Origin of the sequence: Candidatus Nitrotoga sp. BS (assembly GCF_927797785.1) — a bacterium.
In the GTDB taxonomy this organism is placed as follows: domain Bacteria; phylum Pseudomonadota; class Gammaproteobacteria; order Burkholderiales; family Gallionellaceae; genus Nitrotoga.
The window spans coordinates 1-57,671 of record NZ_CAKMLL010000078.1 but is presented as its reverse complement, the minus strand read 5'-3'; the positions used below and the strand labels follow the sequence as shown (position 1 = coordinate 57,671).

51 protein-coding genes and 1 pseudogene (1 of these 52 running past the window's edge) are annotated in these 57,671 nt (G+C 50.1%); 37 read left to right on the top strand and 15 right to left on the bottom strand.

Features of this window, described 5'->3' with window-relative positions; genetic code table 11:
* Positions 1–833, bottom strand: partial view of a bifunctional phosphopantothenoylcysteine decarboxylase/phosphopantothenate--cysteine ligase CoaBC gene (gene coaBC / locus MJ769_RS10340; protein WP_239236934.1) — the 5' portion only. It extends 361 nt beyond the left edge of the window; 833 of the gene's 1,194 nt are visible here — the first part of the coding sequence; it begins with the start codon at positions 831–833; the stop codon falls past the left edge of the window.
* Positions 834–903: 70 nt separating this feature from the next.
* On the opposite strand from coaBC, the gene radC reads away from it, so the two are divergent.
* The 7 genes from radC to phoR all read left to right on the top strand — a co-directional run bounded on the left by radC (position 904) and on the right by phoR (position 8,929).
* Positions 904–1,578, top strand: coding sequence for a RadC family protein (gene radC / locus MJ769_RS10335; protein ID WP_239236933.1), 675 nt, complete (start codon positions 904–906; stop codon positions 1,576–1,578).
* A 602-nt stretch (positions 1,579–2,180) separates the two neighbouring features.
* The gene (locus tag MJ769_RS10330; protein WP_239236932.1) at positions 2,181–3,200 is read left to right on the top strand and encodes an SUMF1/EgtB/PvdO family nonheme iron enzyme; all 1,020 of its coding nucleotides are present in this window, start codon (positions 2,181–2,183) and stop codon (positions 3,198–3,200) included.
* Positions 3,201–3,349: 149 nt separating this feature from the next.
* The gene (locus MJ769_RS10325; RefSeq protein ID WP_239236931.1) at positions 3,350–4,399 is read left to right on the top strand and encodes a formylglycine-generating enzyme family protein; all 1,050 of its coding nucleotides are present in this window, start codon (positions 3,350–3,352) and stop codon (positions 4,397–4,399) included.
* A gap of 168 nt (positions 4,400–4,567) precedes the next feature.
* Entirely contained in the window at positions 4,568–5,170 is a 603-nt protein-coding gene (locus tag MJ769_RS10320) for a peroxiredoxin (RefSeq protein WP_239236930.1), read from the top strand.
* 111 nt (positions 5,171–5,281) lie between these two features.
* Positions 5,282–6,712 (top strand): sodium:solute symporter family protein, encoded by a 1,431-nt coding sequence (locus MJ769_RS10315; RefSeq protein ID WP_239236929.1) that lies wholly within the window; start codon positions 5,282–5,284, stop codon positions 6,710–6,712.
* 79 nt (positions 6,713–6,791) lie between these two features.
* Positions 6,792–7,478, top strand: coding sequence for a phosphate regulon transcriptional regulator PhoB (gene phoB, locus MJ769_RS10310; RefSeq protein ID WP_239236928.1), 687 nt, complete (start codon positions 6,792–6,794; stop codon positions 7,476–7,478).
* A 128-nt stretch (positions 7,479–7,606) separates the two neighbouring features.
* Positions 7,607–8,929, top strand: coding sequence for a phosphate regulon sensor histidine kinase PhoR (gene phoR / locus MJ769_RS10305; RefSeq protein WP_239236927.1), 1,323 nt, complete (start codon positions 7,607–7,609; stop codon positions 8,927–8,929).
* Positions 8,930–8,977: 48 nt separating this feature from the next.
* Here phoR and MJ769_RS10300 read toward each other — a convergent pair whose 3' ends face one another.
* Positions 8,978–10,006 (bottom strand): NAD-dependent epimerase/dehydratase family protein, encoded by a 1,029-nt coding sequence (locus MJ769_RS10300; RefSeq protein ID WP_239236926.1) that lies wholly within the window; start codon positions 10,004–10,006, stop codon positions 8,978–8,980.
* A gap of 713 nt (positions 10,007–10,719) precedes the next feature.
* Between MJ769_RS10300 and MJ769_RS10295 the strand changes: the two genes are divergently transcribed.
* The 7 genes from MJ769_RS10295 to MJ769_RS10265 all read left to right on the top strand — a co-directional run bounded on the left by MJ769_RS10295 (position 10,720) and on the right by MJ769_RS10265 (position 19,411).
* Entirely contained in the window at positions 10,720–11,187 is a 468-nt protein-coding gene (locus MJ769_RS10295) for a hypothetical protein (protein WP_239236925.1), read from the top strand.
* Between the two features lie 982 nt (positions 11,188–12,169).
* A complete protein-coding gene (locus MJ769_RS10290) occupies positions 12,170–14,155 on the top strand; it encodes a methyl-accepting chemotaxis protein (protein ID WP_239236924.1) in 1,986 nt (661 codons plus the stop codon).
* A 129-nt stretch (positions 14,156–14,284) separates the two neighbouring features.
* On the top strand, positions 14,285–15,241 hold the full coding sequence (locus MJ769_RS10285) for a chemotaxis protein (RefSeq protein WP_239236923.1): 957 nt from the start codon (positions 14,285–14,287) through the stop codon (positions 15,239–15,241).
* A 116-nt stretch (positions 15,242–15,357) separates the two neighbouring features.
* A complete protein-coding gene (locus MJ769_RS10280) occupies positions 15,358–16,221 on the top strand; it encodes a chemotaxis protein (protein ID WP_239236955.1) in 864 nt (287 codons plus the stop codon).
* Positions 16,222–16,375: 154 nt separating this feature from the next.
* Positions 16,376–16,750, top strand: coding sequence for a chemotaxis response regulator CheY (cheY, locus tag MJ769_RS10275; RefSeq protein ID WP_445083090.1), 375 nt, complete (start codon positions 16,376–16,378; stop codon positions 16,748–16,750).
* Between the two features lie 8 nt (positions 16,751–16,758).
* A complete protein-coding gene (gene cheZ / locus MJ769_RS10270; protein WP_239236921.1) occupies positions 16,759–17,517 on the top strand; it encodes a protein phosphatase CheZ in 759 nt (252 codons plus the stop codon).
* A gap of 1 nt (position 17,518) precedes the next feature.
* The gene (locus MJ769_RS10265) at positions 17,519–19,411 is read left to right on the top strand and encodes a chemotaxis protein CheA (protein WP_239236920.1); all 1,893 of its coding nucleotides are present in this window, start codon (positions 17,519–17,521) and stop codon (positions 19,409–19,411) included.
* A gap of 196 nt (positions 19,412–19,607) precedes the next feature.
* Here MJ769_RS10265 and pgeF read toward each other — a convergent pair whose 3' ends face one another.
* Together pgeF and rluD are read right to left on the bottom strand one after the other, a co-directional pair.
* Complete coding sequence (gene pgeF, locus MJ769_RS10260; RefSeq protein ID WP_239236919.1) at positions 19,608–20,348, bottom strand: peptidoglycan editing factor PgeF; 741 nt, start codon at positions 20,346–20,348, stop codon at positions 19,608–19,610.
* Positions 20,335–21,351 carry a 23S rRNA pseudouridine(1911/1915/1917) synthase RluD gene (gene rluD / locus MJ769_RS10255; protein WP_239236918.1) on the bottom strand — a complete coding sequence of 339 codons (1,017 nt, stop codon included), beginning with the start codon at positions 21,349–21,351 and terminating at the stop codon, positions 20,335–20,337. The genes pgeF and rluD overlap by 14 nt, the downstream gene beginning before the upstream one ends.
* Between rluD and MJ769_RS10250 the strand changes: the two genes are divergently transcribed.
* Together MJ769_RS10250 and MJ769_RS10245 are read left to right on the top strand one after the other, a co-directional pair.
* The gene (locus MJ769_RS10250) at positions 21,350–22,156 is read left to right on the top strand and encodes an outer membrane protein assembly factor BamD (RefSeq protein WP_239236917.1); all 807 of its coding nucleotides are present in this window, start codon (positions 21,350–21,352) and stop codon (positions 22,154–22,156) included. The genes rluD and MJ769_RS10250 overlap by 2 nt on opposite strands.
* Positions 22,157–22,348: 192 nt before the next feature.
* Positions 22,349–22,924: pseudogene (locus MJ769_RS10245) on the top strand (IS1595 family transposase); the annotation flags it as partial.
* Positions 22,925–23,002: 78 nt separating this feature from the next.
* On the opposite strand, the gene MJ769_RS10240 reads toward MJ769_RS10245, so the two are convergent.
* The 7 genes from MJ769_RS10240 to MJ769_RS10210 all read right to left on the bottom strand — a co-directional run bounded on the left by MJ769_RS10240 (position 23,003) and on the right by MJ769_RS10210 (position 31,837).
* A complete protein-coding gene (locus MJ769_RS10240; protein ID WP_239236916.1) occupies positions 23,003–25,693 on the bottom strand; it encodes an MGH1-like glycoside hydrolase domain-containing protein in 2,691 nt (896 codons plus the stop codon).
* Positions 25,690–27,759, bottom strand: coding sequence for an amylo-alpha-1,6-glucosidase (locus MJ769_RS10235; protein WP_239236915.1), 2,070 nt, complete (start codon positions 27,757–27,759; stop codon positions 25,690–25,692). Before MJ769_RS10235 ends, MJ769_RS10240 begins: the two co-directional genes overlap by 4 nt.
* Before the next feature lie 97 nt (positions 27,760–27,856).
* The gene (locus tag MJ769_RS10230) at positions 27,857–28,162 is read right to left on the bottom strand and encodes a hypothetical protein (RefSeq protein ID WP_239236914.1); all 306 of its coding nucleotides are present in this window, start codon (positions 28,160–28,162) and stop codon (positions 27,857–27,859) included.
* A gap of 118 nt (positions 28,163–28,280) precedes the next feature.
* Entirely contained in the window at positions 28,281–29,720 is a 1,440-nt protein-coding gene (gene pyk, locus MJ769_RS10225; RefSeq protein WP_239236913.1) for a pyruvate kinase, read from the bottom strand.
* A 157-nt stretch (positions 29,721–29,877) separates the two neighbouring features.
* The gene (locus MJ769_RS10220) at positions 29,878–30,048 is read right to left on the bottom strand and encodes a hypothetical protein (RefSeq protein ID WP_239236912.1); all 171 of its coding nucleotides are present in this window, start codon (positions 30,046–30,048) and stop codon (positions 29,878–29,880) included.
* 155 nt (positions 30,049–30,203) lie between these two features.
* A complete protein-coding gene (locus MJ769_RS10215) occupies positions 30,204–31,301 on the bottom strand; it encodes a YncE family protein (RefSeq protein WP_239236911.1) in 1,098 nt (365 codons plus the stop codon).
* Positions 31,301–31,837: a GlcG/HbpS family heme-binding protein gene (locus MJ769_RS10210; protein ID WP_239236910.1), complete on the bottom strand. Its 537-nt coding sequence runs from the start codon at positions 31,835–31,837 to the stop codon at positions 31,301–31,303. Before MJ769_RS10210 ends, MJ769_RS10215 begins: the two co-directional genes overlap by 1 nt.
* Positions 31,838–31,907: 70 nt before the next feature.
* Here MJ769_RS10210 and MJ769_RS10205 point away from each other — a divergent pair, with 70 nt between their 5' ends.
* The 15 genes from MJ769_RS10205 (at position 31,908) to MJ769_RS10135 (ending at position 44,733) form a co-directional block, all read left to right on the top strand.
* Positions 31,908–32,855: a LysR family transcriptional regulator gene (locus MJ769_RS10205; protein ID WP_239236909.1), complete on the top strand. Its 948-nt coding sequence runs from the start codon at positions 31,908–31,910 to the stop codon at positions 32,853–32,855.
* Between the two features lie 235 nt (positions 32,856–33,090).
* Positions 33,091–34,077 carry a PstS family phosphate ABC transporter substrate-binding protein gene (locus MJ769_RS10200; RefSeq protein WP_445083089.1) on the top strand — a complete coding sequence of 329 codons (987 nt, stop codon included), beginning with the start codon at positions 33,091–33,093 and terminating at the stop codon, positions 34,075–34,077.
* 176 nt (positions 34,078–34,253) lie between these two features.
* Complete coding sequence (gene pstC / locus MJ769_RS10195; RefSeq protein ID WP_239236953.1) at positions 34,254–35,168, top strand: phosphate ABC transporter permease subunit PstC; 915 nt, start codon at positions 34,254–34,256, stop codon at positions 35,166–35,168.
* The gene (gene pstA / locus MJ769_RS10190) at positions 35,168–36,097 is read left to right on the top strand and encodes a phosphate ABC transporter permease PstA (RefSeq protein WP_239236908.1); all 930 of its coding nucleotides are present in this window, start codon (positions 35,168–35,170) and stop codon (positions 36,095–36,097) included. Before pstC ends, pstA begins: the two co-directional genes overlap by 1 nt.
* Positions 36,098–36,139: 42 nt before the next feature.
* Positions 36,140–36,949: a phosphate ABC transporter ATP-binding protein PstB gene (pstB, locus tag MJ769_RS10185; RefSeq protein WP_239236952.1), complete on the top strand. Its 810-nt coding sequence runs from the start codon at positions 36,140–36,142 to the stop codon at positions 36,947–36,949.
* 23 nt (positions 36,950–36,972) lie between these two features.
* Complete coding sequence (gene phoU / locus MJ769_RS10180; protein WP_239236907.1) at positions 36,973–37,683, top strand: phosphate signaling complex protein PhoU; 711 nt, start codon at positions 36,973–36,975, stop codon at positions 37,681–37,683.
* Between the two features lie 622 nt (positions 37,684–38,305).
* Positions 38,306–39,604, top strand: coding sequence for a DUF2130 domain-containing protein (locus tag MJ769_RS10175; RefSeq protein WP_239236906.1), 1,299 nt, complete (start codon positions 38,306–38,308; stop codon positions 39,602–39,604).
* Positions 39,605–39,745: 141 nt separating this feature from the next.
* Positions 39,746–40,135: a type II toxin-antitoxin system RelE/ParE family toxin gene (locus tag MJ769_RS10170; RefSeq protein ID WP_239236905.1), complete on the top strand. Its 390-nt coding sequence runs from the start codon at positions 39,746–39,748 to the stop codon at positions 40,133–40,135.
* A complete protein-coding gene (locus MJ769_RS10165; protein WP_239236904.1) occupies positions 40,113–40,436 on the top strand; it encodes a helix-turn-helix domain-containing protein in 324 nt (107 codons plus the stop codon). The genes MJ769_RS10170 and MJ769_RS10165 overlap by 23 nt, the downstream gene beginning before the upstream one ends.
* 199 nt (positions 40,437–40,635) lie before the next feature.
* Positions 40,636–40,788, top strand: coding sequence for a hypothetical protein (locus MJ769_RS10160; protein ID WP_239236903.1), 153 nt, complete (start codon positions 40,636–40,638; stop codon positions 40,786–40,788).
* A 132-nt stretch (positions 40,789–40,920) separates the two neighbouring features.
* Positions 40,921–42,609, top strand: a complete 1,689-nt coding sequence (locus MJ769_RS10155) for an AAA family ATPase (protein ID WP_239236902.1) — start codon at positions 40,921–40,923, stop codon at positions 42,607–42,609.
* A gap of 2 nt (positions 42,610–42,611) precedes the next feature.
* Positions 42,612–43,487, top strand: coding sequence for a DNA adenine methylase (locus MJ769_RS10150; RefSeq protein WP_239236901.1), 876 nt, complete (start codon positions 42,612–42,614; stop codon positions 43,485–43,487).
* A gap of 258 nt (positions 43,488–43,745) precedes the next feature.
* The gene (locus MJ769_RS10145) at positions 43,746–44,048 is read left to right on the top strand and encodes a DUF3375 family protein (RefSeq protein ID WP_239236900.1); all 303 of its coding nucleotides are present in this window, start codon (positions 43,746–43,748) and stop codon (positions 44,046–44,048) included.
* A complete protein-coding gene (locus MJ769_RS10140) occupies positions 44,045–44,560 on the top strand; it encodes a zeta toxin family protein (protein WP_239236899.1) in 516 nt (171 codons plus the stop codon). Before MJ769_RS10145 ends, MJ769_RS10140 begins: the two co-directional genes overlap by 4 nt.
* Positions 44,557–44,733, top strand: a complete 177-nt coding sequence (locus tag MJ769_RS10135; protein ID WP_239236898.1) for a hypothetical protein — start codon at positions 44,557–44,559, stop codon at positions 44,731–44,733. The genes MJ769_RS10140 and MJ769_RS10135 overlap by 4 nt, the downstream gene beginning before the upstream one ends.
* A gap of 18 nt (positions 44,734–44,751) precedes the next feature.
* On the opposite strand, the gene MJ769_RS10130 is transcribed toward MJ769_RS10135, so the two are convergent.
* Positions 44,752–45,057: a hypothetical protein gene (locus MJ769_RS10130; protein WP_239236897.1), complete on the bottom strand. Its 306-nt coding sequence runs from the start codon at positions 45,055–45,057 to the stop codon at positions 44,752–44,754.
* Positions 45,058–45,126: 69 nt separating this feature from the next.
* Between MJ769_RS10130 and MJ769_RS10125 the strand changes: the two genes are divergently transcribed.
* From MJ769_RS10125 to MJ769_RS10105, 5 genes are all read left to right on the top strand, one after another.
* Entirely contained in the window at positions 45,127–46,581 is a 1,455-nt protein-coding gene (locus MJ769_RS10125) for a DUF3375 domain-containing protein (RefSeq protein ID WP_239236896.1), read from the top strand.
* A gap of 2 nt (positions 46,582–46,583) precedes the next feature.
* Positions 46,584–47,225 (top strand): DUF4194 domain-containing protein, encoded by a 642-nt coding sequence (locus MJ769_RS10120; protein ID WP_239236895.1) that lies wholly within the window; start codon positions 46,584–46,586, stop codon positions 47,223–47,225.
* Position 47,226: 1 nt separating this feature from the next.
* Entirely contained in the window at positions 47,227–50,592 is a 3,366-nt protein-coding gene (locus tag MJ769_RS10115; protein WP_239236951.1) for an ATP-binding protein, read from the top strand.
* Positions 50,589–51,890: a DUF3322 domain-containing protein gene (locus MJ769_RS10110; RefSeq protein ID WP_239236894.1), complete on the top strand. Its 1,302-nt coding sequence runs from the start codon at positions 50,589–50,591 to the stop codon at positions 51,888–51,890. The genes MJ769_RS10115 and MJ769_RS10110 overlap by 4 nt, the downstream gene beginning before the upstream one ends.
* Before the next feature lie 111 nt (positions 51,891–52,001).
* The gene (locus MJ769_RS10105) at positions 52,002–54,446 is read left to right on the top strand and encodes a DEAD/DEAH box helicase (protein WP_239236893.1); all 2,445 of its coding nucleotides are present in this window, start codon (positions 52,002–52,004) and stop codon (positions 54,444–54,446) included.
* Between the two features lie 204 nt (positions 54,447–54,650).
* Here MJ769_RS10105 and MJ769_RS10100 read toward each other — a convergent pair whose 3' ends face one another.
* The gene (locus tag MJ769_RS10100; RefSeq protein ID WP_239236892.1) at positions 54,651–55,097 is read right to left on the bottom strand and encodes a hypothetical protein; all 447 of its coding nucleotides are present in this window, start codon (positions 55,095–55,097) and stop codon (positions 54,651–54,653) included.
* A 513-nt stretch (positions 55,098–55,610) separates the two neighbouring features.
* Here MJ769_RS10100 and MJ769_RS10095 point away from each other — a divergent pair.
* Positions 55,611–56,585: a helix-turn-helix transcriptional regulator gene (locus MJ769_RS10095; RefSeq protein ID WP_239236891.1), complete on the top strand. Its 975-nt coding sequence runs from the start codon at positions 55,611–55,613 to the stop codon at positions 56,583–56,585.
* A gap of 456 nt (positions 56,586–57,041) precedes the next feature.
* Here the strand turns inward: MJ769_RS10095 and MJ769_RS10090 are convergent, their stop codons facing one another.
* Positions 57,042–57,278 carry a type II toxin-antitoxin system RelE family toxin gene (locus tag MJ769_RS10090; protein WP_239236890.1) on the bottom strand — a complete coding sequence of 79 codons (237 nt, stop codon included), beginning with the start codon at positions 57,276–57,278 and terminating at the stop codon, positions 57,042–57,044.
* Between the two features lie 14 nt (positions 57,279–57,292).
* Positions 57,293–57,526 carry a ribbon-helix-helix domain-containing protein gene (locus MJ769_RS10085; protein WP_239236889.1) on the bottom strand — a complete coding sequence of 78 codons (234 nt, stop codon included), beginning with the start codon at positions 57,524–57,526 and terminating at the stop codon, positions 57,293–57,295.
* Between the last annotated feature and the right edge of the window lie 145 nt (positions 57,527–57,671).

Below are 57,671 nucleotides of genomic sequence, written 5' to 3'. Positions count from 1 at the left end.
GCTACGGCTGCTACACTAATAAAAATGTCAGTATCTGTGACATGTTTTTGGACTAACTCAAACATTTCCGCCGCGCTGGTGATATTCATCAGCGCGGCACCATGAGGGCAGGGTAAGGCGGTAGGACCGGAAATTAATGTAACTTCCGCACCTAGTTCCAGCGCGGCTTGTGCGATGGCATAGCCCATCTTGCCGGAGCTGCGATTGGTAATGCCGCGTACTGCGTCTATTGCTTCGTAGGTTGGCCCGGCAGTCAGCAGAACTTTCACGCCGGATAGTAATTTTGGCTGAAAAAAGGTGAGCACAGCGCGTGCTAACTCTGAGGGTTCCAGCATGCGCCCCATTCCCTCTTCGCCGCATGCTTGCGTACCGTTGGCAGGGCCTAAAATAGTCACACCATCAGCAACGAGTTGCTGGATATTGCGTTGTGTGGCTGGATTTTCCCACATTTGACGATTCATTGCAGGAGCTACCAGCATAGGACAATTGCGAGCCAAGCACAGCGTGGAAAGCAGGTCATCGGCCAAGCCGTGCACCAGCTTGGCGATGAAATCAGCTGTGGCCGGGGCTATTATAATGGCATCGGTGGCGCGGCTTAGATTGATGTGCGCCATGTGATTAGCTGTGTGTTCGCCCCACTGATTGATGAATACTTGCTTGCCGGATAGGGCCTGCATGGTGGTCGGCGTAATGAAGTGGCACGCAGCTTCAGTCATCGCAACCTGTATTTGTATGCCCTGATTTACCAATAGCCGGGTTAATTCGGCACTTTTATAGGCGGCAATACCTCCGGTGATGCCAAGCACAATACGTTTTGTTTGAATTTGTTCCATAATGCTGCGCATCTTAGCAAGAACTGCTGTTCTTTATCAAAAAACCACTATGCTTAGGCAAAGGAGGGCAATGGGAATTAATAATTGGCCTGAGGGAGAAAGGCCGCGCGAGAAGTTAATCCAGCGTGGTGCTGCCTCACTCTCGGATGCCGAGTTGCTGGCAATATTTCTGCGCACCGGTGTGGTGGGTAAAAGTGCGGTAGATTTGGCGCGTGACTTGCTTATCCAGTTTGGCACACTTACTCGTTTATTCGCGGCTAGCCAAGAAGAGTTTTGCGCCATATACGGTATGGGGCAGGCCAAATATGTTCAGTTGCAGGCCGTGTTGGAAATGTCACGGCGTGCCTTGCAAGAGGAAATGCGCATGGGTGACGCGCTAAACTCGCCGGGCGCGGTACGAGATTATCTGCGATTGCTGCTGCGTGGCCGTGAACAGGAAGTGTTCTTGGTTGCCTTCCTTACTGCACAAAACCGTGTAATTGCATCAGAAGAAATGTTCCACGGCACGCTCACCCAAACCAGCGTGTATCCGCGCGAAGTGGTTAAACGTGCGTTGTATCATAACGCTGCTGGAGTCATCTTGGCACATAATCATCCATCAGGCGCGGCTGAGCCCAGTCAGTCCGATCGCTTGCTCACCGACACGCTTAAGAAGGCACTTGCGCTGGTGGATGTGCGCGTTCTTGATCATTTTATCGTGGCAGGAACGGGGTGTTTGTCTTTTGCAGAGAGAGGAATGCTGTAATGGCTTATCAGCTGACTAATGAAACCCCACAGTTAATTTCGTACAGCTCATGTGGATTAATTTCTCAGCTAATTTTACTTTTAATCTTTACAAAATGCCTTTGTGTCGGTGCATTTCCATTTTTTGCGAATGTACGCGTGTTACGCTAAATGATCGTCTCGCTTTAATTGGGTTGTAAGTGGCTGCTATGAATTAAAGTAGCAGGCTTGCCAACTTTTTGCCACGATGCTGAAATTTACGCATTAGGCCAATGTCTTTCATCCAGTAAAAATATTATTTGCGCTACTTGCGCTTTCATTGCAGACCCTACATACATGTGTTGGGATAACAGTGTGGCTATTTTTTTGGAGGCTGTCATTGTTTTATTTGTTGGCCTGAAGCATCAAATGAACTTCTTACCAAAATGGTGCCTAAAAGAAATATTCTCTTGATCAGCTAAAGCGAAACAAAAGTAATGGTGAGGGTTGTTAAGTAAAAATGTCAATGTGCCCAATAAATATGCTCGTAGTAGAGAAAAATATTATCGGCAAAGTAGATATAAACCTTGCAGTTTTCTCAGACGAATATAACAATGCGTCCCTAATTTTTAGAATGGAGGTTCCATGAAACCAGTTTATATTTTGTTCCTGCTAAGTTTATCTCTCGCGGTATCAGCTAATGCATACGCGGGTAGAGCCATGTTGAGCGTCAATTCGTTCGCGGGGGGATCCTTGTTAGTCGTCAATTGTAAAGGCGAGGATGTGGGGGCAGAAGTGTTGGTTAACGGCGAATTTAAAGGGGAATGCCCATTAGAGGTCAAGGTGCCTGCTGGCACATTGGAGTTGAAGGTGCAAAAGAAAGTTGATCCCTTTAATGATCGAATATTTGAACAAGAAATTCGTTTGGGTGATGATGTTACAAAAAAAATCGATGTAATATTGGGCGCGGCGCAGCTTAACCTCAAAGGCAAACAGCAGAAATCTAGGGAGTTAGCAGTAGGGATTAAAGAAAATAAATTACCGGATGAACACAAAAAATGTCTCGAATGTCCCGAGATGGTGCCGATTCCAGGCACTAACTTTGCGATGGCAAAATACACTGTGACGTTCCAAGACTGGGATGCTTGCGTGATAGATGGTGGCTGTAACGGTTATCATCCTTCGGATAAGGAATGGGGGCATGGTACTCGTCCTGTGATTAATGTGAGCTGGAATGATGCTCAAGCTTACATTCAATGGCTATCGAACAAGAGCGGTAATACTTACCGTCTACCGACTGAAGAGGAATGGGAAATCGCTGCACGAGCTGGCACTACAACCGAATATTATTGGGGTATTTTTCCTTTTGGAGATTCGGCTTCTAGTATCAATGCAAATTGCAATGGTTGCGGAAGCAAGTGGGACAATAAATCAACCTCGCCAGTTGGTAGCTTCAAGCCAAACGGTTTTGGATTGTATGACATGTCTGGCAATGTTTGGCAATGGACGGATAGTTGCTGGGAGGGTGACTGTAATACACGAGTGCTTCGTGGTGGCTCTTGGAATGACACCACGTCAAACATTCGTATAGCTACTCGTTTCAAGGACGATGTGAATGGGTATTATCATATCAGCGGATTTAGACTTGCTATGACGCTGAAATAAAATATTGTGGATTAGTGTTTTGTTCTTGTCTTACTTTTATAATTTGCATAACTGCTGAATAAGTATATAAAAGGCGATTGTTGAGTGGGGATAGTATGGGAAACTAGAATAAATTTAAGTCTGCCTCTCATTACAAATCTTGTACATTAATGAAAAAACCTCATTTGAGGAGGTTAAGAGTGCTTAAAAATTCGGCTTTTTTATTTTTTAACGGAGATTTCATGAAATTAATTTATTTTTTGTTCTTGTTTGTTGTGGCCGCATCATCTTCTAACGCTTACGCGGCGGACTCCATACTGAGAGTCGTTTGCGCTGTTGATGACGTGGGTGCTGATGTTTCGGTTAATGGGAAATTTAAGGGCGAATGCCCGTTGGATATAAAGGTGCCTATGGGCACAGTGAAGTTGAAGGTGCAAAAGAAAGTTGATGCCTTTAGTGATCGCATATTTGAGCAAAAAATCCGAGTAGATTATGCCGTGGTAAAGAGGGTTGATGTGATATTGGGTGCGCCCACACTTAATGCCGAAGGCAAGCGGGTCAAACCTGAGCAATCGAAAGTTTCCAAGACCCAGGAAAAATCAGCTGAAAAAAAGCTTAAGGCATGTACCTTCTGCCCTGAAATGGTGCCGATTCCAGGTACGGATTTTGAGATAGGGAAATATACTGTCACGTTTGATGAATGGGATGCATGTGTGGCAGACGGTGGATGTAATGGTTATATGCCAGTTCAGGAAGAGATAGGACGCGGTTTGCAGCCTGTAATTAATGTGAGCTGGAATGATGCTCAGAGCTATATCGAATGGTTATCGAAAAAAACTGGTAAAAATTACCGCCTGCCGAGTGAATCTGAATGGCAAATTGCCGCGCGGGCTGGTACTACTACTCAGTATTATTGGGGAAATGAACTTGGTTTTAAGAATGCCAATTGTCGTGGGTGTGATAACAATTATGACAAGAAAAAATATACCACAACCGAAGTGGGGAGTTATAAGCCGAATCCTTACGGTCTGTATGACATGTTGGGCAACGTCTGGCAATGGACGGACGGTTGCCGGGAAGGTGATTGTGCGAAACTGGTTCTTCGAGGCGGGTCTTTTGAATACGAGCCTGAGTATCTAACCGCAAGATATCGCGAAGGAATTGAAGCTACGGAACGAATCAATAATCTTGGGTTTCGCCTTGCTAGGACATTGCCGTAACTTAGCGTTTTAAAATATTGGCTCGGCCATCGAATAGATAAGCGGCAAAGTGTGGAAGGGTGTTTGATGTTAGCGCTAACACTTGCAGAGCATTGTGGTTGACATCAACTCTATCACTCGCTAAATTCTATCTCATGGTAATAATTAATTCAGCAAAAGGAAAAAATAATGGCTGTTCTCGTCGGCAAGCTTGCCCCCGATTTTACTGCTGCTGCAGTGATGGGTAACAATGAAATAAACGAAGCTTTTAGCTTGATTAACCACTTGGATGGCAAGTATGGTGTGGTGTTCTTTTACCCACTGGATTTTACTTTCGTATGTCCTTCCGAATTGATTGCTTTTGATCATCGCCTAGACGAATTTAAGAAGCGTAAAACTGAAGTAATCGGCATTTCTATTGATTCGCAGTTTACTCATTTGGCTTGGAAAAATACGCCTGTTAATATGGGCGGCATCGGTCAGGTGCGCTACCCGCTGGTGGCCGACATTAAGCATGAAATTTGCCGCGCTTATGACGTTGAACACAAGGACGGAGTGGCTTTCCGTGGCTCGTTTCTGATAGACCGTGGCGGTGTGGTGCGCCATCAAGTGGTGAACGATCTACCGCTTGGTCGCGACATTGATGAGATGCTACGTATGGTAGATGCATTGCAATTTCACGAGGAGCATGGTGAGGTTTGCCCCGCTGGCTGGCGCAATGGTGAGGCTGGGATGAATGCCTCTTCAGAGGGCGTGGCGAAGTACTTGGCCGAGCACGCTGAAAAATTGTAAGCGCCAATTTCATGTTACGAAAAGGCTCCCAAGGGAGCCTTTTTATTGATCTCAATAGCATCCAAGGGCTGCTACAATTCGACCACGCTGTAACGATTTTGCAATGCACTCATGTTGATCTGGCTCGTCATTCTTTATCTTATGATTTCTATCGGAATCGGTATGTATGCCGCCACGCGCGTACATAATGTCAAAGACTATGTGATGGCCGGACGGCACTTGCCGCTGTATATCGTGACTGCCACAGTGTTTGCTACCTGGTTCGGTGCGGAAACAGTGCTGGGAGTATCCGCGACGTTCGTTCAGGAGGGCTTGAGGGGAATCGTTGAAGATCCCTTTGGCGCCAGCATGTGCTTGATTCTGGTGGGTGCATTTTTCGCCGCCAAGCTTTATAAAATGAACCTGATTACCATTGGCGACTATTACCGGCAGCGTTTTGGTCGCACGGTGGAGGTGCTTACCAGCCTGGCTATTATCGTTTCATATTTGGGCTGGGTCTCAGCGCAGATTACAGCGTTGGGCTTGGTGTTCTCATTTATTACCCAAGGTGCGATTTCACCCGGTGAGGGAATGGTGGTTGGCGCTGGCATCGTGCTAATCTACACCCTCTTCGGCGGAATGTGGTCGGTGGCTTTGACAGACGCTTTCCAAATGACGATTATTGTTGTCGGCATGTTGTACCTGACTTGGCTGCTGTCCGGTATAGCCGGTGGCGCAGAAAGGGTCATAGACCATGCTACACAAGCCAATAAGCTTGTCTTATGGCCGCAGCTGGAAATCAGAGATGTGCTCGCATTCATCGGCGCAGCAGTAACCATGATGCTGGGTTCCATCCCTCAGCAAGACGTATTTCAGCGTGTGATGTCAGCAAAAAATGAAAAAACTGCCGTACGCGGCGCGTTACTTGGTGGCACCCTGTATTTTTTGTTCGCCTTTATACCTCTTTTCCTGGCATATTCCGCCACGTTGATCGACCCAGGGATGGTGGCCACGTTGATCGATGGTAACGCGCAGTTGATTTTGCCCACGCTGATCATGAACCACACGCCGGTATTTGCTCAGGTGATGTTCTTTGGCGCACTGCTTGCCGCCATTATGAGCACTGCCAGCGGCACTTTACTGGCACCATCAGTGACTTTTACCGAAAATATCCTGAAAGGCATTATCGGCTACCAGAGTGACCGACATTTTTTGCTGACCATGCGTGCAGTCGTTGTATGCTTTGCCGTGGCCGTTACTTTGTTTGCGTTAAACTCCACATCGAGTATTTATATGATGGTGGGGAACGCCTACAAGGTGACTTTAGTGGCGGCATTCATCCCGCTGGTGTGCGGGCTGTACTGGAAGCGAGCGAATACGCAAGGTGCGTTGTTTGCAATTGTCGCTGGCCTATCGTCATGGTTACTACTTGAAATTTTTAATCCTGAAGGATTGTGTCCACCACAACTGGCGGGCTTGCTGATGAGCGCATCAGGCATGTTGCTTGGCTCGCTGCTGCCTGACTTGAAGCGCCGCCGCCATGCTGCTCATTTGATTGAATAGGGAGCATGACCGTCATACTGCTGTCACAATTCTGTCATACCATCGCAAGTTGTTTGTCATATAAACAACGGAGAAAACAATGACCGCGAATATTCTGGTAGTGGAAGATGAACCTGCGATACAGGAATTGCTGGCATTCAATATAACGCAATGTGGCTACCGCGCAACCGAGGCATTTGATGCCGATGGCGCTTGGACGCACATCAACCATGCGCTACCCGACTTAATCCTGCTTGATTGGATGTTGCCGGGTAGTAGTGGCGTGGAACTGGCGCGTCGTCTGCGCGCCGATCAACGTACACGTAACATCCCCATTATAATGCTGACTGCGCGCACCGACGAACGCGACAAGATTCAAGGGCTGGAATCAGGTGCAGACGATTACATAACCAAGCCATTTTCACCGCGTGAACTGATGGCTCGCATCCGTGCCGTGCTGCGCCGTCGCGCGCCACAAATGAGTGATGAAACAGTAGCTGCAGGTGGTCTGGAATTATCGCCAGCGATGCATCGTATCAACGCTAATGGAGTGCTGATTGATCTGGGGCCGACCGAATTTCGTTTGTTACATTTTTTTATGACCCATCCCGAGAGAGTCTATAGCCGTTCGCAGCTGCTCGACCAAGTTTGGGGCGATCATGTATTTGTAGAAGAGCGTACCGTGGATGTTCACATTCGCCGTTTGCGACAGGCGCTTGAGCCCACCAACTTCGATAGTCTTATTCAGACTGTGCGCGGCAGCGGCTACCGTTTTTCATGCAACTAAACCGGACGAGTAAAACATAGCCGCAATCCATCCCGTCAATTGCATTTTTTTGCACCCTGCCGATATGTGGTTTCCCACCTCTTTGCTCACCATCTCCTTTGCGCAGCGTAATTTTTAAAGGCTACACCATGTGTTATTTTTGGCGGCGTGCACTCTTCGTTCCATTTACCATTCTGGTTCTGTCCCTGCTAGCGTGGGCAGCAGTAGGCGCGTTACTTGCTTCCTTATTCTTCAGTATGTTTATGCTGATAAATCTAGCTCTCCACTTGCGCCAACTCGAAGCACTTGATTACTGGCTGGCCGACTCTGATCAACGTATAGTGCCTAATGGTTCGGGGCTGTGGGAAGAGGTATTCACTCGGCTGAACAGAATGGTACGCCAACACCGCAAAGAACATGAACAACGTGTCGCGGCGCTACAGCACATGGAGCAGGCCACTTCGGCGCTGCCAGAAGGAGTGGCCATACTTGATGAAGCCTACCATATTGAATGGTGCAACCCGCTGGCTGAGCGACATTTTGGCTTGGACTGTAAGCGCGACATCGGCCAGCAGATCACGTATCTGGCGCGTCAACCAGAATTCGTGCAATACCTCGCCCTGCACGAATTCAGCGAACCGTTGGTTTTGTGTGGTGCGCGGCAGAACGGGCTGACGCTGTCCATTAAACTGATTCACTACGGTGACAACAAGCTGCTACTGATCAGCCGAGACATTACCCATTTGGAACGCATTGAAACCATGCGCCGCGATTTTGTAGCAAATGTGTCGCATGAATTGCGCACACCGCTAACGGTAGTCAATGGTTTTGTAGAGACCTTGCACGACATGCCCAACCTTGAAAATAGCATGGCGCGCCGCGCGCTGCACCTGATGGGAGAACAAATGTACCGCATGGAGCAGCTAGTAGACGATTTGCTTACCCTATCTAAGCTGGAAGACACACTCAATGCCTTGCAGGAAGAAGCCGTGGACGTAGCCAGACTTTTATGCACGCTGCATCAAGAAGGGCAATCTTTAAGTGCGGGGAAACATACTTTGCGACTAGAGCTAGAGAGTAGCTGTGCTCTGCTGGGCAACGCCGATGAGTTGCGTAGCGCCTTTGGCAATTTGATATCCAATGCAATCCGTTACACCCCGCATGGCGGCGAGATTCTGGTGAGCTGGCACGAGCAGGGCGAGCAGCCGGTTTTTAGTGTGCAGGACAGTGGCATTGGAATCTCGCCGCAACATATTCCGCGCCTGACAGAACGTTTTTATCGGGTGGACCGCAGTCGCTCACGAGAAACCGGGGGCACAGGTTTGGGGCTGGCAATTGTCAAGCACATCGTCAGTCGACATAAAGCGCGCTTGGAAATTGTCAGTGAGGAAGGCAAGGGCAGTACCTTCAGTATTGTATTTTCTTCCAGTCGGCACCTCCCAGTGCAAGCGGAAAAGGTTATTGCCACTTAGTGACAGCAGCACTTGCAAATGGCCTGACGTTCAATAACGCTCCCTACCTTATGCCATGTTTTTAACATACCATGCCATCGATTCTTCCAGACCTTGAGCAATGGAGTGACTAGGCGCATAACCCAGAAAAGACTGGGCTTTTGAAATATCCGCTTGAGAGTGGCGCACATCACCTGCACGAAAATCACGGTAAACTGGTTTGAATTCTCTCAAATGTGGGAAGTGCGGCATGAGTAATATTCGACTTTGATCAAAGAGGTTGTTGAGCGTAGTTCTATCCCCGACAGCGACATTGTAAACTTGATTGGTGGAAGCGCTCTCTTCTACAGTTGCGGCAAGGAGATTAGCTTGCACAGCGTTATCGATGTAACAAAAGTCGCGGCTGGTTTCTCCATCGCCATTGATAAAAACAGGCTCATTGTTGATCATGCTGGCTACCCACTTCGGGATTACCGCTGCATAAGCACCATTTGGATCCTGGCGACGTCCAAAGATGTTGAAATAGCGCAAACCGATGGTGTGGAATCCGTAACATCGACTGAACACATCGGCATAAAGCTCATTCACATATTTAGTCACTGCATAAGGCGACAAAGGCTTGCCGATTAAATTCTCAACCTTGGGCAACCCCGGGTGATCACCATAAGTTGAACTGGATGCTGCATAAACAAAGCGCTTTACCGCTGCATCTCGCGCCGCCACCAGCATGTTGAGAAAGCCCGAGATATTATTTTCGTTAGTAAGAATGGGGTCCTCAAGCGAGCGTGGCACCGAACCAAGCGCCGCCTGATGTAGCACATAATCCACACCTGACACGGCCTCTCGACAAGCACTTAAATCGCGAATATCCCCCTCGATGAGACGAAACCCAGCCCATTGCTGCGGGGTAACGCAAGTTTGCACCTCCTCTAGGTTCTTTCTGTAACCTGTAGCAAAATTATCCAAGCCTATAACATGCTGATCGAGCCTGAGGAGTGCTTCCACCAAGTTGCTTCCAATAAATCCGGCTGCGCCAGTAACCAGCCAAATACGAGGGTCCTGCGGAAGGTGCTGCTTAATAACTTGAAAAGCGGTCATAATTGTTTTCTCACCAATACCTTAAAGAGACATACCGTATATCTTCAGCTGTACCCGGATTAAACGCGAGCTTGTCGCCAGCCTATGCAAACTGTTTGTGATTCAACTTGAAGGGCTTTGATGCTTTCTAAAACTGATAGCGAAGATGACTTGAATCACAGGCAGAAACTACCCATGACGAATTCTACCGTACTCAGCTTCGTTGCACGCATTCCATCTGGGTTTAGCGCCCGTGCTGAATGGTTATAAGTGATGGCCCAAGATTGAAGGTGTCGCAGAGCCGTTTGCAGCTGGCAGTATGAATTTAGAACGTTTACTGTCAGTTGTGCCACCGTTCGGAAGATGTGGGGTTGGATGTCTAAAAGTCGAGAGAAATGAGAAGTGGTCGTTCAAACTGTGATGCAACCCAGCTATTGCTATGGGTAGGGCATGCGGCATTGATAACCAACGTACCTTGCGAATCAAGACATGTATCAATCCGAATCAGGTTAGGGTATTGATATAAAGGGAGGCAAAAGATGGGAATGCAAATATTTTTGACCGAGTGACCTCAAAGTTCTTGACATATTCCGAAGCTGACCCGTAGTATGCAAGCCTGGGTCTGCCGAATTTTAAGTATTGGGTAGGCTCCGTAAATGTCTGTGGCGTAGAAGCTTGATGTGCCTTGACTCTATATCAACTAATCTTGCAAGATTTATATTAAGGAGCTTCTCATGAAAAAAAATGTTATTAGCCTCGCAATCGCTTCCTGTTTTGTATTTGGCGCTTCGTTAGCGCAGGCGCAAGCAATTTCGGCACCTCCGCCGGTAATGGCAGAAGATGCACATCAGCCCTTTACAGGGACTGGTCTGAACACCTCATGGAATTGCTGCAAACAGTATACCGGTCAGTCTGGCATACGTGATCAGCCTTCACATATGAATCCGCCCGGAAAAGTAGTAAATCATCAACAATCTCAAGCCTTTGATATCGATCCCGGTTATAAAAATGATGATGGCAATCGTTTGTCTGATTTCAGACGGGCAACTGCAGTAGTGGCTAATAACGAGCCTACTGACAGTAAAGCATATGGTGCTGGAAAAGATGCTGCAACTACGGGCAACGCTGCTGGATCTGGAGATACATTAGGCGGTAACCATTTCTCTGCAAAATCAGGCCACAATCAGTGGGTTAATAAATAATATTTCATTATTATTAATACTCGTTAAGGCCAGCTTGAAGCTGGCCTTAACGTTTATTACACAGTCCTTAACGTTTATTACACAGTATGGTTGCTAAAGGCAGTGCTAACAAGTATCTTGGTGTCCATTCTGGCAGATATCTGTACCATTACGTTTGCCAGCAAGCAGATAGCTATTCACTAGTATTAAGGCCGTAAACTCCAGGCTGTTTTTTCCAAATCCGCTATAGCGCGCTTTCGTTTTATCCTCCAATAGTTTGATTGCCGTAAAAATGAGCCTGGCTCTGGCTCTGATCTATATTAGCCCGGTTTTTTCTGCGTTTTAACTCATCGAGCTCACCATCGGGTTTACGGGTGCGATAGTAGAAGAAAGAAGGCATGAGTTTCAGGCCTTTTTCTGAGGATCAAATTCTTTTAGTCGGCATATGCTGTCCCCTTATTTCCACAATATCCCTATGCGCGATCATGCTTAAGACCTTCGGTTTTATTGAACAATTCGAGCAGACCAAGGTTTGCAGATTCACGTAAGTTAAATGATCTATTTTGGAAGATTAAATACTTGCTATTTGGGTAGTCGCCCCCTTCATTGCCACGGCGAAATCTATGCTAAATGGGCGGTAACGTTATACCGCAGGCTGCGGTGAGATGCGAGTTGGAGTTTTTGTGAGTTTTCAAATGCGCCCTAAAGTTTACAATCGTGACGCCGTTATAAGTGGCTGTAAGAAGAATATTTTTACGCGGTACAACGCAAAATGATACTTCATGTGGCAACCTGAAATATGTGGAGTGAAGGTGGTAAAAATGGTGGGGTGGTATTTTTTAAAACTAAAAATTTAGATTCCAAGTTCTACTTGTGGAACTAATGAATTTAATCATAGCGCAGCATAGACAATTAAACAATTCAGGGCGAAGTAAAAAATAATTCGAATTAAATTGTTGCTGTGTAATAAACAGTTTCATTTATATAAGGCATGTGGCAAATCATGAAAAATATTTCTATATCAAAAAAATTGATACTGTTACTGGCTCTGCCGCTTATCGGGCTGATTATTTTCGCGGCCATTAATGCTCAACAAAGCTATGTGCAGTGGAGAAGTCTGACGCAAACCGATGTATTGATGAACGTTGCTGTTGCTATAGGTGACGCTACACATAATCTGCAAATTGAACGCGGTGCCACGGCTGGTTTTGTACAGTCCAAGGGCGAGAAATTTTCCAACGAGCTGCCAGGATATCGCGCTGATACGGATCAAAAAATAGGGGTGCTCAAGAGCAGTTATTCACATATGAGTGCGGCCGATATACCCATGTCCCTCCGAACTGCAATGGATGCCGCAATAGGTAAGCTGGATGGTCTTAAAGATAACCGTGACGCAGCTTCGCAGTTCAGAATCCCTGCGGCAGAAGCTGCCGGTTATTACACCAAGACCATTGCAGCTATGCTTGAAATAATGCCAGTGATCTCGGAACAGACTACTGACATGCAAGTTGCCAAACAAATGACGGCGTACCTTGCTTTTCTTTACGCTAAGGAACGTTCCGGGCAAGAGCGCGCGTTAATGGTGCCGGTATTTACTGCCAACAAAATTGAACCAGCGCAGTATCAGTCTTTTATTAGTCAAATCTCTGCTGAGAAGACATATCTGGAAACTTTTGTTAATTACGCGTCAGATGAGGCTCGCGCACTTTACAAAAATAAAATGGCTGGTGCAGCTGTGAATGAAGTGGACGCCATGCGTAAGGTAGTGATAGAAAAAGTAGCTGTGGGTGATTTTGGTGTTGGGCCGGTGAAGTGGTTCGGCAGTATTACCGCCATGATTAATGACATGAAAGATGTTGAGAATCTGCTTGCCGAGCGTATAAGAAAGTCTTCTGATGCCGCTGCAGCGAGAGCCCGCACGTCTTTCATGGGCAGTGCAATTTTCGGATTGCTGTCTATCCTGGTGACCGTGGGGGCGGGAATGTTTATCGTCAAAAGTATTGTGGGTGAATTGTCTTCCTTGCAAAAAACCATTGCCCTTATCCAGAGCGACAATAATCTCACGCACCGCATCGTGGTGGAAGGCAACAATGAAATTGCTGCGACTGGTCATTCCTTCAATCTGCTAATTGGCAGTATGCAGGGAATTATTAATAACGTTATAGAAAGCTCGAAGCAGGTTCGTCTGAGTACGACTCAGCTTGCTACAGCCTCTCAGCAAGTTACAAGAAGCTCGCAGTCGCAGAATGAAGCAGCGGCTTCCACCGCTGCTGCGGTGGAACAGATGACGGTGAGTATTTCAGAAGTGGCGGCGACTGCTACAGATGTGTATAAGCTTTCCGAACAAAGTTTGCAGCAAACCAAGCAAGGTAATCAAAGTACTGAAGTGATGATTCACGAAATTGCCAGCATTGAAAAGGCGGTGAATCAGATTGCGGCATCGGTGGGTGATTTCGTGCAAAGCGCTCGCACAATCGCCAGTATGACTCAGCAGGTTAAGGATATTGCTGATCAAACCAATTTGTTGGCGCTGAATGCTGCGATTGAAGCGGCGCGTGCCGGTGAACAAGGGCGGGGTTTCGCAGTGGTGGCAGACGAAGTTCGCAAATTGGCTGAAAAATCTGCGCAATCGGCCCGTGAAATCGACAAGGTAACCAGCACGCTGGACGTGCAATCCGGCAATGTGGAAAAAGCCATTGAGCATGGTTTGCAGTCGTTGAAATCTACTCAACAACAGATCGGTACTGTATCCACCATGCTGACCGAGGCGGGAACTTCGGTAACCAACGTCAGCAGTGGAGTGAATAGTATTGCAGCGTCGGTCGATGAGCAAAGCAAGGGCAGCCATGAAATTGCTCGTCATGTCGAAAGCATTGCGCAAATGGCTGAAGAGAACTACTCGGCGATCGAACTTGTTGGGCGGGACATAGGACGGTTGGAGAAGCTGGCTGGAGAAATGGAGGCCGCTGTGGCCCACTTTAAGGTGTAATTACTGAAACAATAATGCCGCGCGCTCCTGCGCTACATCTTACAGTTTGTTCACCTCCTTCGTTTTGAAAGAGAGCGAAACTGGGGTGACAAATGTCAGGGAGAGAGGCTTAAAGTAACGAGGTTAGTCATGTCTGAATTGCTTAGAAATATAGATGGGCGCACCAAGCTGGCAGGTACCAACAAGTTGGAGATTCTGATGTTTACGCTTGGCTTGGATAATCGTACCGGCCGCTGCGAAACCTTCGGTATCAATGTATTCAAGGTGCGTGAGGTGATGCGTGTGCCGGCCATTACTCATGCGCCTGAAATGCCTAGTTCAGTAGAAGGTATGGTAAGTCTACGAGGAGTGCTGGTGCCAGTGATTGATCTGGCGAAATACACCGGAGTGCAGACTGACAATAAGCCAGGAATTATGGTGGTCACTGAATACAATGGCCACACTCAGGGTTTCTTGGTCGAGGCAGTGGATACCATTCTGCGTCTTGATTGGGCCTCTATGAGGGTGCCTCCAGAAATGCTTAATGCCCAAATGGGCGGTTTGGTGACTGCCGTCACAGAGCTGGCCGATGGGCGATTGGTGATGATGATGGATGTGGAAAAAGTGTTGGCTGAAACTGGACATTTTAATGATGACCTTGCATTGAAGGCTGTCAAGCCCTTAGGGATGTCTGGTCGCACGGTATTTTTTGCCGATGATTCCGCAGTGGCGCGTAAGCAGATTATTGGTGCACTAGATGCAATGGAGGTGAATCATATTTCTGCTATCAATGGCCGCAAGGCATGGGAAGAATTGCAAAAGATTGCGGGTTACGCCGAAGCGGAGGGAATACCCGTGAGCGATATGGTGCAAGTCATCCTCACCGACGTAGAAATGCCGGAAATGGACGGCTACATGCTGACGCGCATGATCAAGGAAGACAGGCGCTTTTCCAATATCCCGGTGTTGATGCATTCGTCGCTCTCTAGCGATTCCAATCAGCAACTCGGCAAAGCGGTCGGGGTAGATGAGTACGTGCCAAAATTTGAACCACAGAAGCTTTCGCAGACGCTCGCTCGCCTGCTGACCAGAAACGGAAAGGACTGATTATGTCGATTGCCGATTATCAATCACAAGTAGCAGACAGCACGTCTTCGCCCCAGAGTACTGGTGGCCTGTTCGATACGGTGGATGCTAGAACTAATTTGGCTGGTTCTAATAAGATGGAGATACTGTTGTTCTCCCTGGGAACACCAGAAACCTTTGGCATCAATGTATTCAAGGTCAAGGAAGTGTGCCGAGCGATGGAGATTACCAAGACGCCCAACATGCCGGTTGGTGTGGACGGTATTGTGTCACTACGTGGGCATATTCTTCCCGTGCTGACCTTGGCTAAATTTATGGGGCTTGATAGAGCAATGTCTAACGCGCAAGGCACCATGATGGTGGCCGAATATAGTCGACATATTCTCGGTTTTCTAGTGCATGACGTGGATCGTATTATTCGAGTTGACTGGGATAAGGTACGCCCTGCAGACGACCTGTTTTCAGGTAACAAGGATATGATTACCGCGATCACTGAGCTGCCGGATGGCAAGCTCGTTTCTATACTGGATGTCGAACAGGTTCTTGCCACTGCATTTGGTGAGGATGTGGTGGGCGGCGTGGATAAGGTCGAAAATGGCCATGAATTATGTATCTTTTTCGTGGATGACTCGGCAGTAGCGCGTAAGAAAATATCCGAAGTGCTGGATAAGATGGGCGTCAAAAATTTGCAGGCTAACAACGGGCTGGAAGGATGGGAGCGCTTGAAGGGACTGGCCGATACTGCTCAGAACAGTGGTCTCAATCTGCATGATCAGATTCAAGTGGTGCTCGTAGATGCGGAAATGCCGGTAATGGATGGCTACGTGCTGACTCAGCATATCAAGGCGGATAAGCGTTTTGATGGAATTCCGGTGGTTATGCATTCGTCGTTGTCGTCCGAAGCTAACCGCGCTATGGGGAAGCGGGTTGGAGTGGATTATTACGTGCCCAAATTTGATGCGCCGATATTGAGCAATACATTGCGGCCTTTGCTGGCTTAATGCATCTGAATGCATCTGAAAATGGCTATCGGGGTAAGACATAAATGAAAATAATAGAACGTCGTAACACAGTGAACAGTTTTACATTTCCCCCCTGTCCACAGTTTCCCTTAGAACTAAAAGAAACGGGAGGTATATCGTGGTAGATGCAAACATGAAATTTTTGGTGGTAGACGATTTTTCCACAATGCGGCGTATTGTCCGTAACTTGCTCAAGGAGCTTGGTTTCGTCAATGTGCAGGAAGCGGAAGATGGTGTTGATGCGTTAAAAAAACTACGCGGTGATCGTTTTGATTTTGTGGTGTCGGATTGGAATATGCCTAATATGACCGGCATTGATTTGCTTAGAGCCATCCGTGCTGATGCAACACTGAAACACTTGCCAGTATTGATGGTGACCGCTGAGGCCAAGCGCGAAAACATTATTGAGGCGGCACAAGCAGGTGCCAGCGGTTATGTTGTGAAGCCGTTTACTGCTGCCACGCTAGACGAAAAAATGAAGAAAATTTTCCTGACCATGCAAAAGTGAGTGATGCCATGACTAAGAAAGCAGTTGCAGGACAAGATGAAGATGATTTGGAAGCATTATTTGATAGCATTGTCTCGGCGAGCGATGACCGTGAGGGAGAGGTTGACGATACTACAACGCCTTCAGGTAATGGGGTGTTGTCACAAAGTGAGGATGAGAGTAACTCATCGGGCGAAGTGATAAACAAGCTTGGGCAAATGACGCGTAAGTTTCATGACACCCTCCATGAACTAGGTTATGGCAAGGATCTTGACAAAGTCTCAGCTTTCATTCCTGATACTCGTGACCGCCTGAGTTATGTCGTTACCATGACTCAAAATGCTGCTGAACGGGTGCTGAATGCCACTGAGGCCGCACAACCCATAGTGGCAAAGATGGAAGTCGATTCCCAACAGTTGGCGCAGGAATGGCAGATGCTTTTTGATAATAAACTAGATACTGAGCAGTTCAAAAAATTGGCCACGCAAACCCGCGCATTTTTGCTTGAGGTTCCCAATCAAGCGAAGGCTACCAATTCCTACCTGACAGAAATCATGATGGCACAAGATTTTCAGGATTTAACTGGGCAGGTAATCAAAAAAATTGTGGATGTGACGCAACAAATGGAAAAACAGCTTGTGGAGTTGCTGGTTGAGAGTCTTCCATCTTCTAACACGGATAAGCATGCCGGGCTACTGAATGGTCCGGTGATAAATTCGGAAGGTCGCACCGACGTGGTGACCAATCAAAATCAAGTTGACGACTTGCTTGAAAGTATGGGGTTCTAAAATGAACGATTTTGCGGGTATGGAAGAGTTAATGCAGGATTTTTTGACGGAAGCATCTGAGCTGTTGTCTGATGTTGATAGTAAGTTGATTGATTTGGAAAAGCAGCCGCATGATCGCGCCCTGCTCAATATCATTTTCCGTGGCTTCCATACTATTAAGGGTGGCGCCGGATTTCTTAATGCGACGGAGCTGGTCACCCTATGTCATCTCACAGAAAATTTATTTGACAATTTGCGCAATGGTGAGTTGGTTTTGGATGCCGTTCTAATGGACGCAATTTTTGCAGCGACGGGAGAGGTCAGGCAGATGTTTGATGCATTAGCACAATACAGGCAGCCAGAAGCCGCCCCTCCTCACTTGATTGCCACACTGCACGCAGCCCTGAATGGAGAAGTCGTTGTGGTTTCAGCTGTAGCACCGCAGGTGGCTGCGACTGAATCTGCGGCTGATAATCCTCTATCTTCATCAGTGGCTAGTCTAGACTGGAATGTATTGCATCAGGCCTTGGTGGGGTCTTCGTCCGTTCCAGTTCAGGTTGGATCCGGTGCGATATCAGCTTCAGCTGCTGCGACTTCTTCTGTGCCAGCTGCAACACAGGCGCCATTGCCACCTGCTGGCGACAATAAGCCGTCACAGCCAGAATCTAATTCGTTTGGCCGACGTTGTAATGATATTCCAGGCAATAAAGCGCCAGCTGCCGGGCGCCGAGAAAATGAAGCGGGCAAGGATAATACTATTCGTGTCGATACTGACCGTTTGGATCAAGTGCTTAATCTTTCCGGCGAAATTGGATTGACCAAAAATCGCTTGACTCATCTACGCACCGATATTTTGCAAGGGCGATCTGACTCGGCCACTTTGCTCGCATTAGACGAGTCGGTTAGTCAGCTCGATATGCTGGTGGTGAATTTGCAAAATGCAGTTATGAAGACGCGTATGCAACCTATCGGTCGTCTTTTCAATAAGTATCCTCGTTTGGCGCGCGATTTGGCGCGTCAACTTGGTAAGGATGTTGAGTTGGTGTTGTCCGGCGAAGAGACCGAAATCGATAAAACCATGATTGAGGATCTTAACGATCCACTGGTACATTTGATTCGCAATGCGGTGGATCACGGAGTGGAAACTTCTGAACAGCGCGCGGCGGCGGGTAAGACAGAGAAAAGCTTAGTGCACTTAAGCGCTAAACAGGAGGGAGATCACATCATCATAAGAATCACCGATGATGGTAAAGGTATGCGCCCCGAGGTGATTCGCAATAAGGCTATAGACAAGGGATTAATTAGTGCGGAATCTGCGAGTAGTCTGGATGAAGAACAGAGCTTGAGTTTGATTTTGCTCCCAGGGTTTTCAACTAAAGATGAGATTTCTAGTGTCTCCGGTCGTGGGGTTGGAATGGATGTGGTGAAAACCAACATTGAGAAATTGAGTGGCACCATTAGTATCACATCTGTACCGGGTAAGGGTAGTGAGTTCACCATTTCATTGCCACTCACCTTGGCGATCCTGCCAGTATTGCTGCTACGTCTCTGTAATCAATCATTTGCAGTGCCACTATCATTGGTGCGGGAGATTTTATCGGTTCCACCAAATGATTTGCAACAGATAGCCGGTAAAGCCACGATGGTGGTGCGCGGTGAGGTTTTGCCGGTGCTTTCATTGGCTAGTCTGATTGGCTGGGAGCAGACTGACAAACCTGAAGTGGGTGTGCTGATGCAGATCGAAAAAAACAGTTTCATCCTCTCGGCAGATGGCTTTGCTGGACACGATGATGTGGTGATCAAATCATTGGATACTTTCCGGCCCAAGGGTGTGGCAGGTGTGACAATGTCAAGCGAGGGGGAGATTATATTGATCCTGGACATCAAAGAATTGTTTGGTGAGCACCGTAGATGAGGCAGGGGATAATTGAACAAGTCTAAAAGTTGCTGTGAATTAGCATCGTTCGATTGACTTGTTTAATTACCAAGCAATTAGTTGGCAAGCTCATCTAATTCTTGGGATGATCTTTAACGGCTGAAGTCTTGATATAAGGCGAGGGAAATTTATGAACATCGCCCACGTTAACTATCTGTTTAAAAAATAATTGAAGTCACTTATCTAGCCAGATAAATGTTCCCATCCTCCCCGTCACACTATTGCGCCGATAAGAGAAGAAATTCGCATCGTCTGTATAGGTGCACAGGCCACCTCCGTATACTCGCGTAACACCCAATGCATTCAGGCGTAGACTTGCAAGTTGATAGATATCGGCGAACCATTTTCCAGATCTGTCAGGCACGAAGGCAGCAGCGGCTTGCTGGTCTTTGCCAATAAATTCTGCACGCACTTCATCGCCCACTTCAAAAGCTTGTGCACCTATTGCTGGTCCAAGCCAGGCCATGAGCGTACCAGGAGGCACGACGTCCATGGCACGTACGGTGTGTTCAATTACACCGTCGCACAATCCACGCCACCCCGCATGCACTGCGCTGATTACACTGCCTTTATCATTGCATAGTAGTATTGGCAGGCAATCTGCAGTCGTTACTACACACACCGCACCTGGGTGAGTGGATACGGAGGCGTCGGCCTCGGGCCAACATTCTGCCTGTGCCGCATTAGCTACTACTACACCGTGTACTTGCTTGAGCCACACGGGCTCGCTGGGCAGCATTGGTGCCAGCAGCATGCGATTGCGCGCCACGGCTAAAGGTGAGTCACCTACGTTACTGCTGAGATTAAGACTGTCATAGGGAGTAACACTTATCCCGCCGTTGCGTGTGGTTTGTAGTGTTCTGACATTTTTTGGAGCAGGCCAGTCAGGGATAATGTAATGTTCAAGCAGGTTCATTCGATGCGCTCCTGATGTTTTTTAGTAGCTGTGCTAAATCGTTTGGCATTGGGGCGTGCCATTCCAACCATTCACCCGTTATCGGATGTTCTAGTCCGAGTTGAGTCGCGTGCAATGCCTGACGTGGAAAAGCGGCCAAGATGTGGCGTAAATGTGGCGCGCATTTCTGAGCCCCCTTGATGTATACGCAATCTCCAACCAGAGGATGGCGAACATAGGCAAGGTGAACACGGATCTGATGGGTGCGCCCGGTTTCCAGTTTGCAGCGAAGCAATGTGCAGCCGGGGAAGCGTTCCGCAATAGTGTAATGTGTGATTGCGGGTTTGCCGTCTTCCACTATTGCCATTTTGGTGCGCAGTGTAGGATGTCGGCCGATGGGCGCATTAATTGTGCTGCCGCATACCACTTTGTCATATACCAGAGCATAGTATTCGCGCTGAACGCTGCGTGCTTGCAACTGGCGCACCAGCGCCGTTTGTGCGGTAAGTGTTTTTGCAACGACCAGTAGTCCGCTGGTATCCTTATCCAGCCTATGTACAATACCGGCACGCGGTATTTCTGAAAGTTGAGGCGTATGATGGAGTAAGGCGTTGAGCAGTGTGCCATTCCAATTCCCGCTGCCGGGGTGCACTACCAGCCCTGCCCGCTTGTTGATGATGAGAATGCTGTCATCTTCGAAGCAGATGTTTAGCTCGATATCCTCGGCCTGATAAGGTTGCTCGGCAGGATTCGATTGCAACATGACTTTTATTGCTTCGCCACCCCACACCTTTTGTTTGGAAGTGGTTGCTGCACCGTCGAGTTTAACTTGTTGCTGCGTGATCCAGTCTTGCAGGCGGCTACGTGAATACTCTGGTAGCAGCTTGGCTAACACTTGATCAAGGCGCATCCCCGCACATTCATCGGGAACTTTGAACCAAAGTGGTGCGGTCTCCAATGTAAGCGGGCTAGGTATAGAAAGGTTTGCGGTATAATTGGACAATATTTTTTTGGATTCTGCCATGCGCCATAGTTTAACTTTAATTCTGCTGCTCATGCTAACGGCGTGCAGTATTTTTACTACGAAGGACGAAAAATCCGCTTCCGAGAAATTAGAATCCGCAGAGGGAATCTACGCGCAGGCCACGGAGCAGATGAATAATGCCAATTATACTGGTGCCATAAAACTATTCGAGACCTTGCAATCCCGATACCCATACGGCCGTTATGCACAGCAGGCACAGATGGAGACTGCGTACGCATACTACAAGCAAGATGAACCCGAATCAGCACTTTCTGCGGTGGAACGCTTTATTAAGCTGTACCCCAAAAGCTCGCACGTGGATTATGCCTATTATTTGAAAGGATTGGTCAATTTCGACGAAAATCTTGGTCTGTTTGGCGAGGATTTTCAACCACACATGTCAGAGCGTAATCCCAAAGCGCCGCGTGAGGCTTTCGATGCATTTAAGGATCTTGTCACACGTTTTCCTAACAGCAAATATGCAGCTGATTCAAAATTACGTATGCAATACTTGGTTAATGCGCTGGCCCGCCATGAAACACAAATCGCGAGTTATTATTTACGCCGCGGAGCCTATGTGGCTGCTGCCAGCCGTGCTAATGGCGTACTGAATGAATTCCCACAGTCTCCGGCTACACGCGAAGCTCTGCAAATCATGGTGCAGGCCTATGATGCGATGGATCTGGAAGAGTTACGCGATGATTCGCAGCGCGTGCTGGACAAAAACCTTGTGCAAGATGGTGGTCAGCCAGCCGTCAAAAAATCCTCGAAGAATATAAAATCGTGGTGGCACTTTTGGAAATAGGCGGTTCGGCATGTGGCGCATAAGAAATATAGGGTGATTGATGGTCGTATCAATCAGCGCGAGATATATGAAGTCAGCATCAGAATGTCAACGCCAAATAGAAATGTCCGCTTCCCTGTTTTTCCCCCCTACAAAGTTTGCACGCCTCCCATCGTGGGAAGGTTTACCGATAGATTTGTTTCTCGCCGAGTGTGCCGCTACCAGACGACGGTCACTGCCGGTACGATCTTCTAAGCAACGAAGCTGCCGCTGACACGCTGGTTTCTGGCGATGCACTTGCGGACCCAAGCGAAAAACAATGTTGCCGCGCTCGAACTCATGCGCCATCTGGGCGTGAGCTACAAGACCGCTTGGCTGATGAAGCTCAAGCTGCTGCAAGTCATGACTGAGCGCGAATCCTCCCGCGTCCTCGAAGGGCGAGTCTAAATTGACGACGCTTATCTGGGCGGCGAGCGCCCGGGTAGGCGCGGCCGAGGTTCCAGAAACAAAGTCTCCTTCGTTGCGGCTGTGCAGACCACAGAGGACGGCAAGCCGGTCGTAGCTTGCTTCGTCCGCATCCCGTTCACCAAGCAAGCCATCGAAGCCTGGGCCAAGAAGGCGCTGGCGCCTTCCGCTCAAGTACTGTCCGACAGATTGGGATGTGTCCGGGGCGTCACTGCCAGCGGCGCTACGCACTCCGCCATTATTATGAACGGCGGCACGGGTCGGGAAGCGGCGCAACACCCGGCATTCCGCGCCGTGAATACCGTGCTGGGCAATCTGAAATCTGAAACTGTCATTCGGGCAGCTGAGGCATGTAACTAATCAGGTTCATTTATGGCAGACTCTATTTGATATTTGGTTGAGTCAATCGTGCTTGTGCGGTTGTAACAGCTTTGCTACCAAGCTGCTCCAGCCGGTTTGATGCGAGGCACCCGCACCGCGACCGGTGTCGCCATGGAAATACTCATGGAATAAAATGTAGTCTCGGAAGTGCGGGTCTTCCTGAAACTTGTTTTGGTCGCCAAACACCGGTCGCCGCCCTGTACCATTGCGCCTGAACAAGCGCGTCAAACGCAGCGCCAGTTCGTCGGCAACAGCATGAATGGAGAGCATGTTGCCGGATCCAGTAGGATATTCAATTTTAAATTTATCTCCGTAATATTCGGCGAATCGACGCAGGGAGGTGACCAACAGATAGTTAACTGGGAACCAGATCGGCCCGCGCCAGTTGGAATTGCCGCCGAACATTCCCGATTCGGATTCGGCTGGTTGGTAGCTGACGCTCATCGGATTGTCGATGCAGCTGAAGACATAAGGCGTATCTTTATGTGCGCGCGAGAGCGAGCGTATGCCGTAGTCGGAAAGGAATTCGGTCTCGTCCAGCATGCGCCTCAACAATGCTTTCATGCGATGACCGCGAAGCAGTGAGAGGAGATGTCGCTTGCCCCGTCCCTGCTCTTGCCAGCGAGAGACGAGTGCTGCCAACTCGGGACGATATTTCATGAACCATTCCAGCCGTAGTTTGAAACCCGGCAGTCGATCAAGCATCTCCGGCTCGATAATTTCCACGGCATAAAGCGGGATTAGTCCCACCATGGAACGGATCTTGAGCGGCATCATCTTGCTATCAGGGGTGCGCAGCACATCGTAGAAAAATTGATCCTCTTCGTCCCATAGGCCCACACCTTGATCGCCGATGTTGTTCATCGACTGTGCAATGTACAGAAAATGCTCGAAAAACTTGGTGGCAATATCCTCATAGGTAGGGTTGTGCAGCGCTAATTCGAGTGAAATACGCATCAGATTGAGTGCATACATGGCCATCCAGCTGGTGCCATCGGCTTGATTGATATAACCACCGGTGGGTAGTGGCGCACTGCGGTCAAACACGCCGATGTTATCCAAACCGAGGAAACCGCCCTGAAACACGTTGTGCCCATCGATATCCTTGCGGTTGACCCACCAGGTAAAGTTCAGCAGCAGCATGTGCAGCTCACGCTCAAGAAAATCGAGGTCACCGCTGCTGTTGTTGGCATCGCTCTCGGCCTTGTACACTTCCCACACTGCCCATGCATGCACTGGCGGGTTCACGTCGCCAAAAGCCCATTCGTACGCGGGAATCTGCCCGTTTGGGTGCATGTACCAGACACGCGTCATTAACAGTAGTTGGTTCTTGGCGAATACCGGATCAATTTCCGCCAAAGTGACACAATGGAAAGCCAGATCCCACGCGGCATACCAAGGATATTCCCACTTGTCCGGCATCGAAATAATATCTTCGTTGTTCAGATGTTGCCACTCACTGTTGCGTCCGTGACGGCGTTCGGGCGGTGGTGATGGCATATTCGGATCGCCTTTCTGCCATTTCGGGATATCAAAATGGTAAAACTGTTTGCTCCAGATCATGCCGGCATAGGCTTGGCGTTGAATCAGGCGCGCATCTTCGTCAGCAAGATCGGCTTGCAGTACGGCATAGAACTCGTCAGCTTCAGCTTGGCGCAAATTAAAAATAGAATCAAAATCCTTGAAAGGGCGCCTTTTTACTGCGCGGGTGAGCCGCAAGCGCACTTCAACCTTCCCATGTGCCGGTACTGTAAAAACGAAGTGTCCAGCCCCTTTGGTGCCGCTTTTCAGTGGATTGACGGCGTGAGGGTTGCCGTGAATGATATGCTCGTGAAAAGCATCCTTGAAATAGCCTTTTCCTTCATTACCGTACAGGCGTTGTACGTTGGTCTCGTTATCGCAGAATAGCAATTCCGTCGCACCATCGAAGTGGCAGTAATAGGTGCCCAATTTTGGGTGCTGCAACAAAATAGATTCCTGTTTAGAGGCTGACATTTCCGGCTTCTCGATTTTTCCTTCCCATATCCATTCGTTCCTGAACCATAGCTGCGGCAGGACATGCAGTGGTGCGTCGTCGGGGCCGCGATTGTGTGCGGTAACCCGCATCAGGATATCGTGCGGGTCTGCTTTGGCGTATTCCACAAACACATCGAAATAGCGGTCGTCGGTAAAGACGCCGGTATCGATCAGTTCGAATTCCGGCATGTCCTTGCCACGGCGCCCGTTTTCCTCCACCAGCCAGGTGTAGGGATACGCCTGCTGGGGATATTTGTAGAGCATCTTCAGATAAGAATGAGTCGGTGTTGCATCCAGGTAGTAATACAGCTCCTTGACATCTTCGCCGTGGTTACCCTCATTGTTAGTCAAACCGAACAGGCGCTCTTTCAGAATCGGATCGTGCTCATTCCACAATGCCAGCCCCAGACACAAATGCTGATATTTGTCGCTGATCCCGGCGATGCCATCTTCCCCCCAACGATAGGCGCGACTGCGTGCCTGATCGTGGCTGAAATATTCCCAGGCTTCGCCGTGCGGGCTGTAATCCTCCCGGACCGTTCCCCATTGGCGTTCACTCAAGTAAGGGCCCCATCTGGACCATTCCGGCTTATCTTTATCGCGCGCGAGGAGTCGTTTCTTTTCTTTGCTGAGGGGCACGGCTCGTTTGGTCTGATTTTTTGGGTGTGAGGTGCGTGGAGTCGATGCGATAGTCATGTTGATTTCCCTTTTCCAATTGAGGCAATCATATACCGGTTACGATTACTGTCATGTAAATCCAGCCATGCGCGCAGCACTTCCGAAACACTCCATGCCTGGGCAAAGCAACCGCGCGGTGCGTATGGTGGTTCGGCATCGAATATCTCGCTGATACTGCCGACACAGGCCTCGCCAAGGTGCAGCCCCAGTGGCTCAAGAAAAGAGCGTGCCTTGTCTGCATCGCGATAGACGCGGTAGTGCGCATCCACGAATGGCCCGATGAACCAGGCCCAAACGGTACCCTGGTGATAAGCCGCGTCACGTTGCTTGGGATTGCCATGATAGTAGGGCACGTAGCCGTGCTGGCCAGGTGCCAGGCTGCGCAATCCGTGAGAGGTCAACAACTGGCCTGCGCAGACATCCACAACAGCTTTTTGCTGCTTCTTGTCTAACGGACTATTGGGCAGCGCTACCGCGAGTATCTGGTTCGGGCGCAGGCGCGGATCGACCTTTCGTCCAGCAGAATCAGAACCGGAATCATCTTCAGGCCCGTCGATTACATCATACAAATAGCTTTGTTCGTTATTCCAGAAACGCTGGAAGCTTGAACGCACGTGCGCCGCCGCTTTGCGATATTCGTCAGCCAGTTTTTTCTTACCCAACTGTTTGCTCAAATCGGCCATGATAGCCAGCGCGTTGTACCAAAGCGCATTGACTTCAACAGGCTTGCCGATGCGCGGCGTCACGACCCAATCACCGATCTTGGCATCCATCCAGGTAAGTTGCGCACCATCCACACCGGCAGCCAGCAAGCCATCCATAACATCGACCTTGATACCATAGCGAGTGCCTTTGCGATGATATGCGATGATATCGACGAGTATCGGATAGAGCTCTTTTGCCAGAGCGATATCGCCGCTGCGCCTGGTATATTGATCTACTGCGTGGAAATACCACAGTGTCGCATCGACTGTGTTGTATTCCGGTGTTTCGTCATACTCGGGGAAGCGATTCGGTAACATACCCTCGTTGATGTGCGTAGCAAATGTGCGCAAGATGCTGGCGGCCATATCAAAACGCTGTAATGCCAAGGTCAGACCGGGCAATGAGATCATGGTGTCGCGACCCCAATCGCCGAACCATGGATAACCGGCGATGATGGTTTTACCTGTTGGACGGCCATCATGGTAACGATCGACAATAAATTGGTCGGTGGCCAGTGCCAGCTGCTTTATCCAGTGCGGCGCACCAGCGGGAAGCACGGCCAACAGCGCTTGCGAAGACTCGTGAATTTGTGCACTGACAACAGCAAATTTTTTAGGTGCAGCCGATTCGGCAGAAATTACACAAGTCGCATCCTGACCCTCACCGAGGGTTAAGGTAAAACGACCCGGACAGAATAGATCTTCGCTGTCGTCCATTCCACGCGCGGCCTCCATTCGGTGTTTGAAATTCCAGTACCAGGCGGGATCAGCAACAAACTTGGCGCCATTGCAGATTACGCGGTAGGGGCGTGCGTCCTGGAATGCATGTACTTTGAAGCCATTCCTTATCTCGCTGATAGGCATATCCCAACCCCCATGGCTGTGGCTGTGGTAATTTCGGTATGTGCACAAAGGCGTCAGTTCGAATTCGAGTGTGTCACTCGCACGCAAAACACGGAAATGCAGATAGGTGGTGTTCTGCCCAGGTGCCATCAGCACACGTTTTTCGATCAACGCGTCTGCCAGCGCGTAATGCCACACCGGGACGGTGCCATCTAGAAAAAATGATTCGAGGTGAAGGTATCCGTGCGGCGTTACCGTACCGTCAACGAACTCATTACAGGAGAGGGGATAGGTTTTGCCCCCATAACACACTGTTGCATCCACTTTCGCTACCAGCAAGATGCGTCCTGTCGGAGGCGACAACGCGGCCATAAGCAGGCCATGGTAGCGGCGCGTATTCAGATCGCCGACCGTGCCGGAAGCGTATCCTCCCATGCCGTTGGTGACCAGCCATTCATGTTCGCCTGCCCGTTCAAAATTCCCACAAACATCCCGTCCCAGTTGAAGGGGTGTCTCGTTCATTGCGTTAAGTGACATTGATTGGATCAATTTTTTACCCCTCTTCGAAGCAGACATGGATCGGCTGAGTTAAATTTTCAGACACAAAAGTATAGTCTACCCAAACAGTAAAACCTTACGGGCGATATCGCAACGGGATGGTTACTCGACGTAAAAAGTCTTGCTTAGGCACATGATTAGCCCATTGCTCGTCAATACGGCGATGATCTAAAGCCAGCCGTGCATGTAGGCGAAGGAAACATCGGAACGGAATGCGAAAATCATTGGCAATCATATCGAGTCTCATCAGAATGCCACTAAGTTGTAGATTCGCACGGGGGTGTTGTTTTGGCTGGCGGCAAGAGCCGGTTGACGGGGTGATGAGGGATGTCACAGTAAAAAAATATGCGTCGCCCGTTGCATTGGCACGTCGGTGGCGCATGTATTTATTCCCTTGTGTTGTTGGGCTTCATTTCATTCTGTCCAACCAACCGCGCTAGTGCAACTAGGGACCAAAAATTAGGCAGGCGCTTTGTACCCTTCACTCTGCCTTGATAATTTCAGGTTTTGATAATTTTTATCGATAAGGCTTCCAGCTTGTCATCAGACACTTCATCCTCAACCCATATCAATTTTTCATCTTTTGCAACCATGCCGGTCGCGACCAGCCATCCGGCGGTTTTGTCGACAACGCCGTTTTTGGCATCATCGAGATCTACCGGATGGACCCCATAAGACAGGGACAGGAGGTTATTCGTTTTTTCATCGCCGCCATGCGACAGTATCCAGCACTCGGGTCTGAATCTGGAAATCAGACAGGGCGCGGCTCTGCCTTGCGAATGAGTCAGGATGTAACGCACATTCAACGCATCAGCGGATTCAACCGCATTCAGTGTGACGATATCTTCCACGGTGGCGTTGCCGGAATTCGCAGCCGCTCGGAAGTAGGTAGGTAAGTCAGCTAGCGCTCGGGCGGCTTTCTCCTCTCGCTCGGTGGATATGGCAATCTTGACGATCATTTCAACCGTTTCGGCGGGGTAACGTCCGATAGCTGTCTCTTCGGACAGCATCACCGCGTCCGTGCCGTCCAGAATGGCGTTGGCCACGTCGGAAACCTCGGCACGGGTCGGGCGAATGTTCTCGGTCATGGACATCAGCATCTGGGTCGCTGTTATTACTGGCCGCCCCAGAAGATTCGCCTTGTGGATCAACTTTTTTTGCACGGTCGGCACTTCCTGCAACGGGATCTGTACCCCCAGGTCGCCACGGGCAATCATGATCGCATCCGCTACAGAGAGAATGCCATCGATATTTTCAACGGCTTCGGCGCGCTCGATCTTGGCAACCACATACGCGGAGCCCCCCTTTTTTTGCGCAAATTCCTTGACCTTCAATATATCAGCGGCGCTCTGTACAAAGGAAACACAGAAAGCATCTACTCCTTCCTGCAGGGCAAAGTCGACGAACGCGAGATCGGCTTGCGACACCACTTCAGCCTTAATTTTCACGCCGGGGATGCTCAGTCCTTTGTGGGAAAGGAGCGGACCGTTGATAACCGTCCGACAGAATATATTTTCACCCGATACCTTTTCCACCCGGAGTTGTATGAAGCCGTCATTGAGAAAAATAAGGTCTCCCGCAGTCACGGTTTCTGGTAGTCGCTTGTAGGCAACCGGTATTTGGTTGGGGGCATCTGCAAGGCTTTTGGTCGTCAAAACGACCTCCTCCCCCTTTTCCAATAGAAGCGGCTCTTCCAGGAGCTGACCGATGCGCATCTTAGGACCGGGAAGATCCGCCATAATCAGGCAATGCTGCTGAAGCTTTGCCGCAACGGTTCGGATGCACCGAATATCTTCCCGGTGCCCCTGCTGGGTACCGTGAGCAAAATTGAGCCGCGCCACATTCATGCCCAACCCCATCAGCTGCTCCAGGACGGCCTCTGAACGGGAGGCCGGGCCTATCGTACACACGATCTTGGTTTTGTGGGTCGGTAATCTCATGGTCGTTGCTCCTTGCTGTTTATTGATATTGACATGGTGGGTCTAATCCGAATGCCACTAAGTTAAGCCGCTTTAGCATTGTATCGGCCTCTATATTTTGTCTCGTTCATTTCATGCCTTGGAGCGGTTAATAATTGAAATGATTTGGGCCTGCGTTTTACTGCTCTGGGTTCACTGCTTGGACACTGCCCTTAAAACTGATTCGGCGTACCGGCTCTCCGGCCTGTTGTGCTGCTTCAGCCATGAGATAAGAATTTTTCAGGTGATCGTGTTGATACTGCTGATGAGTTTTGAATACACCAAAGCACAAATGCACTAGTTTCTGCATTACGGCACCGAGGAAGGACATTTTGGACTTGCCTCGGGCAAGCAGGCGTTCATAAACAGGCGAGACTGTCGACGCAAAATAGGAAATAATGAATAATTATCCCAACTTATTGTATTAATTAATTTATTGCACGCTGCATCTCAAATTCGTACGTTTTATATGTCGTGTTTTTTCCATAACGCGATCCCCAGAGGCTGCTCGCCAACTGGGACGGATTGAATCTTATTGCGCGTAAGATCTATGACGCTAATACCATCCCAGCCTTCCGTAAAACTATTTCCGCCAGTTAGATAGGCTAACTTTCCATCGTCGCTAAGCACAATTTGTTCATGGTCACCATGTAACGGAGTATGTGTTTCCTGCCCATCGCGCAGATTAATACGACTAAGTACGGCTGCACCGCTAACCTCGCCAGCAGGACCTGTGCCCACAACAAACAGCGTAGAAGCATCGTTGCTCAATGCAACACCGTGCTGATGTGTTTGAGCAGACAGAGGAATTTGTGTTTGCGCTCCCGTCTTCGGGTTCAACTGAATTAGAGTGCGGCCTTGTATCGGCAACAAGAGATGTCCCTGTGTGTTAATTGCGGCATAGTGTGGTTTAGCAAACCCACCATATCCGAGCGGTGCCACGTCAAAGACCCGCAATGAACGGTCGCTCAATTTATAAGCGGTCACTGAATACGAATCGTGGTCAATGCTATAAATCTCGTGGCCATCGTTGCTGAATAACACCTGAAAGGGCCGAATACCTATCGGCACACTGGCCGTGACGGTTTGTGATTGCGTCGAGATGATCTCCAACTGCCCGGCGCGATTGCCGCGATTGACGCCAACGGCCACCGTTTTTCCGTCTGAAGAAACAGCGATACCCATGCCACCTTGCCGATACTCGCCCCATTGCGCACCGGTCAATGAACTTTGGTACGGTATCAGTGCGGTGCGCAGACGCGAACGAATGTCAACAACCGCAACGCCTTCAGCGGTGGCAACATAGGCATGGCCATCCTGGCTAATGGCAACTCCGTATGGGGCACGTCCTACTTTTACCCGCGCGATGACACCTTTTTCTGGGTCCACATAAGCCAAGTGATGGGCCTTGAATTGGCTGACAAGTAACACGTCAGAATTCGACGTTGTGGACTCGTCGCTGGCATGCACACTACCAACCCAACTCAAGGCGATGACGAGCACTAAGTTATGGAGCCAGCCTTGACGGGCTGATTCCATTTGCTTTTGTTGTTGCTCGCGCATTACTTTGCGCCGATCTGTTGCAGACCGTGCGTCGCGCAGGCTTCATCCAGATTTCCGCCCGGTGCGCCACCTACTCCTATGCCGCCGACGCGTTGACCATCAATCATAATAGGCAAGCCTCCGGCAAGAATCACCATTCTGGAGTCCATGTTACGCAAACCGTTAAGCGCGGGGTTTTCTGCGATGGCGTTAGCCAAGCGCGCTGTTGGCTGTCCCATGCTGGCGGATGTAAACGCCTTGCCTAAGCTGCTGCCTATGGTATGAGGGCCCGCTGCCGGGTTGCGCATCTGGGTAACAAGTACCCCGCTACGGTCGACCACGGCGACACTGACAGCATAGCCATCCTGACGACATTGTTGTAAAGTCGACATCGCAATTTTCTGGGCCAATTCCAGCGTTAGCTGAGGGGTTGCAGCCGGAGTGGCCGGTTTATCTTCTGCGTAGGCAGAATGACCGAAGCCAATTGCACTGAACAAAGTGATGATTGCTAGAGTTCGGACACTTTTTTTAACGCCAAATTCATGAGCTGTTTTCATTTTACTTTTCCTTTTGATGTCATCGAATATTCGACGGAGAAAGTTTAGTTGTTCTGGTATGATTTGTAAAATGAATAGTAATGATTCAAGTATTCACGAAATCAATAATAACTCGACACTCCGTCGGATTGATCTCAATTTATTGTTGATTTTTGATGTGCTAATGCAAGAGAAAAATGTATCTCTGGCTGCCGAGCGTGTCTTTCTAAGTCAGTCAGCCATGAGTAATGCACTGAAACGATTACGCGAGATGCTTGATGACCCCATACTGGTGCGCGGTGCCAAGGGGATGCAACCAACGCCGCGCGCCCTTGCTTTGGAAGCGCCAGTGCGCTCCATCCTGCAACAAGTGGTTCGCACCATACAGCCCGCACAGCCCTTCGAACCAGACACCTCGCGGGCGCGATTCATTATTGGTATGAATGACTACAGTGAGAATGTCGTGCTACCGGCATTAGCTGCGTGCCTACGCCAGTCAGCGCCAAATGTTGAACTTGTTGTGCATACGCTGACAGCTGAGGACCCCGAACCATTATTGGAAACTGGTCAGCTCAGTTTCATCATTGGCGTGGAGAAGTACAGCAAGGTTTCCGCGCGATTGCGCTCTGAAAATTGGATCAGTGATCGGCTGGTTTGCCTGGTCAGCCAGAACCATTCGTTGGCAGCAAGTCAGCATTTAAACCTCAAACAATTCGGGGAATTACGTCATGTTTATCCCTCGCCCATCGGTTTGCGTACGAATATTGTGGAAACCTGGCTTGCCGAGCAGGGGTTACAAAGATCCATCGCAGTGACCACGCGAAATTATTGGGTAGCGGCACAAATTATCAGTGGAAGCGACTACTTACTGAGTGTTCCATTTCGCGTCGCGACTAAGCTAATGAACCATTTTCCCCTGTGCCTCCTTGAGCCGCCTAAAGGGTTTCCAGACTTTCGGTTAAATCTCACCTGGCATCCTTTATATGAAAGCGATCCCGAGACTCAGTGGATATTAAATCAAGTGCGTAAATTATTTTAAGCCGTGGTCATATTTTGGATCTCCGGACATAAGCAGGCTAGATTTGACACTTTCCTAGTTGATGCAGATTGTTGATGTATGGATCTGCCAGAGTAGCTGCTGCAGCGGAGTCTATGTCCCTCGTTAGCAAAAGCGCTCTTGTGCCGTTGTCATAAATTTTTCATAAAAACTTCATTGCTTCGTCACACTCCGTCTTTATCCTCTCGGTTCATTACAACACAGACCGGAGGAAATTATGTTCAAACCCGTTGCGACTACTATGCTGCTGCTCGCCGCAGTATCCTTTCATGCCCATGCCGCCGACCTGGTGAAGATCGATGGCTCCAGCACCGTGTTCCCCATCACCGAGGCCATGGCCGAGGAATTTCAGAAGGCCGAGAGAGGCAAGACACAGGTGACGGTCGGCATCTCCGGCACCGGCGGAGGCTTCAAGAAATTCTGCCGTGGCGAGACAGATATCTCCGACGCTTCGCGCCCGATCAAGGATTCAGAGAAAAAACTGTGTGTCGAAAACGGCGTCGAGTTCATTGAGTTGCCCGCCGCGCTGGATGCGCTGACCGTGGTTGTCAATCCCAAGAATACCTGGGTAGATCACTTGACCGTGGAAGAACTGAAGAAGGCGTGGGAACCTGCCGCCCAGGGCAAGATCACCAACTGGAACCAGATCCGTCCCGGCTTTCCCAATCGTCCGTTGGTTCTGTTTGGTGCCGGCACTGATTCCGGCACCTATGACTACTTTGTTGAGGCCATCGTCGAAGGCAAGTCCAGCCGTGGCGATTTCACTGCCAGCGAGGATGACAACATGCTGGTGCAGGGCGTGGCCAACGACATCAATGCCATGGGCTTTTTCGGCTTGGCCTACTACGAGGAAAACAAGGGCAAGCTGAAGGCCGTGCCCATCTCCTGGAAGGGCAGCAAACCGGTGTTGCCTTCGGTGGCAAATGCCAAGAACGCCAGCTATCAGCCGCTGTCACGCCCCATCTTCATCTATGTGAGCAAAAAATCCATCGAGAGCAAGCCGCATGTAGACCGCTTTGTCCAGTTTTATATGGACAAGCGGCACGCCGCGGCTCTGGTGAAGGAAGTTGGTTACGTGCCGTTGCCGGATAAGGCATATGCCGCAGCCTTGGAAAAATCCAGGAAGCGCGTCACCGGTACTGTGTTCCACGGCGCCGAAGTGGGTGTGGGCATCGAGGAACTGATGGCACGCAAGCCGAAATAAGGGGTAAGTCATCATCATGCGGAGCGGCGATAGTCGCCCCGCTTGGTTTTTCTCTCGGTGACCAGCAGTATTGGAGAGGACGGTATGCAGGGACCGTCAGTTGAGAAAAATGTGTGCATACATGGAGGTTAAGTTTTATGACTTCAATCACGACATCGGCTGACCGCGATAGCGGCATGCCACTATACGGCGGTGCCGACGCGCGCTTTTTGCGCCGTCGTGCGCTCTGGAACCGCGTCGCCAGTTATCTGCTGTTCCTTGCCGCCGCCGCCTCGGTTTTGGTGACGGTGGGCATTGTCTATGTATTGATCCGTGATTCCCTGCCGTTTTTCGCCAAGGTTTCTCTGCTGGAGTTCCTTACCGATACTCAGTGGACGCCGGTATTCGAGAATGCCCGCTTCGGTGTCATGACCCTGGTGTCGGCCACCCTGACGGTGGCGGGTATCGCCTTGGCGGTGGCTATCCCGGCCGGGCTGGGGCTGGCAATCTATCTCAGTGAATATGCTCGTCCTACAGTGCGCGAGGCGGTCAAACCCCTGCTAGAACTGCTGGAGGGCGTGCCGACGGTAGTGTACGGCTTCTTCGCACTGCTGTTCGTGACGCCACTGTTACAGACCTTCATTCCCGGCCTGTCGGGCTTCAACCTGCTGGCGCCGGGGCTGGTGATGGGCATCATGATCCTGCCCTATACCGCCTCGGTGAGCGAGGACGCCATGCGCGCCGTGCCCATGGGTCTGCGTGAGGCTGGTTACGCCCTGGGCTATTCGCGCTTTCGCGTCGCCGCCAAGGTGGTTATTCCCGCCGCGCTGTCTGGCATAACGGCGGCTTTCATTCTGGGTATGTCACGTGCTGTGGGCGAGACTATGGTGGTGGCCATCGCCGCCGGGCAGAATCCAAATTTTGGTTTCAACCCGCTGGAAGGCGCTTCCACCATCACCGCCTATATTGTGCAGATGGCCATGGGCGATCTGCCGCACGATTCCATCGCCTATCATTCGGTGTTTGCCGCAGGGTTGGCCCTGTTCGTTATCACCCTGTCATTCAACCTGGTCGGCTTCTTCCTGCGCCGGCGCTTCCGCGAGGTGTACTGATGGCGACTACCGACATAACGCACGACTCATTGGCCCGGATTATCGCCGCCAACCGCCGCACTGACGTGGTGATGGCCAGCATCGGTATCCTGGTGTTGATGGTGGCCGGTACCCTGCTCGGGGCGGTGTTCATCGATCTGCTGGCAAGCGGCTGGGAACGTCTGGTCAATCCCGATTTCTATACCAACTTCCCGTCACGCCGTCCAGCGCAGGCCGGGATTATTTCCGCCGTCGTCGGCACCAGCCTGGTGATGCTGGTGACGGCGGTGATCGCGGTTCCGCTGGGCGTGGCGGCGGGCTTGTATCTGGAGGAGTACGCGGCGAAGAACTGGTTGACGGACCTTATCGAGATCAATGTCAGCAACCTCGCCGGGGTGCCGTCTATCATCTACGGCCTGTTGGCGCTGGGTCTCTTCGTCTACGGCTTCGGCACCGGCGAGACCATCCTCACCGCCGGGCTGACGCTAGCACTTTTGATTCTTCCGGTAATCATCGTTGCCACCCGCGAGGCAGTGCGCAGTATTCCGCAGGACTTGCGCGAGGCAGCTTACGGCCTCGGCGCCGACAAGTGGCAGACAGTGCGCCTGTACGTGCTGCCGGCGGCGCGTCCGGGCATCCTCACCGGCGTCATCGTCGGGCTGGCGCGCGCCATCGGTGAGGCGGCGCCGGTGATCACCATTGGAGCGCTGACCTTCATCGCCTTCCTGCCGCCGGCGCCGCTGCAAATCGAATCGCCGTTCATCAATTTCGACTGGCTTACCAGTCCGTTTACGGTCATGCCTATCCAGATGTTTAACTGGGTGTCGCGGCCGCAGGCGGAATTCCACATCAATGCTGCTGCCACCGGCGTGGTGCTGATGGTGATGACCCTGGCGATGAATGCCCTGGCCATCTATATCCGCCTGCGCCTGCGCAGACTCCAACGCTAACCGGAATCGAGTTTAATTATGCAACGACAATTGAATACACTCATGAATGAGCAATTTGACGACATCCCAGCGCCGCTGGGGGAGGCATCACCCGCGACCGAACTGCGCGCCGAAGTGCGCAATCTGGATTTCTGGTACGGCGATACCCAGGCCCTGAAAGGCGTGAATCTACGGGTGGCGGATCGCAAGGTAACGGCGATGATCGGGCCCTCAGGCTGTGGCAAGAGCACATTGCTGCGTTGTTTTAACCGCATGCACGATCTGTATCCGGGAAACAGTTACGGTGGTGAGATCCGCCTGTTTCCCGAAGACCGCAACCTCATTGAGATGGACCCGGGTCTGGTTCGACTGCGTATCGGCATGGTATTTCAGAAACCCAACCCGTTTCCAAAATCCATTTTCGAGAATGTCGCCGCCGGGCTGCGAGTGCGGGGCATTAACGCCAAAAAACCCCTCGATGAACGTGTCGAACAGGCCCTGCAGGGCGCCGCGCTGTGGGATGAGGTGAAGGATCGACTGCAGGAATCCGCCTACGGCCTGTCCGGCGGCCAACAGCAGCGGCTGTGTATTGCCCGTGCCCTGGCGCCGCAACCGGATATCCTGTTGCTCGACGAGCCCACTTCGGCGCTGGATCCAATCGCAACAGCTAAGATCGAGGATTTACTCACCAAGCTGCATAAAAGCGTGACGGTGATTATCGTTACCCACAACATGCAGCAGGCGGCGCGTATCTCCAACTACACGGCTTACATGCATATGGGCAAGCTGGTGGAATACGGTGTAACGGATGATCTGTTCACCGCGCCCCGGGAACAGATGACCAGCGATTACATCACCGGCCGTTTCGGCTGATCGCCATCTTTAAAGGAACAGACATGACCGACAAACACACACTGTGTATTTTCGATGAAGACCTCAAGGCATTGAACAATGACGTGCTGGATCTCACCCGGCGCGTCGGCGATGCACTCGACGGCGCGCTTGATGCCCTGCTGTCGGGCGACGCCGCGAAGGCCCGGGCAGTGATCGCCAGTGACCGCCAGGCCGACGACCTGCAAACCCGCATCAACGCACACACGGCACGCACCCTGATGCGTCAGCAGCCCATGGCCAATGATCTGCGCGCCATCCTCGCCGCAGCACGCATCGCGCCGCACCTGGAGCGCATAGGCGATTATGCCAAGAACACCGCCAAGCGCAGCCTGCGCCTGAATCGGGCCGTCGATGCCGAAATCGGCGCGCAATTGCGATGGATGGTGACGCGCATCCAGTCCATGCTACGCCGTGTCGGCGAGGCCTACGCTGCGCACGATGCCAAGGCGGCCAACGTCGCCTGGGCCGACGACGCCGAACTGGACGCCGTGTATTCCAAGCTGTTCGCACATCTACTCACCATAATGCGCGACGACCGCGCCCGCATCGACGACAGTACGCAACTGCTGTTCATCGCCAAGGGTCTGGAGCGCGCTGGCGACCATGTCACTGACATCGCCGAGGAAGTTTATCTGATGGTCACCGGCAAACCGCTTCAAGGGCCGCGCCCCAAGGTGGATGAAAGCGGCGTCGATTCGAATGCCGCTGCGTGAGTTGCCACTCGCGCGTTTCAACGCAGACCGGTGGTAATCAAAAACTTTTATGGGGAAGACGGTAGCTGCCTCCCCGATACGCTCATTAACGCCTGCTGCCGCCACGACTGACTGATGTCCAGCATACACAAGTCATCAGAGCGGTATTAGCAATATTTAACAATTGCCAGTAATGAATCACATCAAAGCCACGTATTAACGTGGCTTTTCTTTTTTATGCCTGGAACATCTGAAATGGCGGGTAGCGGTAAGCAGGCATTTTTCATGGTTTATCAATGGTATGTTTTTTGATGGCATTAATTAATATCATTGAATATATGGATAATTTAGCATATAAACATGATTAAGCTTGGATGCGACACTGCCTCGCATTGTACATAGCTCAATTCAGCAGCAGATAATGACCAGCAAGATTCACAATAGCTGCTAGAAGCGGAATTAACAGGCTAAATACGCGCCCCTTGAGCAAGCTGGAGACACGCAACTTGACATTTTTCACCCAAAAAACCGGGAAGCTGGGCTCATGGGTTGATAATTTGAAAGTGTTGATTGATGAGCTGGATAAATAATTGTCGCAGCAGGTAACAATACAGCCATTATTTACGTATGCATGGGAGAATTTATGACAGAACCAACAATCATCTGCCCGAGTTGTAACACCGAAATCAAACTGAACGAATCGCTTGCCGCTCCGCTAATCGCGGCGACACGCAAGCAATTTGAGCAACAACTGGCGCAAAAAGACAATGACATCGCACAGCGCGAACAGGCTATGCGCGACAAGGAAAAGCAGCTGGCAGAAGACAAGCGCAAACTCGATGATCAGGTGGCCGATCAAGTTGCGGCACTGTTGAAAGAAGAACGCTCTCGCGTTATTGCCGAGGAAGCCAGGAAAGCTAAACTCGCCAGTGCTGCCGAACTGGATAACAAGGCACGTGAACTGTCCGAATTGCAAGAGGTACTAAATACAAATAATGTAAAACTGGCCGAGGCACAGAAAGCGCAAGCTGAACTAATCAAGAAGCAGCGTGAGCTCGATGATGCCAAGCGCGAACTGGAACTCACGGTAGCAAAGCGGGTGCGGGACGGATTGACCGACGTCCGCACGCAAGCCAAAAAAGAAGCCGAGGACGAACAGAAGCTCAAGGTAATGGAGAAAGAGCAGACCATTACCGCGATGCAAAAACAGATTGAAGACCTCAAGCGCCGGGCCGAGCAAGGATCACAACAATTGCAGGGTGAAGTCCAGGAGCTGGAGCTTGAAAACTTGTTGCGCATCAAATTTCCTTTCGATGCCATTGAGCCGGTACCCAAGGGTGAATATGGCGGGGATGTGTTGCATCGCGTTATCGGAGCAGGCGGCCATTCCGGCGGCACCATTTTGTGGGAGTTCAAGCGCACCAAAAACTGGAGCGATGGCTGGCTGGTAAAACTGCGTGGAGACCAGCGCACCGCGAAGGCAGAAATCGCCGTGATCGTGAGCCAGATATTGCCAAAAGGCGTTGAAACTTTCGAAATGGTAGACGGCGTCTGGGTAACCCATCCCCGCGCCGCATTGCCGGTAGCGATGGTTTTGCGCCAGTCATTGCTGGAGCTTGCGCTTGCGCGGCAGTCCACCGAAGGCCAGCAGACCAAGACCGAAATGGTCTACCAGTACCTCACTGGCCCGCGTTTTCGCCAGCGGGTAGAAGCGATAGTCGAAGCGTTTTCCACCATGCAGGAAGACCTGGACAAGGAAAGAAAAGTCATCATGAAGCAATGGGCCAAGCGAGAAGAGCAGATTATGCGCGTGATGGGGGCGACGGTGGGGATGTATGGGGATTTGCAGGGGATTGCGGGGAAGTCGTTGCAGGAGATTGAAGGGTTGAGTCTTCAGGCATTGGATGCCCCAGTTGCGAACATTAGGAATGCGGCGGAATGATGACAACAGGTTTCGACAACAGCAGCAATAAGACTATCGTCCTGAAAGGCGATTCTCGCAAAACTGCACCGATGTTTTGCTTGATGTTTTCGTCCGCGAGAACCAATGGACAACTATGCCACTAAGTGGCACAATTAACAAATGAAACGAGTTTTCAAAACCCGCCATTTTAGTCGCTGGATGCGAAAAACAGAGTTAACAGACAACGCGTTATCAAATGCGGTGGAAGAAATGGTTAAGGGGCTGATCGATGCCGACCTCGGTGGCGATGTTGTAAAAAAACGCATCGGGCTTGCAGGCCGGGGCAAGCGTGGCGGCGCCAGAACACTGGTTGCGATCAATAAGGGAAACAGATGGTTCTTCGTCTTCGGGTTTGAGAAAAATGAGCGCGCCAACATCGCGGACGATGAACTGGAGGCGTTGCGGGACATCGCTGAACAGTTGCTGGCCAGAACAGGCCGGCAGCTTGATGAGGCAATTGAAGCAGGTGCGTTACAGGAGATTTGCCATGACAAAAAAAACCAGAACTAGAAGCCAAATTTTAGAAGCCGTGCATGAGACGGCCAGTGATCTGAGCCGACTGGGTTTTATCGACAAACGCAAAATGCGCAAGTTCGACTTGCTGTGTCTTGACCCGATACCAGCCTACGACAGCGAGAAAATCCGCGCGCTACGCGACCATCTACAGTTAAGCCAGTCGGTGCTTGCCGCAGTGTTGAACACCAGCCTATCGACAGTGCGTAAATGGGAAATCGGCGAGAAGCATCCCAGTGGACCGTCACTGAAGTTGCTCAATCTCTTGGAGCGCAAAGGGCTGGAAGCTGTTCTTTAATTCGGGATGCCGTGGATAGCGGGCGCATCAAACGTAAAGACCCACATTCGAAATCGTCTAAATTCACTTAATATCTGCCTTATTGGGGCTAGGATTTTTACTTGACTCGAAAACGGCATATCTAAAAAAACACATATAATTCAAATGCTTTTTATATGATTTGGAAACGGCACAGCAATTTTATGAAAGAAAAGTCATCATGAAGCAATGGGCCAAGCGAGAAGAGCAGATTATGCGGGTGATGGGGGCGACGGTGGGGATGTATGGGGATTTGCAGGGGATTGCGGGTAAGTCGTTGCAGGAAATTGAAGGCCTAAGTTTTCCTGCTTTAGAGGATAATTCCTCTTTGTAATGGTATTGGGGTACTGAAATGAAGAGTGAACCCGTCGCTTTCAATGTGCCCTGCATTGACCTTGAAAAATTCATGCAACAGCTGGGATGGGCATTCTGATAGGAATTGAGGGGGACGGAGAGGATGTTTGGAATGTCAAAGACTCAACTAAACAAGCTGATAATTGAAAAATTCCGCGCACTAGACAATGTGGAGATTGAGTTCGGCGATCACATCACAGTCATATGCGGGAAGAATGGAACATCCAAGTCATCCATTCTTGGCATAGCTGCGCAAATTTTCAATTTTGAAAAAGACTACATTAAAGATGAAGCTCTTTCTTTTCAGCAAATTGCTGGCGGCTCTTTCAAGTCCCAATACAGCGAGCACTTCAGAATCTCTGGTAAGTTTGATGTTCCTGGTTCCATGACGGTTAATATCGAACTTTTTGATGGATATACCAATCAGCCAGCAACAGCCACTTTACAACTTGATAAACGAGGCAAGTTACCCAGACCCGTGGTCAGAAAAAACAGTACGGCGCCGACTAGCGACCTGGCGAGTAGAAACTTCACGCATCCTGTCATTTTCCTGAGTTTGAAGCGTCTCTTCCCGATTGCGGACAGAAAGTACAAGACCTGTGACTTTAATTACCTGAAACAGCACAAGCAAGAATTCATAGGGCTCACCAATGAGCTTCTCAATCGTGGTTCATCTCATGCCACAGGTACGGATGGAACGATCAGTTCAGCCGTAGCGCATGGCGACAATTATGACCACGAGTCTGTTTCCGCAGGCGAGGATAATGCTGGTCAGATCATCTTGGCGCTAATGTCTTTCAGAAAATTGAAAGAAGAATACCCCGACTACAAAGGCGGGTTACTACTGATTGATGAGGCTGATGCGGGATTGTTCCCTACTGCGCAGGTGAATTTATTGAAGATGCTTGATCGGAAGTGCAAGAGCTTGAATCTTCAGGTTGTCATGACATCGCACTCACCGACCTTGATTGAATATGCGTTTGAGCAAAGTCAGAAGTTCAGGAAAAAATTCAAGACGGTTTACCTGAGCAACACTTTTGGTACTGTTCAGGTGATGCAGGATTGGTCCTGGGTGCAAATCAGTGCGGACATAAACACGAAAACTGTTGCCACAATATCTGGCACAACTTTGCCGAACGTCAATGTCTATTTCGAGGACAAAGAGGCCGCAGATTTCTTTGCTGCACTGATGATCAGGCAGCCAGTAAAGAAGTTCATGACTTTGATGACAGAGGCGACGCTTGGATGCGGCAACTACTTGAATTTGATAAAGAGTAAAGTGCCTGAATTCGCTGAGAAAGGCATCATCTGTCTGGATTCGGATGCTGCTCAAATGGTCAAAGGCAAGAACTTCAGGACGATTGTCCTTTTGCCTGGAAATTTGCCACCCGATCAGTTGATTTTCGAGCACCTGTACAATCTTCCTGCCAGTCACGATTTCTGGAAGAACGACTTGCAGTTCACGCGGGATGTGTTCACCAATTATGCGGCTGAGGTAATAAGGGAGTTTGTCATCAGCGGAAAAAGCGTTGATGTAAAGGAACACTTGGCTGCGTATAGGGGGGATAAGACCCCACGAGAAATTTTCAAACGGTTTTACAAGGATGCCGAATTCCAGAAGCTGGTCACCTCTGGCGCAAAACCCCATAACCCGTGGAAACATTGGGTCGAAAACAATCCAGATGCCAGCAATGCGTTTCTGACAAAATTCAAGGAAGCTATCCACGGTGTGATGAAGAATGGTTACGCCGTGGATGTGGCCAAGTTGACCGCACTGGAAGTGAAGTTTAAGAAGGTATAGAGATGTTCTCAAATAGACTGTACAGCCCCTTGCGCTACCCTGGCGGAAAAGCACCATTCGCCCCTTTCATTGCCAAGGTGATGGAGGTCAATGGCGTTGGAGGTGGTCATTACCTGGAGCCATATGCGGGTGGAGCCGGTGTAGCGCTGGAATTGTTGTTTCATGGTCATGCCAGCCATATCCATATCAATGATGCTGACCCTGCGGTTTATGCTTTTTGGGTCTCCGTTACCAAGCATTCTGGTGCAGTTTTAGAGCTGCTTGAGTCCACGCCTATCACGATTGAGGAATGGTACAAGTGGCGCTCGGTTCTCCGTGAGGACTGTAAGGCTAGTTTGGTTGAGAAGGGTTTTGCGACCTTGTTCATGAACAGAACGAATCGTTCCGGGATTCTGAAGGCGGGGGTCATCGGCGGCAAAAATCAACATGGTAATTACAAGCTGGATGCGCGATTCAAGAAAGATGTAGTTGCTGCACGCATCCAATCAATTGCCAAGCGAGCGAACGACATTACAGTGTATTGCGAAGATTCACTGCATCTCTTAAACAGGTGTTCTGAATTTCTTCCGAAGAAATCCTTGATCTATCTCGACCCGCCTTATTACGTCAAAGGCAAAGGATTGTACCGAAACTATTATGTGCATGACGATCATGTCGCCATTGCCAAAACAATCCAGAGGAAGCAATTCAAGTCGCGTTGGGTGGTGTCTTACGACAATGTCGAGGAAATTTGCGCCATGTATCAGCTAAGCAAGTCACTTAGTTATGGGTTGAATTACACGGCGCAACGGCGATATGTCGGCAGCGAGGTGATGTTTTTCAGTCAGAACATTGTTGTTCCCGATGAGGCTATCCCGCAAACCAAAGCAGTCGCCTGACAGCCGCTACATTCGATAGGTTAATGAGCAACAAACAAAAACTAGAACTCATCTGGAAAAGCAAACAGAACCAGCCTAAGCTGAAGCTGAAGGCCAGCAATCTGATAGAAGGCACTATGTGCTAATCCCGCATACCGTGATTGGGCTAATATGATGTTGGATGGCACGGCAGGGCGGTGTGGATGTATCAGGACTTGCGAAGTTTAATGACGCTATATGTGTAATGGCAGTTGCTCAAAAACCTGAATTGAATTTTAAATGAATTTCGACTTTTCCACGCTTGATCTATTGCGCCAAAGCCATCCGGCGAGGCGTTTGTTGCACTCGGATCATGCACCGCTGGGGGAGAGTTTTTTGCAGCGGGTGTTTATCGTGCCGAACGTACGCGTTATGGCGCAAGCTGATTTGGCAGAATCAATTGAAGACGAACAGTTTGCCTTGCGCGAGAGTTTAGGCTCAGATGCTTTTCCCAAGTCTGCACTTGAGTACCTCAACGACATAGCAGCCCCAGAAGGGTTTTTAGGATTGAGAATATATCCTCTGCGTTGGTCGCTGTCATGAAGAAAATTATCATTATTGCCGGGCCGAATGGGGCGGGGAAAACGACTTTTGCGCGTGAATTTTTGCCCAATGAGGCAGGATGTCCGCAGTTCGTGAATGCGGACTTGATTGCGGCGGGATTGTCGCCATTTGCGCCGGATGTTGCTGCGATGAAGGCTGCGCGTATCATGCTGGAAAGCATCACAGAACTTGAACATCGCGGCGAAAGTTTTGCATTCGAGACGACGCTTTCAGGTTTGATTTATGTGCGCCGCATTCGCCGCTGGCGTGAGGCCGGTTACCACGTCACGCTGATTTTTCTGTCATTGCCCAACGCGCAAATGGCGATTGACCGAGTAGCTGAGCGTGTTCGCCAAGGTGGGCATAATGTGCCGAGTGATGTAATCCGCAGACGTTTTACGGCGGGAATGAGCAATTTTGAGCAGCGCTATCGAGATGCAGTGGATGCTTGGGCCATGTATAACAATGCGGGCGATGAGCCAGTGTTGACTAATTGGGGAGAAAAGCCATGAACCAGAAAAAAATAGAACTCGCAAAAGATCCTGATTTGATGGGTTCCTGGGTCGCAATCCGCCGTGCTGCAAAACGAGCGGCACAAGTAGCGGCCAGCACGAATACTGAGCTTATCGTCTTGCGGAATGGGAAGTGTGTGCGTGTGAAGCCAAGCGGGGAGCAAAAGCCCTGATGAACCGTCATGTTAACGCTATTGCAGGGAGATTGAGTTTACGCGCGCCGCAACGCCATTTTGCTGAAGATACTGGGTCGCATTACTGAAATTTTGCCGCAGCAGAGATGCGGACATTGCTGTTGCGCTGAAGATCATTTGCAGTGACTTTCCATCGGTCAAAAATTTCGAGCGCGAATTTCCTTCTCTGTGTTTTGCGCTCGCTACGGGGGTGGGCAAGACGCGGCTGATGGGTGCGTTCATCAGCGGTATGTGCTGAACCCGCATACCGCGATTGCGGCCAATATGATGCTGGATATCAGGGCAGGGCAGTTTGGATGCCATCAGGACTTGTGAAGTTGATGATGCCTATGTGTAATGGCAGTTGCTTAAAAAACGTGAACTAAATTTTCAATGAATTTCGACTTTTCCACTCTTGATCTATTGCGCCAAAGCCATCCGGCGTGGCGTTTGTTGCGCTCGGATCACGCACCTTTGGTAGCGAGTTTTTTGCAGCGAGTGTTTATCGTGCCAAATGTGCGTGTTATGGCGCAAGCTGATTTGGCTGAGTCACTTGAAGATGAACTGTTTGCCTTGCGCGAGAGTTTAGGCTCAGATGCTTTTCCAAAGTCTGCAATTGAGTACCTCAACGACTGGGCGAGCACTGACAAGGGGTGGTTACGCAAATTCTATGTTCAAGGTTCGGATGAACCGAATTTCGATCTTTCTCCGCCAACCGAAAAAGCGATTACTTGGCTGGCAACGCTCACTCAGCGCAGCTTTGTTGGCACTGAGTCGCGCTTGCTTACCCTGTTCGAATTGCTTAAGCAGATGAGTGAGGGATCTGAATCTGATCCTCAAACGCGTGTTGCTGAATTACACAAGCGGCGTGATGAAATTGACAGGGAAATCGAACAAATATTATCGGGTGATATTCCGCTGTTAGATAACACCGCATTGAAAGATCGCTTTCAGCAATTCACGCAATTGGCGCGAGAGCTGCTAAGCGATTTTCGTGAGGTAGAGCATAATTTTCGTGGTTTGGATCGGCGCGTGCGGGAGCGCATCGCACTGTGGCAAGGCTCAAAAGGAACGCTACTGGAAGAGATCATGGGCGAGCGAGATGCCATTTCCGACTCGGACCAGGGGCGCAGTTTTCGCGCATTCTGGGATTTTTTGATGTCCAGTCGGCGGCAGGAGGAGCTGTCGGTATTGCTTGAGCGGGTGTTGGCCTTGCCCCCAGTCATTGAACTCAAGCCTGACAGCCGAACACGTCGTGTCCATTATGATTGGTTGGAGGCGGGTGAGCATACGCAGCGCACTGTTGCCCAACTTTCGCAACAATTGCGGCGTTTTCTGGACGACCAGGCCTGGTTGGAAAACCGCCGTATCATGGATATTTTGCACGGTATCGAAACTAAAGCGTTGGCAGTACGCGAATCTCAGCCGTCAGGTGTGATGATGGACATTGCAGATTCTGCCGCTGATATCGAGTTACCGATGGAACGACCACTACACACGCCTTCCGTCAAACCACAAATCGCCGATATCGTGTTGGAAGCGGGTGATGTCGATATAGATGCCGGCGCCTTGTACTCGCAAGTCGTTATTGATAAAGCGCAACTGGTTAGACATATTCGACATGCTTTGCAGGATCGCTCACAAGTTACGTTGTGTGAGCTGTGCGAAATGCAGCCGCTACAACGCGGACTGGCAGAGCTGGTGGCCTATCTCCAGCTTGCGGGTGACACTTTCAAGGCCGTGGTGTACGAAGAGGTGACCGATGAAATTTGCTGGCGCAGAGATGAATCGGATGGACAAGAACACGCGAAGCGGGCACGGTTGCCGCGTGTTATTTTTGTGAGATGAGTATGGCAGAGCAAGAACTTCAACCAGAAAATGCCGCTGCAACGAATGCGTTATCAGCCTTGGTCATCACGTTACTCAAAGGCGTGATCTACCAGGAAGGTGATGCCAGCCTTTGGAATGCCTTGCTCAGTCTGCAAGCTCGCGTGCGTGATTATGTGACGGTGTTGGGCCTGGAATTGGTGCTGGACGAGTCCGAGGGGTATGCATTCTTGCGAGCACGTTTGGAAGTTGAAGGCGAAGGTGTTGCCAAGCTACCGCGACTGGTGGTGCGCCGTCCGCTGACTTTTCCGGTGAGCTTGCTGCTGGCACTGTTGCGCAAGAAATTGGCCGAGTTCGATGCAAGCGGGGGTGACACACGCCTCGTATTGACTCGTGATCAACTCGTCGAGCTGGTTCGCGTGTTCTTGCCCGATAGCAGTAATGAGGCGAAGCTCATCGACCAGATTGAGACGCATCTCAACAAGATTGTCGAGTTGGGATTTTTGCGCAAGCTTAAAACTGGCGCAGGACAACCCGCAGCATTCGAGGTGCGTCGCATCATCAAAGCCTTTGTAGATGCGCAATGGCTGAATGATTTTGATACGCGACTGTCAGCGTATCAGGTGCAGATCAATGCAACTTCGGCAGGTGATTCCAGTGAGTAAGATGCAATCAATGGAGCTGGATTTTGTCAGCGATGATGCGCTATCCGGATTCCGCTTGCACCGCTTGGAAGTGTTTAACTGGGGCACTTTCGATGCACGGGTATGGACGCTGAACCTCGACGGTAAGAATGCCTTGCTCACGGGGGACATTGGATCGGGGAAATCCACGCTGGTAGATGCCGTTACTACATTATTGGTTCCGGCGCATCGTATCGCATACAACAAGGCTGCCGGTGCTGACAACAAAGAGCGCACGTTGCGCTCTTATGTGCTTGGGCATTACAAGTCCGAGCGCAATGAGGTGAGTGGAACGGCCAAGCCGGTGGCGTTGCGTGACCACAATAATTATTCGGTAATTCTGGGCGTTTTTCATAACGCGGGCTATGACCAAACGGTGACGCTGGCACAGGTATTCTGGATGAAGGATGCCCAAGCACAGCCTGCGCGCTTCTTTGTCTGTGCAGAAAAGGCGTTGTCGATTACAGCTGACTTTGCACATTTCGGTACAGACATCGTTCAGCTCAGGAAAAAACTGAGAGGAATGGGCGCGGACATATTTGACAGTTTTCCACCTTACGGGGCATGGTTTCGGCGTCGCTTTGGCATTGAAAACGAACAGGCACTGGAGTTATTTCATCAAACCGTGTCAATGAAATCGGTGGGTAATCTCACTGATTTTGTGCGCAGTCATATGCTGGAACCATTTGACGTTGCGCCACGAATTAGCGCTTTGATTGGCCACTTCGATGATCTCAATCGCGCACACGAGGCCGTGCTTAAAGCCAAACGGCAAGTTGAGATGCTGTCCCCGTTGGTTGCAGACGGCGATCGTCATGCGTCGCTGGTTACTTTGGTTGATGAGTTTCGCGCTTGCCGCGACGCGCTTAGTCCCTACTTCGCGGGATTGAAACTTGGCTTGTTGGAAAAACGCGCAGCTAACTTGCTGGAGGAATGGACAAGACAAGATACCCAGGTCAAACGTGTTGAAGCACAACGTGATGCACAGCGCGTTGAAGTGGCTGAGCTCAAACGCAGCATTGCCGATAACGGCGGCGACCGTGTGGAACGGCTGACGATTGAGATCAACAAGAAGGAACAGGAGCGCGAGGTGCGTGAACGCAAGGCGCAGCATTACGCCGAGCTGGTGCGCGCCGTAGCTGAAAGTCCCGCAGCGGATGAGGACGAATTTTTGCGGCAACGGCAACGATTTATTGCATCGGCTGAAACCACGCGGGCGCGAGATGCCAGCCTGCAAAACAATTTGACTGAGCACAGCGTGAGCTTGCGGCAAGGTAAGCAAGAGCATGACGCGTTGACTGCCGAGATCAGCAGTCTGAAAGCGCGACTCAGCAATATTCCATCGGAACAAGTGGCCATGCGGGCAGCCTTATGCAAGGCACTCAACTTGTCTGAAGAGGAGATGTCCTTCGCTGGCGAGTTGCTCCAGGTACGTGAAGAAGAGCGTGACTGGGAAGGCGCGGGCGAAAGGCTGCTGCGCAGCTTCGGTTTGTCTTTGCTGGTACCGGATGAACGCTATGCAGCGGTCGCTGAGTGGGTTGATAAAACGCACCTGAAAGGTCGTTTGGTTTATTTCCGTATACGTCAGAATTCTCGGGCTGATTTGCCCAGCCTGCACCGCGACTCTTTGGCGCGCAAGCTGGCGATTAAGCCTGACTCTGGCTTTTACGATTGGCTGGAACGTGAACTGGCACATCGTTTTGACGTGGCCTGCTGCGTCACTCAAGAGCAATTTCGCCGCGAGACGCGGGCGATCACGCGTGCAGGACAAATCAAGGCAGGGGGTGAAAGGCACGAGAAGGACGACCGTCATCGTTTGGATGATCGTAGTCGTTACGTGTTGGGCTGGACCAATGCAGCCAAGATCGCTGCGCTTGAAGATAAAGCCAGAAGTTTGGAGAAACGCCTGGGCGAGTTGGGCAGCCTTATTGGGAAGATTGAATCAACTCGTAGAGAGCTTCAAGCATTCATCACGGTGCTTTCGAAGCTGGAAGTGTTTGCCGATTTTCGTGAAATTGACTGGCGGCCCCTAGTACTAGAAGTGGCGGCGTTAATCGATGAAAAGAAAAAGCTGGAGTCGGCTTCCGACGTGCTAAAGCAACTGGCTGAACGGTTGGGTGCTATTGAGGCAACATTAATCGCCACGGAAGAACAGCTTGAAGAACACAAAGACAAGCGATCCAAAGCAGAGCAGAAAAAAATAGACGCCGAAGCATTGCGGCTGCAAACGCAAGCAATACTGGATGAACCGGCCTATGCAATTCACTCAGCGCGCTTTGAGCGCCTGGATACGATCCGTGGCGAAGCGTTGGGTGAGCATCAGCTCACGGTTGAATCGTGTGATAACCGTGAGCGGGATTTGCGTGAGTGGTTACAAGTCAAAATCAATGCAGAGGATGCAAAACTCAAACGTTTGCGCGACAAAATCATTCAAGCGATGGCAGCCTACAAAGAAGCGTTCAAATTGGAGACCTCAGAGGTAGATGCCAACATCGAAGCTGTTTACGAATATCGCGCCATGCTCGATGCACTACAGGCCGACGACTTGCCGCGTTTTGAGGCGCGCTTCAAAGAATTGCTGAACGAAAATACGATACGCGAAGTCGCCAACTTTCAATCGCAGTTGGCGCGCGAGCGAGAAACGATCAAGGAGCGTATCGCACGCATCAACGAATCGCTCACGGGGATCGACTACAACACGGGGCGTTTCATACAGCTTGAAGCTCAGCCTACGCCGGATGCCGACATCCGTGATTTTCAAACTGAACTGCGCGCCTGTACGGAAGGAGCAATCACGGGTTCAGACGATAGCCAATATTCAGAAGCAAAATTCCTGCAAGTGAAGCTTATCATTGAGCGTTTTCGCGGGCGTGAAGGCATCTCTGAGCAAGATCGGCGCTGGGCAACCAAAGTAACCGATGTGCGCAACTGGTTTGTGTTCGCAGCCAGTGAACGCTGGCGCGAGGACGGTAAGGAGCACGAACATTATTCTGACTCGGGCGGCAAATCGGGCGGACAAAAAGAGAAGCTGGCTTACACCATTCTTGCCGCGAGTCTGGCCTATCAGTTCGGTCTTGAATGGGGAGCAGTGCGATCGCGTTCCTTCCGGTTTGTGGTGATCGACGAAGCTTTCGGACGAGGCTCTGACGAGTCCGCGCAGTATGGTTTGCGCCTGTTCGCCCAACTCAACTTGCAACTCTTGATTATCACGCCTTTACAGAAGATTCATATCATCGAACCTTTCGTGTCCAGCGTCGGTTTCGTTCAAAACGAAGAGGGTCGCGCTTCCAAGCTGCGCAATCTTTTGATTGAGGAGTATCGCGCAGAGAAGGCGAAAATTTCGGGATGAGCTGGACAAGACCGAAAGACTTCCGGACTCAGCTAGAAAAGCTGTGGGAACGAGGGGATATGCTGTCCAGCCTTGTCACAGGGGCACCACTGTTCCCGCGACGCTTGATACTCAAATGTCCCACCTCGACTGAGATGGCTGATCGTTTTGACGAGGTTCGAGCATGGGTCGGAGAGATTCGAGCCGTTCCGCACTGTCGGGTGGAGACGCGGGCGTTCAACCACCGTATTTTAGGGACGAACTCCATTCCCGCCGAGGTGTGGATCGATAGCTTCGATGTTGCCGCAACATTCATATCCAAGCGTAAAGAGGTTGCCCGATTTGTTGCTTTGATAGAAGAGACAAAACAATTTCAGCCAAAACTGTTGGACTGGCTAGCTAGACGTCCCATGCGCGCGCTCGATTTAGCAGATGACTGGAGTCGGTTGCTGGGGATTGTCGCTTGGATGCGGGCTCATCCCAGGCCAGGCGTTTATCTGAGACAGATCGACATTCCGGGTGTACACAGCAAATTCATTGAAGCACATCGCAGTGTACTGACTGAATTGTTTGATAGGGTTTTAGACCCCGAAACGATTGACTTTACCGCGACTGGCGCGAGCGGCTTTGCAACGCGCTACGGATTTCGCGACAAGCCGCTGCGCATTCGATTTCGTTTGCTTGATCCTAAGGCTACGCTGAACAAGTCCGTTCGCGTTGAGCTTGTCGAAACGAACACCACGCAAATCAATAGCTTGAAAATTGCTTCGACAGGCTCAGCCCGAACGGAGGGACTTATTCAGTATTTCCCTAATCAAATTCTAAGCACACATGGTCAAGACATCACGCTTGATGCCGCAAGCTTCGCTCAGCTCAATCCACTGGTTACACAGGTTTTTATTATTGAAAATGAGATCAATTTTTTAGCCTTTCCACTGTTAAAGGACAGCTTGGTAATCTTTGGTTCCGGGTATGGATTTGAAATGTCGAGACAGGCCAATTGGTTATTGCGCTGTCGTATTTATTATTGGGGTGATATTGATACACACGGTTTCGCAATTCTCGATCAACTGCGCAACCAGTTCGCACACGTGGAATCGTTATTGATGGATCGAGCCACTTTACTTAAATTCGAGCCGCTCTGGGGCGTGGAAGAGAAGCAAACTCAGCGCGACTTGCCTAGACTCACCCCCGAAGAGCTTTCTCTTTATAACGACTTGCGTGATAACCGGATACGTAAAAATATTCGGCTAGAGCAAGAAGTAATCGGCTTTGGGTGGCTCGAAACGGCATTAGAAAGGCTTTCAGATAGTCGATGAATTGTAACAAGTGCTCTATCGTTTTGTCCGAAATTACTTGGCCACTACAATAGGGTCATGGGTTGTAAGATCGATCCATTAAGAGAGTTTTTTCTGAAAGGGCGGAGCATCATGAAAGCGAAGCGCAATACGAGCAAATCAATCAAGGAACCCAGGCTATCCAGAACCCATGCTCCGGCTGATATTACACCAGTCGACTGGCAGCGCGCGTTGCGACGCCAGTTTGGGCGCGAACAGTCGTTTGATCTGGAATGTCTTGGAGCCGAACCATTTTTCTCGGATTATCGTATCGGCAATCCACAGTCCAAGAGCAGCTATCGCGTGGCGATTCGCGGGTTGCGTCCGGGCGACAATTTCTGTTCTTGTCCGGATTATGCGACCAATGAGCTGGGCACTTGCAAGCACATCGAATTTACTCTGGCAAAGCTGGAAAAGAAACGCGGTGCCAAGGCGGCGTTTGCGCGCGGTTACCATCCGCAGTTTTCCGAGTTGTATCTGAGAAACGATTCTGGTCGGGCTATTCATTTTCGCGCCGGGATGGATTGTCCAGCGGCAGTGAGCAAGGCGGCTGCGCTGCTGTTTGACGAGTCACGCGGCTGGGTGTTGCGTGAGAACTGTTTTGGCGAATTGGGGCGCTTTGTCGCGGCAGTGGCGAAAACTGGCCACGAGTTGCGCGCTTATGACGATGCGCTCGACTTTGTCGCCGGACAGCGCGATGCGGAGAGCCGGGTGGCGGCGTTGGATGGCCTGTTCCCGCGTGGCGCAAATGATCCCTCGTTGAAGAAGCTGCTCAAGGCGCCGCTCTATGCCTACCAGGCCGAGGGCGCGCTGTTCGCGGTGCGTGCCGGACGTGCACTGATCGGCGATGAGATGGGCTTGGGCAAGACTATTCAAGCCATCGCGGCAGCTGAAATTCTGGCGCGGCATTTCGGAGTATCCAAGGTGCTGGTGATTTGCCCGACTTCGCTCAAGTACCAGTGGCAGAGCGAGATCGCACGCTTTGCCGGGCGTGAGTCGCGGGTTCTTACGGGCGGTCTGGTGCAACGCCAGAAGGACTATGCGCTGGACGATTTTTGCAAGATCACCAACTACGAGAAGCTCAAGTCCGATCTGGATTTGATTACTTTCTGGGCGCCGGAACTGGTGATCGTTGACGAGGCGCAGCGGGTGAAGAACTGGAACACCATCGCGGCGAAGGCGCTCAAGCGCATCGACAGTCCTTATGCCATCGTGTTGACCGGTACGCCGCTGGAAAACAAGCTGGAGGAGCTGATCTCAATTGTCCAATTTGTCGACCAGCATCGCCTCGGCCCGACCTGGAAGCTGCTGCACGAGCATCAGGTCAAAGACGAGGCAGGACGCGTGACGGGTTATACTGGGTTGGAGAAGATCGGTGAGACGCTCGCGCCCGTCATGATCCGTCGACGCAAGTCCGAGGTGCTGCAACAGTTGCCGGAACGCACCGACCAGAACTTGCTGGTGCCGATGACCGAGATGCAGATGATCCTCCATCAGGAGAACGCCGACATCGTAGTAAAAATCGTGCAGCGCTGGCGCAGGATGAAATTCCTGTCGGACACGGATCAGCGGCGGCTCACCTGCGCCTTGCAGAACATGCGTATGTCATGCAACAGCACTTATCTGCTCGATCAGGAAACCGATCACGGCGTCAAGGCCGATGAACTGGCCGCGTTGTTAGACGGCCTGCTTGTGCAACCGGAAACAAAGACGGTGGTGTTCAGTCAGTGGACGCGGACGCACGATATTGTCATCCGCCGGTTGGAGGCGCGCGGCATTGGCTACGTCAGCTTTCACGGCGGCGTGCCGTCCGAAAAACGTCCGGCGCTGATTGAGCGTTTCCGCGATGATCCGGGCTGCCGGGTGTTCCTCTCGACCGATGCCGGCAGCACGGGGCTTAATCTGCAACACGCGTCCACGCTGGTGAACATGGACTTGCCTTGGAACCCGGCCATCCTCGAACAACGCATCGCGCGCATCCATCGCATGGGGCAAAAGCGACCGGTGCAGATCGTCAATTTTGTATCCAAGGGAACGATCGAGGAAGGCATGCTCTCGGTGTTGGCGTTTAAGCGCTCGCTTGCGGCAGGCATTCTCGACGGCGGCACGGGCGAGATTTCGCTTGGCGGTTCACGCCTCAACCGGTTTATGAAAGATGTGGAGAATGTCACTGGCCACATGGGCGAGGGTGAGGCCGTCAGTCCGGCGGAAGAGGCAGGCAACATGGCCTCCGCATCCGGGACGGAGCCGGTATCTGCCGACGACAAGACTGATGCTGGTGTGGAGGCGCGGGAAGCTGATGATGTAGCACCAAGCCAAGCTGGCGCTGATCCTTGGGGGCCGCTATTGCAGATTGGCTTCCAGTTAATCTCCGCGCTGAAAACGGCTAACGATGGCGCTACCTCATCACATCCTTGGATTGAACATGATCCTGCGACCGGTAGCTGCAGCCTTAAAGTGCCTTTGCCACCACCAGAGAGGGCAAAAAAAATTGCTGATGCGCTTTCAGTGTTGGCGGATGCTTTGCGGGGCAAGTAGCTTCAGGCTGGATGGCATACTCGGCGATGCTGGAAGTCGACTAAGAAAACGCGGATTTATTCGTCATCCCCGCGAAAGCGGGGATCCAGCTAATTGATTTAACTGGGTTCCCGCTTTCGCGGGAACGACGATTGTGAATTAATCAGCGTTTCCCTAAAAATCAGAGTGAGTAGTCAGATTAACGAACGTCTAAAGTACAAAATGTCAGGTTATCGTTTGAGACAGGCTTTGGTATAGGCAATGCAGCACTATATGAATCGCATCAGCATCATCCGTTATATTTAAATTGTCGTTATCATTTTCTGGAAAGACAAGATCAGATAATCCGCTGACATTGAACTTTAAGGGTTCCATCAACCAAATTTTCTTTGGCTCATCTAAATCCACAAGGTGGCAATATATATAACCATACAATATTGAAGAGCCAGGATCTGCAACGGCTGAAAACTTAAATCGTAATTTATGTCCAGCGAACCCGATATTAAATTCATCATTAGTAAGTGATGTTACTTTGGCACCTTGCAGGGAAAATTTTGAGTTACTTAGCTGGGCTTTAATATTCGAATGGAATATTTCAAATTGTTTTTTCAAGGTTGAGTGCCTTGAATCTACGTCATTCAAAAGGTCCAGCAGATTTTCTCTTGTAAACATGGTGTTCTCCCAAAGATCTATGTGTTAATTGTTCAATTGTTATATCTCGGTGAAATTTTACATGGCTTAGGTGCCATGCTCAATCAATAAAATGGGCGCTCGGCTACAATCTAACAGCTATAGCGGCGAAGCGGAACCATTTTCAAAACCAATATTTTGGACGCTTATAGCGATGCCTTGTCCAGCATGAAAAACACCGTTATCCCATATTTGTCATATCCAAAAAATGATTTTCAGTAGTATAAATCTGCCGAAATTCACACTAGCAATCATTCGGGCCACTTCGTCGGCAACTGTTCCCATTGATTTCCCCTTATTCTGATAACCGCGAACTATTAATGGACCTTCTCTAATACGGCACTGAAGTCGAGGTTATTGCACCTATGGCACTGATGGGATGCATCCAGAAACTGTTCGAGTCTACTGAGGCGTAGATATAAAATCTGAAATTTATTCTGGTACCTCATGCCATGAGTTACCCTTGTGCCACAGGCAACTTTAAGCGAACAGCATATGAATCGGACAGAACGTTTCTACAAAATTGAGCAACTGCTGATTTCACGTCGGGTCGTACCCATTTCTGTCTTTCTGGAAGATCTTGGGGTTTCACCGGCCACGTTTAAACGTGATCTGGATTACCTGCGTGACCGAATGAAAATGCCCATCGAGTGGGATCATAAAGCCCGAGGATATCGGTATGTAACAGACAATCCAAATGACCAATCCTCTACCTTGCCCGGTCTGTGGTTCACTGCATCAGAAGTGCATGCCCTGCTGACAATGCAACACCTGCTCGCAAATCTTGGCAATGGTTTATTGAGCAGCCATATTGCACCCTTGCAGACCCGCCTTAAAGCCCTGATTGGCAGTGCTGACCATAGCGTTGAAGAAGTCGAGAAGCGTATCAAGTTAGAACACGCCACCAGGCGCACCTTGCCTCTTCAGTGTTTTGAGACGATCGCCACAGCAACGTTGCAACGCAAGCAATTACAAATAAATCACTTCAACCGCCAGAACGGGCAAGAAATTACCCGCATTATTTCACCACAGCAGCTTCTGTTCTATCGGGATAACTGGTACGTCGATGCATGGTGTCATCTAAGAGAAGGAATCCGTAGTTTCTCTATTGATGCTATCCGTCATGCGGAATTGCTGGCGGCACCGGCAATAGAATTGTCGCAACAAGAATTCAAGGAATACTTCGAAAAAGGCTACGGTATCTTCTCAGGCACAAAGGTGGCTTGGGCAAAACTCAGGTTCACCCCACTGCGGGCACGATGGGTCGCCACAGAACAATGGCATCCCGAGCAACGATCCTGCTTTGATAAAGATGGATATTACTGCCTGGAAGTCCCTTATTCCGATGACCGCGAACTATTGATGGACATACTCAAACATGGCACTGAAGTTGAAGTTGTAGCACCTGTGGAAATGAGAAATAACGTTCGAAAATTGCTTGAATCGACTTTGGTGCAATATAAAACCTAAAATTAATTTTTAAGTAGCTCACGCCATGAGCTACTACCCTCATTATCATGGGCTTATCCAAATTCAATCAATAAGGAGAAACCCATGTGGAAAGAAATCAAAATCAACCCAGACCGGGTGGTGTTTTTTGGATGTATGTTTGGGGGGATTGTGTTGGCTGTTGTGAATATGGTTTATTGAGAGTTGGGGGCTGTTCTAATAATGATTGCAAACACACACAACTTTTCGCAGCATTGTGTCGTCAAAATGCTGAAAGGAATGCTGTGCGGGGTATTACATTTTACATTCACTGTGTAATTTGTAAGGCCCCAAGCATTCTGTAAGCTGGAACAGCCTGCCCATCAACTTAACCCATTCTTCCGAAGAAATAAAAAACTGTTCCGTAGCCATGATAAGAGCGTCCGCTTTCAAACCAAATCATCGATTCTGAACGATTAAATACCCTCGGCTACCCGATTAGTTGTTTTTGTAGGCGTCAGAGCGATGGGCAACTTTGTTTACATTCACAACCAAAACCTCATCTCTAATTTCATAGGCAATACGATATGAACCTTGTTGCACTCTATAATTTTCTTGACCAGATAATTTTATACAACCTTCAGAGCGAGGGTTATCAGCTAAAAATTCGATACATTTAAGCAGTTTGGGAACGTCTTCTTTCGGAACGTTTCGCAAATCCTTGCTTATAGACATTTTTGAATGTTATTTTATATTTGGCCATGCGTTCTTAAGTCGTTGAGCAATTCTTCATAGCTCATTTCTTCTTCAGAAGCGCGACTGGAAACTGCTTTCAAATCTTCTTGATCCTCACACATCAAAAGACGAACAGCTTCATCAATTAACTCTGATACAGATACATGCGTAGAAGCAGCTCGCATCTTTAAAGCTTGGTGGATATGTGGTTCAAAATAAACTGTTGAACGTTTCGATAAATTACTCATAATCATATTCCTTCATTTTGCTTTGAAACATTACAGCGTCATAACGTTATAACTCCAATTTGAGAGAGTTAAGGGGTAAATTGTTTAAAAAAAATCAATAAAATAAATAAAATAAATTGTTAAATTGTTAAATTGTTAAATTGTT

What these genes read in the sequence shown, in the direction of transcription:
- radC (WP_239236933.1), top strand. Translation starts at nt 904, where the DNA reads ATGGGAATTAATAATTGGCCTGAGGGAGAAAGGCCGCGCGAGAAGTTA.
- MJ769_RS10330 (WP_239236932.1), top strand. Translation starts at nt 2,181, where the DNA reads ATGAAACCAGTTTATATTTTGTTCCTGCTAAGTTTATCTCTCGCGGTA.
- MJ769_RS10325 (WP_239236931.1), top strand. Translation starts at nt 3,350, where the DNA reads ATGAAAAAACCTCATTTGAGGAGGTTAAGAGTGCTTAAAAATTCGGCT.
- MJ769_RS10320 (WP_239236930.1), top strand. Translation starts at nt 4,568, where the DNA reads ATGGCTGTTCTCGTCGGCAAGCTTGCCCCCGATTTTACTGCTGCTGCA.
- MJ769_RS10315 (WP_239236929.1), top strand. Translation starts at nt 5,282, where the DNA reads ATGTTGATCTGGCTCGTCATTCTTTATCTTATGATTTCTATCGGAATC.
- phoB (WP_239236928.1), top strand. Translation starts at nt 6,792, where the DNA reads ATGACCGCGAATATTCTGGTAGTGGAAGATGAACCTGCGATACAGGAA.
- phoR (WP_239236927.1), top strand. Translation starts at nt 7,607, where the DNA reads ATGTGTTATTTTTGGCGGCGTGCACTCTTCGTTCCATTTACCATTCTG.
- MJ769_RS10300 (WP_239236926.1), bottom strand. Translation starts at nt 10,006, where the DNA reads ATGACCGCTTTTCAAGTTATTAAGCAGCACCTTCCGCAGGACCCTCGT.
- MJ769_RS10295 (WP_239236925.1), top strand. Translation starts at nt 10,720, where the DNA reads ATGAAAAAAAATGTTATTAGCCTCGCAATCGCTTCCTGTTTTGTATTT.
- MJ769_RS10290 (WP_239236924.1), top strand. Translation starts at nt 12,170, where the DNA reads ATGAAAAATATTTCTATATCAAAAAAATTGATACTGTTACTGGCTCTG.
- MJ769_RS10285 (WP_239236923.1), top strand. Translation starts at nt 14,285, where the DNA reads ATGTCTGAATTGCTTAGAAATATAGATGGGCGCACCAAGCTGGCAGGT.
- MJ769_RS10280 (WP_239236955.1), top strand. Translation starts at nt 15,358, where the DNA reads ATGGAGATACTGTTGTTCTCCCTGGGAACACCAGAAACCTTTGGCATC.
- cheY (WP_445083090.1), top strand. Translation starts at nt 16,376, where the DNA reads ATGAAATTTTTGGTGGTAGACGATTTTTCCACAATGCGGCGTATTGTC.
- cheZ (WP_239236921.1), top strand. Translation starts at nt 16,759, where the DNA reads ATGACTAAGAAAGCAGTTGCAGGACAAGATGAAGATGATTTGGAAGCA.
- MJ769_RS10265 (WP_239236920.1), top strand. Translation starts at nt 17,519, where the DNA reads ATGAACGATTTTGCGGGTATGGAAGAGTTAATGCAGGATTTTTTGACG.
- pgeF (WP_239236919.1), bottom strand. Translation starts at nt 20,348, where the DNA reads ATGAACCTGCTTGAACATTACATTATCCCTGACTGGCCTGCTCCAAAA.
- MJ769_RS10250 (WP_239236917.1), top strand. Translation starts at nt 21,350, where the DNA reads ATGCGCCATAGTTTAACTTTAATTCTGCTGCTCATGCTAACGGCGTGC.
- rluD (WP_239236918.1), bottom strand. Translation starts at nt 21,351, where the DNA reads ATGGCAGAATCCAAAAAAATATTGTCCAATTATACCGCAAACCTTTCT.
- MJ769_RS10240 (WP_239236916.1), bottom strand. Translation starts at nt 25,693, where the DNA reads ATGACTATCGCATCGACTCCACGCACCTCACACCCAAAAAATCAGACC.
- MJ769_RS10235 (WP_239236915.1), bottom strand. Translation starts at nt 27,759, where the DNA reads ATGTCACTTAACGCAATGAACGAGACACCCCTTCAACTGGGACGGGAT.
- MJ769_RS10230 (WP_239236914.1), bottom strand. Translation starts at nt 28,162, where the DNA reads ATGCGCCACCGACGTGCCAATGCAACGGGCGACGCATATTTTTTTACT.
- pyk (WP_239236913.1), bottom strand. Translation starts at nt 29,720, where the DNA reads ATGAGATTACCGACCCACAAAACCAAGATCGTGTGTACGATAGGCCCG.
- MJ769_RS10220 (WP_239236912.1), bottom strand. Translation starts at nt 30,048, where the DNA reads ATGCAGAAACTAGTGCATTTGTGCTTTGGTGTATTCAAAACTCATCAG.
- MJ769_RS10215 (WP_239236911.1), bottom strand. Translation starts at nt 31,301, where the DNA reads ATGCGCGAGCAACAACAAAAGCAAATGGAATCAGCCCGTCAAGGCTGG.
- MJ769_RS10210 (WP_239236910.1), bottom strand. Translation starts at nt 31,837, where the DNA reads ATGAAAACAGCTCATGAATTTGGCGTTAAAAAAAGTGTCCGAACTCTA.
- MJ769_RS10205 (WP_239236909.1), top strand. Translation starts at nt 31,908, where the DNA reads ATGAATAGTAATGATTCAAGTATTCACGAAATCAATAATAACTCGACA.
- MJ769_RS10200 (WP_445083089.1), top strand. Translation starts at nt 33,091, where the DNA reads ATGTTCAAACCCGTTGCGACTACTATGCTGCTGCTCGCCGCAGTATCC.
- pstC (WP_239236953.1), top strand. Translation starts at nt 34,254, where the DNA reads ATGCCACTATACGGCGGTGCCGACGCGCGCTTTTTGCGCCGTCGTGCG.
- pstA (WP_239236908.1), top strand. Translation starts at nt 35,168, where the DNA reads ATGGCGACTACCGACATAACGCACGACTCATTGGCCCGGATTATCGCC.
- pstB (WP_239236952.1), top strand. Translation starts at nt 36,140, where the DNA reads ATGAATGAGCAATTTGACGACATCCCAGCGCCGCTGGGGGAGGCATCA.
- phoU (WP_239236907.1), top strand. Translation starts at nt 36,973, where the DNA reads ATGACCGACAAACACACACTGTGTATTTTCGATGAAGACCTCAAGGCA.
- MJ769_RS10175 (WP_239236906.1), top strand. Translation starts at nt 38,306, where the DNA reads ATGACAGAACCAACAATCATCTGCCCGAGTTGTAACACCGAAATCAAA.
- MJ769_RS10170 (WP_239236905.1), top strand. Translation starts at nt 39,746, where the DNA reads ATGAAACGAGTTTTCAAAACCCGCCATTTTAGTCGCTGGATGCGAAAA.
- MJ769_RS10165 (WP_239236904.1), top strand. Translation starts at nt 40,113, where the DNA reads ATGACAAAAAAAACCAGAACTAGAAGCCAAATTTTAGAAGCCGTGCAT.
- MJ769_RS10160 (WP_239236903.1), top strand. Translation starts at nt 40,636, where the DNA reads ATGAAGCAATGGGCCAAGCGAGAAGAGCAGATTATGCGGGTGATGGGG.
- MJ769_RS10155 (WP_239236902.1), top strand. Translation starts at nt 40,921, where the DNA reads ATGTCAAAGACTCAACTAAACAAGCTGATAATTGAAAAATTCCGCGCA.
- MJ769_RS10150 (WP_239236901.1), top strand. Translation starts at nt 42,612, where the DNA reads ATGTTCTCAAATAGACTGTACAGCCCCTTGCGCTACCCTGGCGGAAAA.
- MJ769_RS10145 (WP_239236900.1), top strand. Translation starts at nt 43,746, where the DNA reads ATGAATTTCGACTTTTCCACGCTTGATCTATTGCGCCAAAGCCATCCG.
- MJ769_RS10140 (WP_239236899.1), top strand. Translation starts at nt 44,045, where the DNA reads ATGAAGAAAATTATCATTATTGCCGGGCCGAATGGGGCGGGGAAAACG.
- MJ769_RS10135 (WP_239236898.1), top strand. Translation starts at nt 44,557, where the DNA reads ATGAACCAGAAAAAAATAGAACTCGCAAAAGATCCTGATTTGATGGGT.
- MJ769_RS10130 (WP_239236897.1), bottom strand. Translation starts at nt 45,057, where the DNA reads ATGGCATCCAAACTGCCCTGCCCTGATATCCAGCATCATATTGGCCGC.
- MJ769_RS10125 (WP_239236896.1), top strand. Translation starts at nt 45,127, where the DNA reads ATGAATTTCGACTTTTCCACTCTTGATCTATTGCGCCAAAGCCATCCG.
- MJ769_RS10120 (WP_239236895.1), top strand. Translation starts at nt 46,584, where the DNA reads ATGGCAGAGCAAGAACTTCAACCAGAAAATGCCGCTGCAACGAATGCG.
- MJ769_RS10115 (WP_239236951.1), top strand. Translation starts at nt 47,227, where the DNA reads ATGCAATCAATGGAGCTGGATTTTGTCAGCGATGATGCGCTATCCGGA.
- MJ769_RS10110 (WP_239236894.1), top strand. Translation starts at nt 50,589, where the DNA reads ATGAGCTGGACAAGACCGAAAGACTTCCGGACTCAGCTAGAAAAGCTG.
- MJ769_RS10105 (WP_239236893.1), top strand. Translation starts at nt 52,002, where the DNA reads ATGAAAGCGAAGCGCAATACGAGCAAATCAATCAAGGAACCCAGGCTA.
- MJ769_RS10100 (WP_239236892.1), bottom strand. Translation starts at nt 55,097, where the DNA reads ATGTTTACAAGAGAAAATCTGCTGGACCTTTTGAATGACGTAGATTCA.
- MJ769_RS10095 (WP_239236891.1), top strand. Translation starts at nt 55,611, where the DNA reads ATGAATCGGACAGAACGTTTCTACAAAATTGAGCAACTGCTGATTTCA.
- MJ769_RS10090 (WP_239236890.1), bottom strand. Translation starts at nt 57,278, where the DNA reads ATGTCTATAAGCAAGGATTTGCGAAACGTTCCGAAAGAAGACGTTCCC.
- MJ769_RS10085 (WP_239236889.1), bottom strand. Translation starts at nt 57,526, where the DNA reads ATGAGTAATTTATCGAAACGTTCAACAGTTTATTTTGAACCACATATC.